General features: G+C 44.1%; 63 protein-coding genes, 1 tRNA gene and 1 other RNA gene (1 of these 65 only partly in view). 22 read left to right on the top strand and 43 right to left on the bottom strand.

Annotated features, from left to right (window positions below):
* The 4 genes from mobV to erm all read left to right on the top strand — a co-directional run.
* A protein-coding gene (gene mobV / locus NBH07_RS20485; protein ID WP_117748425.1) for a MobV family relaxase crosses the window boundary here: on the top strand, nt 1-266 show its final stretch. 1,039 nt of this gene lie to the left of the window's left edge; only the last 266 of its 1,305 coding nucleotides appear in the window; its start codon lies off the left edge, out of view; its stop codon occupies nt 264-266.
* 293 nt (nt 267-559) lie between these two features.
* Nucleotides 560-1,036: a hypothetical protein gene (locus NBH07_RS20480; protein WP_117748424.1), complete on the top strand. Its 477-nt coding sequence runs from the start codon at nt 560-562 to the stop codon at nt 1,034-1,036.
* 16 nt (nt 1,037-1,052) lie between these two features.
* On the top strand, nt 1,053-2,063 hold the full coding sequence (locus tag NBH07_RS20475; RefSeq protein WP_250833586.1) for a DUF262 domain-containing protein: 1,011 nt from the start codon (nt 1,053-1,055) through the stop codon (nt 2,061-2,063).
* Nucleotides 2,050-2,850: a 23S ribosomal RNA methyltransferase Erm gene (erm, locus tag NBH07_RS20470; RefSeq protein WP_118158801.1), complete on the top strand. Its 801-nt coding sequence runs from the start codon at nt 2,050-2,052 to the stop codon at nt 2,848-2,850. The genes NBH07_RS20475 and erm overlap by 14 nt, the downstream gene beginning before the upstream one ends.
* A 104-nt stretch (nt 2,851-2,954) precedes the next feature.
* On the opposite strand, the gene NBH07_RS20465 is transcribed toward erm, so the two are convergent.
* Nucleotides 2,955-3,773: a nitroreductase family protein gene (locus NBH07_RS20465; protein WP_004342663.1), complete on the bottom strand. Its 819-nt coding sequence runs from the start codon at nt 3,771-3,773 to the stop codon at nt 2,955-2,957.
* A 173-nt stretch (nt 3,774-3,946) separates the two neighbouring features.
* Between NBH07_RS20465 and NBH07_RS20460 the strand changes: the two genes are divergently transcribed.
* The gene (locus NBH07_RS20460) at nt 3,947-4,726 is read left to right on the top strand and encodes a GmrSD restriction endonuclease domain-containing protein (RefSeq protein WP_204795942.1); all 780 of its coding nucleotides are present in this window, start codon (nt 3,947-3,949) and stop codon (nt 4,724-4,726) included.
* Between the two features lie 176 nt (nt 4,727-4,902).
* On the opposite strand, the gene NBH07_RS20455 is transcribed toward NBH07_RS20460, so the two are convergent.
* The 17 genes from NBH07_RS20455 to NBH07_RS20380 form a co-directional block, all read right to left on the bottom strand.
* Nucleotides 4,903-6,285: a hypothetical protein gene (locus tag NBH07_RS20455; RefSeq protein ID WP_250833585.1), complete on the bottom strand. Its 1,383-nt coding sequence runs from the start codon at nt 6,283-6,285 to the stop codon at nt 4,903-4,905.
* Between the two features lie 67 nt (nt 6,286-6,352).
* Complete coding sequence (locus NBH07_RS20450; protein ID WP_147331036.1) at nt 6,353-6,577, bottom strand: hypothetical protein; 225 nt, start codon at nt 6,575-6,577, stop codon at nt 6,353-6,355.
* 64 nt (nt 6,578-6,641) lie between these two features.
* Nucleotides 6,642-7,055, bottom strand: a complete 414-nt coding sequence (locus NBH07_RS20445; RefSeq protein ID WP_087345601.1) for a DUF5053 domain-containing protein — start codon at nt 7,053-7,055, stop codon at nt 6,642-6,644.
* Nucleotides 7,056-7,127: 72 nt separating this feature from the next.
* Entirely contained in the window at nt 7,128-7,301 is a 174-nt protein-coding gene (locus NBH07_RS20440) for a hypothetical protein (protein ID WP_009018485.1), read from the bottom strand.
* A 182-nt stretch (nt 7,302-7,483) separates the two neighbouring features.
* Nucleotides 7,484-8,284, bottom strand: a complete 801-nt coding sequence (locus NBH07_RS20435) for a hypothetical protein (RefSeq protein WP_156682802.1) — start codon at nt 8,282-8,284, stop codon at nt 7,484-7,486.
* Nucleotides 8,281-9,216: a DUF6712 family protein gene (locus NBH07_RS20430; RefSeq protein WP_156682801.1), complete on the bottom strand. Its 936-nt coding sequence runs from the start codon at nt 9,214-9,216 to the stop codon at nt 8,281-8,283. Before NBH07_RS20430 ends, NBH07_RS20435 begins: the two co-directional genes overlap by 4 nt.
* A 2-nt stretch (nt 9,217-9,218) precedes the next feature.
* Nucleotides 9,219-10,640 carry a hypothetical protein gene (locus NBH07_RS20425; protein WP_156682800.1) on the bottom strand — a complete coding sequence of 474 codons (1,422 nt, stop codon included), beginning with the start codon at nt 10,638-10,640 and terminating at the stop codon, nt 9,219-9,221.
* Entirely contained in the window at nt 10,640-10,918 is a 279-nt protein-coding gene (locus tag NBH07_RS20420; protein ID WP_009018481.1) for a hypothetical protein, read from the bottom strand. The genes NBH07_RS20425 and NBH07_RS20420 overlap by 1 nt, the downstream gene beginning before the upstream one ends.
* Nucleotides 10,893-11,411, bottom strand: a complete 519-nt coding sequence (locus NBH07_RS20415; RefSeq protein WP_009018480.1) for a hypothetical protein — start codon at nt 11,409-11,411, stop codon at nt 10,893-10,895. Before NBH07_RS20415 ends, NBH07_RS20420 begins: the two co-directional genes overlap by 26 nt.
* Before the next feature lie 42 nt (nt 11,412-11,453).
* Nucleotides 11,454-11,867, bottom strand: coding sequence for a hypothetical protein (locus NBH07_RS20410; protein ID WP_009018479.1), 414 nt, complete (start codon nt 11,865-11,867; stop codon nt 11,454-11,456).
* A complete protein-coding gene (locus tag NBH07_RS20405) occupies nt 11,824-12,366 on the bottom strand; it encodes a phage holin family protein (protein WP_009018478.1) in 543 nt (180 codons plus the stop codon). Before NBH07_RS20405 ends, NBH07_RS20410 begins: the two co-directional genes overlap by 44 nt.
* Nucleotides 12,367-12,465: 99 nt before the next feature.
* A complete protein-coding gene (locus tag NBH07_RS22520; RefSeq protein ID WP_009018477.1) occupies nt 12,466-12,597 on the bottom strand; it encodes a hypothetical protein in 132 nt (43 codons plus the stop codon).
* Nucleotides 12,594-12,839 (bottom strand): hypothetical protein, encoded by a 246-nt coding sequence (locus tag NBH07_RS20400; protein WP_009018476.1) that lies wholly within the window; start codon nt 12,837-12,839, stop codon nt 12,594-12,596. The genes NBH07_RS22520 and NBH07_RS20400 overlap by 4 nt, the downstream gene beginning before the upstream one ends.
* Nucleotides 12,836-13,099, bottom strand: coding sequence for a hypothetical protein (locus tag NBH07_RS20395; RefSeq protein WP_039849036.1), 264 nt, complete (start codon nt 13,097-13,099; stop codon nt 12,836-12,838). Before NBH07_RS20395 ends, NBH07_RS20400 begins: the two co-directional genes overlap by 4 nt.
* Before the next feature lie 251 nt (nt 13,100-13,350).
* Nucleotides 13,351-14,010 (bottom strand): hypothetical protein, encoded by a 660-nt coding sequence (locus NBH07_RS20390; protein WP_009018474.1) that lies wholly within the window; start codon nt 14,008-14,010, stop codon nt 13,351-13,353.
* Complete coding sequence (locus NBH07_RS20385; protein ID WP_198285382.1) at nt 14,010-14,612, bottom strand: Panacea domain-containing protein; 603 nt, start codon at nt 14,610-14,612, stop codon at nt 14,010-14,012. The genes NBH07_RS20390 and NBH07_RS20385 overlap by 1 nt, the downstream gene beginning before the upstream one ends.
* 3 nt (nt 14,613-14,615) lie before the next feature.
* Nucleotides 14,616-15,254, bottom strand: a complete 639-nt coding sequence (locus tag NBH07_RS20380; protein ID WP_009018472.1) for a hypothetical protein — start codon at nt 15,252-15,254, stop codon at nt 14,616-14,618.
* A gap of 244 nt (nt 15,255-15,498) precedes the next feature.
* On the opposite strand from NBH07_RS20380, the gene NBH07_RS20375 reads away from it, so the two are divergent.
* The gene (locus NBH07_RS20375) at nt 15,499-15,936 is read left to right on the top strand and encodes an HU family DNA-binding protein (protein ID WP_009018471.1); all 438 of its coding nucleotides are present in this window, start codon (nt 15,499-15,501) and stop codon (nt 15,934-15,936) included.
* 114 nt (nt 15,937-16,050) lie between these two features.
* A complete protein-coding gene (locus NBH07_RS20370) occupies nt 16,051-16,275 on the top strand; it encodes a DUF4248 domain-containing protein (protein ID WP_009018470.1) in 225 nt (74 codons plus the stop codon).
* Nucleotides 16,276-16,502: 227 nt separating this feature from the next.
* Here NBH07_RS20370 and NBH07_RS20365 read toward each other — a convergent pair whose 3' ends face one another.
* The 21 genes from NBH07_RS20365 to NBH07_RS20265 form a co-directional block, all read right to left on the bottom strand.
* Entirely contained in the window at nt 16,503-18,200 is a 1,698-nt protein-coding gene (locus NBH07_RS20365; RefSeq protein WP_229045724.1) for a hypothetical protein, read from the bottom strand.
* A complete protein-coding gene (locus tag NBH07_RS20360) occupies nt 18,184-18,789 on the bottom strand; it encodes a hypothetical protein (RefSeq protein ID WP_156682799.1) in 606 nt (201 codons plus the stop codon). The genes NBH07_RS20365 and NBH07_RS20360 overlap by 17 nt, the downstream gene beginning before the upstream one ends.
* An 80-nt stretch (nt 18,790-18,869) precedes the next feature.
* Complete coding sequence (locus NBH07_RS20355) at nt 18,870-19,802, bottom strand: hypothetical protein (RefSeq protein WP_022192458.1); 933 nt, start codon at nt 19,800-19,802, stop codon at nt 18,870-18,872.
* Complete coding sequence (locus tag NBH07_RS20350; protein WP_156682798.1) at nt 19,803-20,471, bottom strand: hypothetical protein; 669 nt, start codon at nt 20,469-20,471, stop codon at nt 19,803-19,805.
* 21 nt (nt 20,472-20,492) lie between these two features.
* Nucleotides 20,493-21,758, bottom strand: a complete 1,266-nt coding sequence (locus NBH07_RS20345) for a hypothetical protein (RefSeq protein ID WP_156682797.1) — start codon at nt 21,756-21,758, stop codon at nt 20,493-20,495.
* Nucleotides 21,759-21,763: 5 nt separating this feature from the next.
* A complete protein-coding gene (locus NBH07_RS20340; RefSeq protein WP_009018464.1) occupies nt 21,764-22,168 on the bottom strand; it encodes a peptidase S49 in 405 nt (134 codons plus the stop codon).
* Nucleotides 22,169-22,174: 6 nt separating this feature from the next.
* Nucleotides 22,175-23,059 (bottom strand): S49 family peptidase, encoded by an 885-nt coding sequence (locus NBH07_RS20335; protein WP_009018463.1) that lies wholly within the window; start codon nt 23,057-23,059, stop codon nt 22,175-22,177.
* A 57-nt stretch (nt 23,060-23,116) separates the two neighbouring features.
* Nucleotides 23,117-23,563 (bottom strand): hypothetical protein, encoded by a 447-nt coding sequence (locus NBH07_RS20330; RefSeq protein WP_022192461.1) that lies wholly within the window; start codon nt 23,561-23,563, stop codon nt 23,117-23,119.
* 117 nt (nt 23,564-23,680) lie between these two features.
* Complete coding sequence (locus NBH07_RS20325) at nt 23,681-24,151, bottom strand: hypothetical protein (protein WP_009018461.1); 471 nt, start codon at nt 24,149-24,151, stop codon at nt 23,681-23,683.
* A 588-nt stretch (nt 24,152-24,739) separates the two neighbouring features.
* The gene (dnaG, locus tag NBH07_RS20320; RefSeq protein ID WP_009018460.1) at nt 24,740-28,708 is read right to left on the bottom strand and encodes a DNA primase; all 3,969 of its coding nucleotides are present in this window, start codon (nt 28,706-28,708) and stop codon (nt 24,740-24,742) included.
* Entirely contained in the window at nt 28,705-29,109 is a 405-nt protein-coding gene (locus NBH07_RS20315; protein WP_009018459.1) for a hypothetical protein, read from the bottom strand. Before NBH07_RS20315 ends, dnaG begins: the two co-directional genes overlap by 4 nt.
* 254 nt (nt 29,110-29,363) lie before the next feature.
* Nucleotides 29,364-29,552: a hypothetical protein gene (locus NBH07_RS20310; RefSeq protein WP_009018458.1), complete on the bottom strand. Its 189-nt coding sequence runs from the start codon at nt 29,550-29,552 to the stop codon at nt 29,364-29,366.
* Entirely contained in the window at nt 29,549-29,755 is a 207-nt protein-coding gene (locus tag NBH07_RS20305) for a hypothetical protein (RefSeq protein WP_009018457.1), read from the bottom strand. The genes NBH07_RS20310 and NBH07_RS20305 overlap by 4 nt, the downstream gene beginning before the upstream one ends.
* Nucleotides 29,731-30,105 carry a hypothetical protein gene (locus NBH07_RS20300; RefSeq protein ID WP_009018456.1) on the bottom strand — a complete coding sequence of 125 codons (375 nt, stop codon included), beginning with the start codon at nt 30,103-30,105 and terminating at the stop codon, nt 29,731-29,733. Before NBH07_RS20300 ends, NBH07_RS20305 begins: the two co-directional genes overlap by 25 nt.
* Nucleotides 30,098-30,304 (bottom strand): hypothetical protein, encoded by a 207-nt coding sequence (locus tag NBH07_RS20295; RefSeq protein ID WP_009018455.1) that lies wholly within the window; start codon nt 30,302-30,304, stop codon nt 30,098-30,100. The genes NBH07_RS20300 and NBH07_RS20295 overlap by 8 nt, the downstream gene beginning before the upstream one ends.
* Nucleotides 30,305-30,323: 19 nt before the next feature.
* On the bottom strand, nt 30,324-30,917 hold the full coding sequence (locus NBH07_RS20290) for a nucleoside triphosphate pyrophosphohydrolase family protein (protein ID WP_009018454.1): 594 nt from the start codon (nt 30,915-30,917) through the stop codon (nt 30,324-30,326).
* 17 nt (nt 30,918-30,934) lie between these two features.
* Nucleotides 30,935-31,336, bottom strand: a complete 402-nt coding sequence (locus NBH07_RS20285) for a hypothetical protein (RefSeq protein ID WP_009018453.1) — start codon at nt 31,334-31,336, stop codon at nt 30,935-30,937.
* A gap of 15 nt (nt 31,337-31,351) precedes the next feature.
* On the bottom strand, nt 31,352-31,696 hold the full coding sequence (locus NBH07_RS20280) for a hypothetical protein (protein WP_009018452.1): 345 nt from the start codon (nt 31,694-31,696) through the stop codon (nt 31,352-31,354).
* Nucleotides 31,697-31,705: 9 nt separating this feature from the next.
* Nucleotides 31,706-32,275 (bottom strand): response regulator transcription factor, encoded by a 570-nt coding sequence (locus tag NBH07_RS20275; protein ID WP_039848990.1) that lies wholly within the window; start codon nt 32,273-32,275, stop codon nt 31,706-31,708.
* Between the two features lie 11 nt (nt 32,276-32,286).
* The gene (locus NBH07_RS20270) at nt 32,287-32,526 is read right to left on the bottom strand and encodes a hypothetical protein (RefSeq protein ID WP_009018450.1); all 240 of its coding nucleotides are present in this window, start codon (nt 32,524-32,526) and stop codon (nt 32,287-32,289) included.
* A 4-nt stretch (nt 32,527-32,530) separates the two neighbouring features.
* Nucleotides 32,531-32,740: a hypothetical protein gene (locus NBH07_RS20265; protein ID WP_009018449.1), complete on the bottom strand. Its 210-nt coding sequence runs from the start codon at nt 32,738-32,740 to the stop codon at nt 32,531-32,533.
* 128 nt (nt 32,741-32,868) lie between these two features.
* On the opposite strand from NBH07_RS20265, the gene NBH07_RS20260 reads away from it, so the two are divergent.
* From NBH07_RS20260 to NBH07_RS20235, 6 genes are all read left to right on the top strand, one after another.
* A complete protein-coding gene (locus NBH07_RS20260) occupies nt 32,869-33,246 on the top strand; it encodes a helix-turn-helix domain-containing protein (RefSeq protein WP_009018448.1) in 378 nt (125 codons plus the stop codon).
* 4 nt (nt 33,247-33,250) lie between these two features.
* Nucleotides 33,251-33,481: a hypothetical protein gene (locus tag NBH07_RS20255; RefSeq protein WP_009018447.1), complete on the top strand. Its 231-nt coding sequence runs from the start codon at nt 33,251-33,253 to the stop codon at nt 33,479-33,481.
* 617 nt (nt 33,482-34,098) lie between these two features.
* Nucleotides 34,099-35,433, top strand: coding sequence for a TolC family protein (locus NBH07_RS20250; RefSeq protein WP_005861991.1), 1,335 nt, complete (start codon nt 34,099-34,101; stop codon nt 35,431-35,433).
* Between the two features lie 47 nt (nt 35,434-35,480).
* Nucleotides 35,481-36,731 (top strand): efflux RND transporter periplasmic adaptor subunit, encoded by a 1,251-nt coding sequence (locus NBH07_RS20245; protein WP_005861993.1) that lies wholly within the window; start codon nt 35,481-35,483, stop codon nt 36,729-36,731.
* A gap of 12 nt (nt 36,732-36,743) precedes the next feature.
* The gene (locus tag NBH07_RS20240) at nt 36,744-39,119 is read left to right on the top strand and encodes an ABC transporter permease (RefSeq protein ID WP_008780854.1); all 2,376 of its coding nucleotides are present in this window, start codon (nt 36,744-36,746) and stop codon (nt 39,117-39,119) included.
* Between the two features lie 17 nt (nt 39,120-39,136).
* Nucleotides 39,137-41,464: an ABC transporter permease gene (locus NBH07_RS20235; RefSeq protein ID WP_009018445.1), complete on the top strand. Its 2,328-nt coding sequence runs from the start codon at nt 39,137-39,139 to the stop codon at nt 41,462-41,464.
* Between the two features lie 109 nt (nt 41,465-41,573).
* On the opposite strand, the gene NBH07_RS20230 is transcribed toward NBH07_RS20235, so the two are convergent.
* Nucleotides 41,574-42,623 carry a linear amide C-N hydrolase gene (locus tag NBH07_RS20230; protein WP_005862000.1) on the bottom strand — a complete coding sequence of 350 codons (1,050 nt, stop codon included), beginning with the start codon at nt 42,621-42,623 and terminating at the stop codon, nt 41,574-41,576.
* 215 nt (nt 42,624-42,838) lie between these two features.
* Here NBH07_RS20230 and NBH07_RS20225 point away from each other — a divergent pair, with 215 nt between their 5' ends.
* The 5 genes from NBH07_RS20225 to NBH07_RS20205 all read left to right on the top strand — a co-directional run bounded on the left by NBH07_RS20225 (nt 42,839) and on the right by NBH07_RS20205 (nt 46,251).
* Entirely contained in the window at nt 42,839-43,864 is a 1,026-nt protein-coding gene (locus tag NBH07_RS20225) for a DUF362 domain-containing protein (protein ID WP_005862002.1), read from the top strand.
* A gap of 119 nt (nt 43,865-43,983) precedes the next feature.
* On the top strand, nt 43,984-44,586 hold the full coding sequence (locus NBH07_RS20220) for a riboflavin synthase (RefSeq protein WP_005862004.1): 603 nt from the start codon (nt 43,984-43,986) through the stop codon (nt 44,584-44,586).
* Nucleotides 44,587-44,787: 201 nt separating this feature from the next.
* A complete protein-coding gene (locus NBH07_RS20215; protein ID WP_005862007.1) occupies nt 44,788-45,702 on the top strand; it encodes a DnaJ C-terminal domain-containing protein in 915 nt (304 codons plus the stop codon).
* 13 nt (nt 45,703-45,715) lie between these two features.
* Nucleotides 45,716-46,033 (top strand): chaperone modulator CbpM, encoded by a 318-nt coding sequence (locus tag NBH07_RS20210; protein WP_005862009.1) that lies wholly within the window; start codon nt 45,716-45,718, stop codon nt 46,031-46,033.
* A gap of 146 nt (nt 46,034-46,179) precedes the next feature.
* Nucleotides 46,180-46,251 (top strand) — tRNA-Met (locus tag NBH07_RS20205).
* Nucleotides 46,252-46,348: 97 nt separating this feature from the next.
* Here NBH07_RS20205 and NBH07_RS20200 read toward each other — a convergent pair.
* The 3 genes from NBH07_RS20200 to rnpB all read right to left on the bottom strand — a co-directional run bounded on the left by NBH07_RS20200 (nt 46,349) and on the right by rnpB (nt 49,477).
* Complete coding sequence (locus NBH07_RS20200) at nt 46,349-47,704, bottom strand: MATE family efflux transporter (protein WP_008780858.1); 1,356 nt, start codon at nt 47,702-47,704, stop codon at nt 46,349-46,351.
* Between the two features lie 18 nt (nt 47,705-47,722).
* Nucleotides 47,723-49,093 carry a YihY/virulence factor BrkB family protein gene (locus tag NBH07_RS20195; protein ID WP_005862013.1) on the bottom strand — a complete coding sequence of 457 codons (1,371 nt, stop codon included), beginning with the start codon at nt 49,091-49,093 and terminating at the stop codon, nt 47,723-47,725.
* Nucleotides 49,094-49,122: 29 nt separating this feature from the next.
* An RNA gene (gene rnpB, locus NBH07_RS20190) (RNase P RNA component class A) lies at nt 49,123-49,477 on the bottom strand.
* Nucleotides 49,478-49,884: 407 nt separating this feature from the next.
* Between rnpB and NBH07_RS20185 the strand changes: the two genes are divergently transcribed.
* The 4 genes from NBH07_RS20185 to NBH07_RS20170 all read left to right on the top strand — a co-directional run bounded on the left by NBH07_RS20185 (nt 49,885) and on the right by NBH07_RS20170 (nt 55,684).
* Complete coding sequence (locus tag NBH07_RS20185; RefSeq protein ID WP_005862015.1) at nt 49,885-51,408, top strand: Do family serine endopeptidase; 1,524 nt, start codon at nt 49,885-49,887, stop codon at nt 51,406-51,408.
* A 139-nt stretch (nt 51,409-51,547) separates the two neighbouring features.
* Complete coding sequence (locus NBH07_RS20180; RefSeq protein WP_005641668.1) at nt 51,548-52,408, top strand: sigma-70 family RNA polymerase sigma factor; 861 nt, start codon at nt 51,548-51,550, stop codon at nt 52,406-52,408.
* A 108-nt stretch (nt 52,409-52,516) separates the two neighbouring features.
* Nucleotides 52,517-53,989: a glycoside hydrolase family 125 protein gene (locus NBH07_RS20175; protein WP_250833584.1), complete on the top strand. Its 1,473-nt coding sequence runs from the start codon at nt 52,517-52,519 to the stop codon at nt 53,987-53,989.
* A gap of 117 nt (nt 53,990-54,106) precedes the next feature.
* The gene (locus tag NBH07_RS20170) at nt 54,107-55,684 is read left to right on the top strand and encodes a sulfatase family protein (protein WP_005862019.1); all 1,578 of its coding nucleotides are present in this window, start codon (nt 54,107-54,109) and stop codon (nt 55,682-55,684) included.
* The last annotated feature ends 878 nt before the right edge of the window (nt 55,685-56,562 follow it).

Here is a 56,562-nt window from a genome sequence, read left to right as displayed (position 1 = left end):
ATACGCTGAACTTTGGCGATGCTCTCATCAGAAAGTTATGCACGTTCAAGGATGTTTCCATCAAAGGGGAACTCTATTCTTGTGAGTTTAACCAGCATTTCAAGGCAGACAAAACGATATGCTCACTGAAAGAGGACAAGGAGGGGAATTTCAACCTCCACATAGACGGAGTTTCACATGTCAGTTGGTTCAGACGGAAGAAAGAGGAGTTTATTGAGAAGCTGAGACCACAAGCAAGGAGACAAAATCGGGGTATTAATTTGTAAATCAAAATAAAGTCCGTGATAGTTGAATGACATATCACGGATTTTTTATACTTTTGTATTCGGATTGGGGCAACCCTTTTCAAAGACATACGAGAAAAAGAAGAAGCGTTATGCTTATCTTGTACTTGAAAACGTAGGAAATTTTCAATCTGAATACAAGGATAGCATAGTGGTTCTCACGCTATAGCGTGGGCTGCTATTGTTACATCTGTATTCAAGGTTTCCTACGACCTTCAAGTAAGAGTGTGGCATACGGTTCACGCTTATTTTTAACAATTTAAACGTATCTAATTATGAGAGTATTAAAGAGAACAAGTGTATGTTTAAAGTGCATACTTGTCTTAACATTACTATTGTCTGTGCCAACCTACACAAATGCTCAACTAAAAAAAGTTGCTAAAATCGAGAAAGTGAAATCTTTTACAAATGGTTCTGTGGCGCTAAATAAAACAATTATAGATGAAGTAGAAGTGTATTCTGTAACTTTACCTAATAATTCAAAATATCATCAACCAATCGTTTTTTTTCTTGGCAGTAAAGATGAGATGATTAAAAATTTGAAAGACCTATCAGAAGCCTTAGAGACAGGAACAAAGGGTGAGGTCTTTGATTTTACGGTATGTGGAAAAAAATACCAACTTTCTTTTAGTCGTTCATTAGGACAAAAGTGCTTCAAAATCTGGGAGCCTATAAATGTATCAAGCGATTATGGTCGTTTTTTCAAAGCAACGATGGATGACATATTAGAATATATAGAAAACAAAAATTGATTAGCAGTCTAAAAGTATGAGCGATACAAAGCTTTTGTCATTATCAGAAATATTCAACAATAAAATTTTTCGTATTCCTGATTTTCAACGTGGCTATTCTTGGGAAGAACGCCAGTTAGATGACTTTTGGGAAGATATCCAAAACCTTAGCCCCAATAAAATACATTATATTGGATTATTGACAGTAGAACCAATAAATGCAAATGAGGTATCCAATATCGAAAAATGGAAAGATGATTTATGGCTTCTCAAAAAGGGGCTGTCCGCATATTATGTAATAGATGGACAGCAGAGATTGACTACTTTAATTATCTTATTGCATGAAATTTTATGTACGTTTAATGACAATGAAGGCATTAATTACGGACAAAAGAGTGAATGGATAGACCGTTTTTTGTATCGTTCTTACAACCAGCTATATAAGTCTTTTGTATTTGGATATGAAAAGGATAATCCAAGCGATGAGTATTTCAAGACAAAGATTTTAGAACAAGAATCCTCTGCTGCAGACAAGTATCCCGAAACATTGTATACAGCAAATCTTATGTTTGCAAAAGAATATTTCAAAAATAGACTTAAGTCATTGAGTAAAGAGGATAAAGAAGCTATCTTTGATAAGGCAATAAACAGGTTGAAATTCAATTATTATGAAATAGATGACTCATTAGATGTATATGTAACATTTGAGACAATGAACAATAGAGGAAAAGATTTGTCTCATTTGGAACTACTAAAAAACCGTCTAATATATTTGTCCACTTTATTACATGAAGATGATGAAACAAAAGGACGATTAAGAACAGATATTAATGAAACATGGAAAACCATATATGAATATTTAGGTAAAAACAAAGATAATCCATTAGATGATGATGACTTCTTGTTTAATCATTGGATAATGTATTTCACATACGATAGAAGTCAATCTGATGTGTATGCCGAGTTTTTACTTAAGAAAAAATTCACCGCAAAAAATGTATTAAGTGGGAATATCTCAATTAAAGAAATAAGTAATGATAAAAAATAAACTGCCCGTAAGATACACGGGACAGCATTTTACTATAGATAAAGTGCTGATAGATGATGCAATTAAAATTGCGAAAATAAATGAATCCGACACTGTTATAGATATTGGTGCCGGAAAAGGATTTTTGACTGTTCATTTAGTTCGTCAATGCACAAATCTAATTGCAATAGAGAATGATAAATCGCTATTGTCCATTCTAAAAAACAAGTTTTCTAACAACACGAATGTCAAAATTATTGATTGTGATTTTAGATGTTACACCATACCAAAAAGAAATTTTAAAGTTGTGTCTAATATCCCTTTCAGAATAACTTCTGAAATTTTAAAATCCTTGATGTTTGATAGTGTTGAGCATTTTATGGGTGGTTCATTGATAATGCAACTTGAACCTGCCCAAAAGTTATTTTCAAAAAAAGTTTTCAATCCATATATTGTGTTTTATCATACTTTTTTTGATTTAAAACTTATGTATGAAATATCTCATGAGAGTTTTTTGCCACCACCAAAAGTCAAGTCAGCACTTTTAAAGATTGAAAGAAAAAAAATGTCAATAAGTTATGAATTGAAAAGAAAATATCTGAATTTTCTCACTTTCTTGTTGCAAAAACCCGATTTGCCAGCCAGAACTGTATTAAAGACAATATTCAGAAAAAGTCAAGTCAGAGTTATTGCTGATAAATATGGAATAAATCTTAATTGTCAAATTGTTAGTTTGGCTGCAAAACAATGGGAATGTTGTTTTTTGGAAATGTTGGAGAGAGTTCCTGAAAAAAACCATCCCTCTTAATTGTTAGTTGATTAGAGTCTGATTCAGTAAAACAAAATTATTTTTTTTACTGAATCAAGATTAACTGTTTAATACACCATTTTAGTCATTAAGTAACTTCTATTTTACTTCCATGTAATATCCACAGGATTGCGTCTCGGAATAGAAGTTATTTTATAACTTGAATATCCAAATAGCATTGGACAAGCCGCTTTACGTTCTTCTGGTATTGATAACAAATCCTTTAATGGTTTATAATTGTCTATAGCCAACTTTACGAATCCAGCCCAACATGTACCGATACCAAAAGCGGGCGCAGCAATATCAAAATGAGTCAAAGCAATAATTGCTTCGGTAGGGTCATCAATTGGCTCAATAGGAACATGTGCAAAAAGTAAATGGGGAGCATTATGGCAAATCAAATCCAAACCACTATCCCAAGTTGAAATTATTGCAGGTACATAATCTGCTAGAGGATGTGATGTGTTTTGAATAGTTCGCATCCAATCAACGGTTAAACTTGCAACACGATTTACCTCTGATGGTTTATGAATAACAATCCATTTTACTGGTTGTCCATTCCCTCCAGATGGAGCATAACGGGCTATATCAATAACTTTAGCAATTAACTCTTTATTAACTGTCTTTGAAGAATAATGTCTCACAGAACGTCGACTTTTTATATACAATGCTATATTCTGTGGTTCAATCTGACTATCCAAAAAAGACGTATTAATTTTTTCGTCAAGAAGGAAATCTAAGGTAAGAGCCTTCTGTGCACAAAAAGACTCACAATGACCACATTTTAAACAATAATCCAATTTTTCTTCAGGTATGGTTGGATAATTTAAGGCTGTCGATTTATCAATGATTCCCATTACACATACAGTTGCGCAAGTATTGCATTTAGAACATGTTTTTCTGTCTATAAGAATTTGTGGCATTTTTGTCTCCTTTAAATTTTATTCATTAAAAAAATTATATCGACAGCCTATCTAAGTGTGTAAAACAATGGTTCTACATATTTAACATCCAATATTCTAACCATTCAGATAGAATAAAAGAGCACATTCAGAAGTTAGAACGAGTTGGCTGGGGTGCTTTCCCTCCAATGATAATGGCTGTATTTACCAAAGAAACCAATGAGGATTTAATTTGGAATTTTTTAGATGCTTGTGAAAGATTCAATTTCTTGGTTTTTGCTGTATCACACCGTTCTTCAAATACGCAAAATAGCAATCTTTACAGAAAGACAAGAGAGTATTATATGGGACAGTTGGATATAGAAACAATTACGGCAGATATTGACTTTTTGACGGATGGGGAAGACGATGAAAACTATTATGGATGGTTTGATTTGGAAAGATTCAAAAATCATATAAAAGAACTATTCTCAAAAAATGATAGAGAAGGCTTTTATTCATGGAGCGGACTTAGGTATTTTCTCTATGAATATGAATTGTACCTACAAGACAATGCTAATATGAAAGTCTCTTGGGAGGACTTTAACAAGAGAAAGAAAGAGGATACAATTGAACACATATACCCACAATCACCTAATGATATTTATTGGAAAAATCGTTTTGGGCATCTTAAACCTTCAGAAAAACGTCAGTATTTGAATTCTTTGGGAAATCTATTACTATTAAATCGTTCTAAAAATTCAAAGTTGCAGAATTACGATTTTGACAAAAAGAAATGTCTGCTAAACAAAGACGGAAAAGAAATAGGATACTATAATGGCTCGTATAGTGAAATTGAAGTTTCTAAACATAAAGAATGGACTCCAGATGAAATAAAGAAGCGTGGTTTGTTGATGCTGCAATTTATGGAGGAACGGTGGAAATTTAGTTTTGATAATTGGAATATATCAAAAGAGGATATTCTATTTCCTTAACTGACAATTATTGATAATTATTGGGGTGGACATTTGCTGTTTCCACCCCAATATCATATATTTGCACCACGAGCTATTGCTTTGAAGCAAAATGAGGAAGAACGCAGCAAATGTCACAGTTGCCAAGTCATTACCTCAAAATTGGGTAATTCTCTCAAAGTCCTTTGTATAAGGAACTAACAAAGGTATTCCAAAGTTACTACAAATTCTTGGATATTGTCCCATGTGGTTAATAGAGTTTCGGTTGAGGGTGAAAATTGATTATTATGTAAATAGGCTTGAATCGTATCTATACCCCAAATGCTATTTTGATCTTTAGTTATGGTTTTGATGCCTTTGCTTAAAGTGTCATCAATATATTTCTTTTTGGCCATGAAATCGGTGACTTTACTTACTTTCTGATAAAGGGTAGCTCCTGATTTTGAGGCTGATACTTTATCTTCTGGAAGTAACCCTTTTTTTTCTAAAAATGTATCCACGCTTAACTCGATGAAAACACGAAGAGCTATAGATGAACAAATCGTAAATGAGTTGATATCCAAACGTTGTAGTTCGTAATAGAGTTTGGCGACCTTTACATTTGTTATATTGATCAAACATGATCTAGGGATTAAGGTTTTACGTTTAATAATCGATTCTATGTTTGAGAATCCTTTCTTATCGCTTCCTTTTGTATTATTAGAAGGAAATGCATTCTTTTCTTCTGGTATTTCAATGGTAGGATCAACAAGTAACCACTCTTTCTCTACTTTTTGATTTAAATCCGGTAAACTATTTGTTTTATAGCCATTAATATAATCTGCACGTAGCTTTGAGGTATAGATCTTTCCTACTATGAAGTCTGGTTTTGTAATGTCATTAATAATGAGACTTAATCCTTTAACAATTTCAGATTCTTCTATATTGGATTTCAGCTTACTGTTTTCGAATCTGAGGCCAAGCTTTTCTCTTACAAAACGATCACTTAGTAAACGTTGTAAATTTGTGACTTTTAAGCCTGATAATAGATTCAATGTACTATCTTCGGTATAAGGAGAACTTTTTAAGAAATCTAGGGCTTGAATTTCAATGGGAGGCATTTTCCCATATTTCATATCGAAACGTTTTATTTGTTCAGAATTCCAGTTAACGATACCAATACCTTTTTGCTCTCCTGTATGCTCTAATTTTACCCATTTATCTGCTTCTGTTATATTGTCAAACACAAAACATTGTATTTTGGTGATAGGTGAGTTTTTAAATTGAATATTTAGTTTGATAAAGCCTTTTTTTAATTGAGGAAAAAGTTTTGAATCAATTAAATTAGGACGGGTCATTAGCTTTATAGCTGTTGTTCGACGGTTTCCTTCCTTTACTAGAAACTTATCGCCAAAAGAAACCACATAAAATGGTTTTGGGGATAGTCCGTTATCTAATATGTGTTGAGCAATCCTATAAATTTTGCTCCCCATTTTAGCTAGCATAACATTTACTGCTTCTTTTTCATTTGAAGAAGGTTCAAAACGATCATTATCCTTGTTGATCAATAATTTTGATAGTGGAATAACTTTGTATGGCATAGGTAAAAGGCGAATCCCTATATAGTGCGCCCACCGGAAACATAACCGGAACAGGATTGCTTACCTGTTACACTGTATAGGGATTCATATAGTGTTTTTTATTGGGCATGTAAATGTGATAATATTTTTTGAATAAACAAAGAAAGAGCCTTAAATAATTTCTGCTTCTTTCTTCAGAAGACATCTCTGATAAAGTATGTTGCATTTTTTCATCAAAGCCTTTTTTCTCTACCTCTGTTTTTAATGAATGGTACTCTGCTATTAAAATATTTAATTTTTCTTCCGCATTCATACTTATATCACTGTTTTTATACTTGTCCGACATATCCGATCGCATTGTATTGTTTTCGTAAGTATCATACCAAGTTCAATTTAGTAATCCGGCGGCTGATGTCTTTCAGCGCCATATCCAGAATAGCCAGTTCCTCCTGTGTGAATTTGCAAATTTTACCGTGCACGCTATTCCCGTTTAATCGTTGGTAGAACCAAGAGGATGATTTCCCGAAATAATCTTTGGCTAGATTAGAGACGGACAGGTATGGTAAAACGGGACTCAGTCGCTCACGAATAGTTAGCTGCTCCTTGATGTCTGCGATCTCTTTATGGATGTTTTCAAAGTCATTTTGCACACCTGCGGTAAGCAGTTCGGTTTCCTTTTCATCCATGCTATCCAACAGATCGGTAATTTGTCGGTCTATGGTAGGGCGGTCATTCTCCGGGGACTTTTTCCAAAGTTCCTTTAGTTCAAAAAAACGCTTTACTTTATCCATCTTATTCTGTTTTTTGAGTTACACATGAAAGGGAAACTCCCCCTCTGGCCTGGAGGGGGAGAACCTTTCTGGTCAATAATACTTTCCAAGTTCCTTAAGTTCTTTCTCAAGTCTCTTGATCTCTTTATCAACCACCGCTTTCATGAATTTGCTTCTCGAAGTCAGTTCATGATACTTGCGGAGATAAAAAAGGAGATCTTTTTCTGCCTCTTCTATCCGGGCTTTTAGCCCATCGTCACTATGCATAGAGCTCTTGTCTTAATGACATCACAAAGATAATAAAAATATTATCAATGGCAAACGTTTGGTAATATTTTTATTATCATAGTATCTGGATTGGAGATAATAACAAAACCGCTCCACCTTCACAGGCAAAGCGGCTGTCCATTACTAATCTAAAAATCTAATACCATGAAAAACACCTATTACTACATGTCTTGTTTCTTTTTCTCCTCTTTTTCGATCGCTACTTCTAGGGTATAGAGAGCGTCGTATAAAAGGGATTGTTTTACCTGTTCTTTCTTGGTCACGTCTCCGCTGGCCATCTCATCCACGATGCGTTGTTGCGTGTCGAATATATCCAAAGGGGCTTCATTCCCTCCGGAGGAGAATACCCGGGAGAACTTTGCTTGTATGAAATTCATGCTACCTAGGTAGTACCAGAACATGACAGTCTTTACGATCGGCTCTACATTCCGGAACCAAGCCGGATCACCGTCCTCACGTATGGAGAATGAGCCGTCTTTCCAGATTATGGATAGGAAGTTATCCAATGCCTCGAAGAAATCCTGTCTCATCCGCTGTTGCCAAGTCTGTAGCATGATGAACTGTCCGTAGCTGATATTGGTCAGGCCGTCTTCCGGGCCGTATAACTCGATATCTTTGCCTTTGTAGACGGGGAATGGGTTACGGGTTAAGCGGATATCCAGCTCGATCCCTTTTTCTGTCTCTTGGAATAAGAAATCAAAGATGGTGCTCAACGCCGCCAGTTGCTCGGCCGTGATCCATATACGATCTTTGGGAAGGGAAACGGCGTAACCGGTTCCATTGGCTTTCTGATATCGCCGGATTCTCGCGGACAGGCAAAACAATAGCATCTTGACCTTGGCTTCTTGGGCCGTACTTTTCGAGTTCAAAATATTGGCGAGAAAGCAAAGCTGTTCCGCTGTCATCTCATCCCATGTGCCGGGCACGAGGTAATCGATATCTTTGATCGTTATTTTTCTCATAATACGAAAATATGTTTGTCCTTGGAATTAAAGTCGTTCTTGATAGGAGTGGGGAGGCCTAGTTCCGGGGCGTAAACTTTCATGTAATCCTCGATTACCGCTTCTAATGACGTTACCTGCTCGGCGTAGAAATTACCGTTGTCCGTGGGATCGGAATACAGCGGATAGATCGCGGGCTTAAACTCCAGCTGGCCGGCCGCCGTACGTTGTACCCGGGTGGTTTGGCTGGTATGGAGCTTGGCTACGTACATAGCGAGCCATACCCGGATATAATCAATCAGCTTGATCCGGAGCGGATCATCCACGCCGGTCCTTAAGGTGTCTTTTAAGCTCTTGTCAAGAGTGGTCCCGATCCAGCGGCATAGCTTCATCTCCAGTGTATCGAGTAGGGGACGGAACTTTTCGAAGGTCAACCGGGAATAATCGATATTCACCTTACCGTAATATTGGAACTCCCGGGCGGAATTAAGGTAGTGGCCGTTGGCTTGGTTCTTGTAATAGCGGCTTTCTTTCCATTCCGGATAGTCGTTCTCGTGGCTTCCGAGATGCTCCAGTAGCTTATCCAAGTTATTCCATCCCCGTTCCTGCATGCTCTCTTCCGATCGGGCGATCTTTTGATCGCTGGCTACGGTGAACTTATCGTTCCGGCTTACCGTATGCCCGCTGTCACCGATCAAGACCCCTAGCTCCGGACTGGCTATCGCCACGGCCAATGGTCCCAGTGTCCGGCTGGCGAGTATCTTGATCGTAAGGATATCTTCCGTTAACGGCTCTCGATACAGCCGATCGACCAAGGCTTCCCCGAGGTAGGGGACGATATATCGATCGAAAGTGTCTTGAAGATAAGGCTCCAATATCTCGAACTTAAATGAGGCGTTTACCTTGACGGTATGCCTCAAATCATCTATCGTTTGTAGGAATGGCTGTGTCATGATTATACTTTTTCGTTACCGATACTCTTTTCCGATCCCGTGTTCTTATCGAGTGTCGTTAGCATGATATTGGGTATCACGAACTCGATGTCTTTTCCCCATCCGTTGATCTCCCGGGCTAGGTATAGCGGGAGAACCATCATGTCCCGGAGCGGCTTGAACAGCACTTGGGCGATAATGAATAACTCCCGGGCCTCGGTACCGTTGATGTTCTTCGATTTCCCGGGCGACGCTCCTTTCAAGGATGGATGTACGCCCATCGTGTTACAGATCACGTTTGTCGCCTCCTCCGAGTCCTCTATATACTCACCGCCCTTGATAAATGATTCCAAGGGCTTGATGATGATATCGTTCTCCTCGTATTTATTGATCTGATCATACCGGAAATGGGATACGAAGCTCTTACCAGCGTTCTCCTCTCCGGAAAGGAAGTCGTTCAGTTGTTGTAGGAAAGCGTTCTTGCGCTCGTTCCGTTTCTTCTTGTCATCCTTGGGGATACCTTCCGAGTCGTAAAGCTTGTCCCAAAATTTCATGTTGATGGAGACGTGATATTTCAAGACCATCTGATTTTTCAGCAACGCCTTCTTGAATTTCGGGATGGCGCAACTGAACTCGTACCAATCGAGGAAGATGGACCACCAATAAGGGCGGTTGTAATAAAAACGCCCCGGTACCGGCATATTGAGGCTTAACGTATAGCCATTCTCTTCCTCGTCCTTTTTCTCTCCGGTCTCCGGATCGGGTACGAGCCCGGTACGGACCTTGAGATCGTAAAGCGGGCTTCGGCGGTCTAGCAATCTCGTTACGATCACGTCGTCCGGAAATGACTCCTCTCCCCATTGCGAGGAATAACCATGATACTCGATGCGTTTCGTCTTCTCGTCTTGCTCGCTGATCCGGGAAAAGCACATCTCCCGGTGCCAGATCTGGACTACCTTCGGTTTCTCTCCGGCCTTCCGTTTGCCAAAAGCCAGATAGACGAAAGAGTCGGAGAATACGACCAGATCGTTGGCCAGCTCGGACATTACCCGTAAGTAGTTGCTATCCGATATGAACTGGAATATCTCCGGAGCCTCTTCCGGGGTAAGTTCCTCCAGCTCGATCTTTTGGGTCTCCGGATTCTTCACCCTCCGGCAGACCATCAACCCATCGCCGTAGGCCATGTTCGCCTTGAACTCGATATTGCTGCCTACGATCGTGTTGTCGGCGATCTTTTTCATGATCCTTACGGGCAACTTGTCTTGGTGACCGAACGGTACAAACCTGACCTCTTTCTTGACGGAAGATCCTTTGGCCGGGGTAATGACCGTGGCCGTGAATTTTTTATCCTCCAGAAAACCTACGTCCTCGGTCATGACCACCGCCGCTTTCGCTCCGGGGAGGAAAGCGGTGTCACCCATTAGAAATACGTTCTTGCGTCCCATTATGCGTATATTTTTTTACCGTTAATCCGGATGATCATGCAACGGATGAACTTCCGTGGGAACCGTTCGCCCCGAATCCGGATGTTTACCGTACTTCCCTTGGCGTGGATCGAGCTGAAGTAGGCTACCTCATAATCCTCGATCGAGCCGGGAGAGCCATTTCCCTCCCGGCTTTCATTCAACCGCACATACGAGAACGAGAACATCTTGTATCGTCCCCGGTCATCCTTTTGCTGCATGACAGCCCAGACATCACTTTGTTTTATCCTTTTTTCCATATCTCCATCTTAAAAAGATTACCAAGGCCAAAACCATCGTTACGCCGAGCGCCCACCACCCGAGGGCGTTCTTGCCGACATCGGAGTTGAGCTCGGTATCTCCGGATCGCTCTTCCTCATGGCTGGCTTCCGACTGGGCGAAAACGCTCTCGTTCTCCTCTTTCTTTTGGCTTTTCGCTTCTTCTTTTCGCTCGTTCTCATGTTCCTCGCCTTCGAGTGTCGTTTCCGCCTTGACCGGGTATCGACCGTTTTCGTCCGGCTGCCGCTCAAGGTCGAATTCCCTTCGTATGATCCGGATGTTTCTCCACCGATCTCGCACGGTGTTGGAACTGGCAAGCCGTACATCCATAGAGGTATCCAAGCTCTCCAATACCTGTCGCTCTTGATCTCTGTAATGGCTATGATCAGAAGCGCTACGACGCACGGAGCAGCTAGCGCAAAGAGCCACCATTCCGGCCAAGACACACAATCTCTTATAAAGTCCATATTCCATGATTCGCTATCCAAAAGGGAGTTCGCATAAACAATACCACTCTCACATCAGTTCCCAACCAGCCTCGATATCTTCCATAGGGATACGCTCGCCGTTCTCCATGTAGCACATGGCATCCACTAGGGCGCACATCGTTCCCTTGTCCGACAGGTCTAGCCGGCAACAGTCCGGCATTTGCATCTCCCGGCATACCCATCGTACGTAAGCCGCCGTGTCATTCTCATCGCGGGGTGCCCATCGTTCTATCAGTTCCTTTATGGAATGTAGGTTATACGATCGCTGGTATTTTAGCAAGAGCTTCATCATGGCCCGTACCCCATGCGGTATATCCTCGAATTCCTCGAAAGCGTTGTCCTTTTTATCGGCTTTCGATACTTCTCCGGCCCAGTCGTTCCGCTCCGAGTTCCGGATATTACCGGGGTTGTTGTTTCGGATTCCCCTTGGTGTCGTTGTCATTTTTACAATCCTCCTTATCTAATTGGTTACTAATATTCTTTCCTAGCTTAGACTCGATCTCTCCTTTGAGCTGTAGTTTAAGCAGCTTTGGAAACATCATGTTCGGCCAGATAATCAATGCGCTACCCAGCATGCTCCACAGCTCGCACACACAGGCTAGGGTACATCCGGCCTTGGTGATTATGGCGTTATCTTGAGTGAATATCCGTTCCGTAACGAATACCACGAGCATGAAACCGAAATAGACGATCACCTTGGCGGGGGTATCTCTTCCGCTTTGTGATAGGAAGAATTTACCTTGCTTCTTTGCCGAGAACATCCCGAATAGCAAGTCGGCCGTAATAGCCACGCCCATAGCGGCGAAAGCGTATTTCACGGGCGAGATAAAATTCAATAAGAATATCATTCCGCTTATTATCCAGCCCCAAGAATGGTTCAATACCATCTGGAGCTTAATCAAGATCCTCTCTACGATCGGGCTAAATACCTGTGATATCATCTCCAAACATTTTTCACAAAGATGCTCGTAATCATACCTTCGGAAAAGGACATGAAAAAGCCCCGCAAGGATTTCTCCGGGCGGGGCTTGATTGATGTGTTATTCTTTTGGCAATAGTAGGCGAAGTAGTTCTTCTAGCCGCATGGCGGCACGTATTTGTTCTTGCTTGCTGTATTGATTGTTTACGTCGATTACGATGTCGAGTAGGCGGAGGGCTTCTTGGAGTTTCATTTCGGTTCCTCCTTTCCTTCAAACAAACATAATCTTTTTTTCAGAAAACTTAGAGCCGCGATAAGCGACAGTGATTCTTTTTCAGTAAGTACACCCGGGGCATCATGCTCGCATGCGATGAAAGTGATAGCATCATCAATGGCCTTAACATCTTCTTCTAACCCACCTTTATCATTTTCCTGCCAATATCTGATCGCATCCAGCATCCGGTTTGATATACGTATATCTTCCAATCTCATCATTTTTGACCTCCTTTCTTCGCTGAGTTATAAACGAACCAAGCTACGATGACCAGCGGTAAGAACGCCGGAGATAGCATGGCTAATAAGGCTACTGTGTACATTTTAGCCTCGTAAATGGATTCACAGGAGGCGATACCAAGAGGTAAGAGGTTGTAGACCTTTTGGGCGGTAGCCCAAGAAAGGAAACTCGTTTCGTGAGTGGACGTTGATTGTAGGGTACTATTATTCCCCGGCAAACAAATGTTTTCGTGTTTGAGCATAACTAACATTGTTTGTTTGGGGCAGGAAAAACAAAAAACGGTCTCGCCTGTCCCTTTGCTCTACACCACGAAAGGCAGTTATGGCCATTAAGCCATATCAAGGGGGTACGAAACCGTTGTATTATATATACGTACTAGTATGGACACAAAAAATGCCGATACAAATATGTTCGGCGGTCACCCGCCTTTCGTGAAATAGAGCACTGCAAATATGGTGAAAGTTTTTGGGATGGCAATGAAATAAAGGTTATTTATGTGTGTTTTTTTTTAGAAGGACAGACCTCATGATTTTGATCGACCCATAATATTTGAAGATAATTTTGCTTACGGATACCAAATATCCTGAGGGTACCGTCAAGTCGTAAAGAGAATAAACTATCTATATCATCTATTTTTAACTCAGATAATCTTTGTTGCGCCTCTTTGGATAGTAGCTCTATTTTAATCTCATGATGTTTAGAACCACCTTCTCCTCCTTTTGTTTCTTGTTCAATCTCATTCCATGTCTTTTTTTCAAAATCTCTAAGTTTCGGGTAAATTTCATCCATGAAAAAAGATCTAGAAATATCAATACTTATTTGATGCACTATTTCAGAAGGTATTTGTCCATTAAAATCGTCTTTTAATTTTTTGTAAAAATCAGAGAATGATATTGGCTTTTTATTAGATATATGATCTAATGATGTATATAGATCGTTATCTCCGTGTTTACACAATAATTCCATTAAACTGCTTGAGATAGAAAAAGAAATATTTCCCAATGCGGAATCTTTACCCCACTTTTCATTATTAAAATCGAATAGCCCAATTTGCCAACAGGCATTTAGATCTTTATAATTGAGAGGGATAGATTTTGCCTTTTTTTCCTTTTTAATGCTGGGATTAAATGCTGTTTTAGGTGTTTTTGCCATCAAGATAAAGAACTGTAATATTCTGCAATTGAATCGTTAGTTATTATCGTATTTCCCCGTTCCATAGAGGTATAACCTTTACGGGCATTTTTCCATGGAGCTTCCGTGTGAGTTAAATCTATTAGCCATTGTGCAGGTTTGTCTCCATAAAATTTCAATACGTTATCTATAGTATCTTTTTGGTCTATAGAAAGTTTATTTTCGTTTCCTATAGTCATGTTATCATATGATATGCTATACCGACCTTTATGAAAGTTGAAAAAATCACGAACGACAGGACCATTAGCCCATGCCTCTATTGGTTCAGGAAATAAGGATTTTTCGTCCCAAACTAAAGACCAAGCTTGACAATAATAGAGTAACTTATGAAGTTTCATAGTTGAACATTCTTTTATTTGTTTTAAAATATATGTTGCAACATCATATACAGAAACATCATTGGGGATAGCTTTAGGTTTTATATCCATCTTATCTTTATCTGTATATGTGGCCTTATTTTTTGAAGGTACAGAGGAGTTTTGTCCTGTTCCACTATTGTTTTTTTCTGTCCATGTGTCAGTGGCAAATGAATTTGTATATTGAATATTTTCTTGTTTAGTCATAGCTTAAATTGTTATATCTGTAAAATTATATACATCTTTAAGGATTGATATCATATCTTTTCTTTTGTGCAATAAAATATCATCATCATCTCCTAATATAGAGGAGACTTCTATCATTGACTTTATATTGTAATTGAAGTTAAAGTCTAGTGTAACTTCTTGAGTGTTTTCATCTCGTTGTAATGTTAAATTCAAAAAACAATTATCACTTACTTTTACACACCTTAAAGTACTTTGCATTTGCAATGGCATCCCTTTCACGGCTAATAGCTCTATATCAGAGTCTTTGAAATCAATTTTGCCACTTGCCTCTGTTGTGGAGCAGTAGAATGTGCTATTTACTCCAAAGGAAAAAACAGGTGTATGAGGTAATAGTCTTACAATTTCTCTGACTATAGCGGTCGCTTTCCTTATAATAGGTTCTGACTTATTTATCACACTCAGTTCAAAACGATCTTTTACAATAGATACTGTTAAATCTTTTGTCACGAATTTCAAAGAAGCATCCATGTTGACGGGTATTTGTATCTGTATGCTTTCTTCATTTGGTAACAAATAATTCTTTACCCAATCCTGAGTGAGGATATATTTATTCCACGAACCGAGGATTACAAAATGAGATATATTTTCTTTTTCTTTCATGGCTTTATTTTTTAGCAAGCATTTAATCTAATAACAAATTAGTCTTGTGCAAAGATATTCATATATATCAAACAATCAATAAAAGTTCTCAAATAATAATTTTTGTGTGTTATAACTAGATGTTTCCATACATAGCTGTATAAGGATGCACTATTTTAAACACTATATAATATCGATTTTTCACCTTTGCCCCCGTGATCACGACACAACTATCTATTATTCACTTCAAAACAATCAACAAACAATGGCTACAACTTACAAATTAGTGCAGCGACGGGACATGCACAAGGGAGCGACTGAAGGCGATAAGCTTTATTACGCACAGGCGAAATCTACGGGTACTAGTGATATGGAGCGTTTTTGCTCCATGATTGGCGAGCGTTCTTGCGTATCTAGCGCAGACGTGAAAGCGGTGCTGGACTCGCTTATCTACGTGATGAAGCTGGAGATGTCGGACGGCAAGATCGTACAGCTGGGTGAGTTCGGTAATTTCCGTATCACGTTCGGTAGTGAGGGGACGAAGGTGGAGAAGGATTTCAACGCTACTAAGATTCGTCGTCCTAAGTATACCTTCTCTCCGGGTAAGGCGCTTCGCTCGCAAGCGAAAGTATTGCGATTCGAGAAGGTAAGCGTGGAAAAAGGCGAAGGAGGAAACGACTCCGAGAGTCCGGACGAGATCTAGGCTAAAAGTACGCATCGTTTGAGGGAGAAGGGCGCATCGTTTTGGAAAAGAGGGTGCGTCCTTTTTTTATGAGGTTAGTATTCAGTATATTTGATAATTTATAAATAGAGAAGGATGGACAATGAGAATTTTAAGATAAGGGCTTACGGATTGCAGGAGCTAGGCATTCAATATTTCCCGAATAGTGCACCAGCTTCGGCCTCGATCCAGCTAAAGAGATGGATTAATCTAAACAAGGCGTTACTTTATGAGATTACCGAAGCCGGGTATCATTCCGGGCAACGCTTACTCACGCCACGGCAAGTACAAATCATAACAGCGCATTTAGGGCCTCCATAACAGGGGCTCTTTTTTTGTCCCCGCATATTTCGCAACGGTTTCTCATTGTTGAAATGTTAATTTATTGATACTTAATGGTTGCGCACCTCTCAAGTAGCGTTTTTTTCTCAAAGCGTGCGAAAGCACCCCGCAGCGCCCTACAAAAAAAATGCGGGCGCAAGTTCAATTTTTCACCTTATCTGCTGCCTCCCTTAGACAGATCACGCATGAAATGCGTCTACCGATTTTTAATGAAGGAAGATGATTCCGGATTCCGCGTACGCAAGTTCAGGCATAAAGAAATTCGCACCGACAAACAATGTGTCCCATGCGTCGGTAATGTGTGTCTTGTACTCATCCGGGTTATCGGGGCTGTCTTCTGTAGCTTCCGGCGATTTGTCTTTCTCGAATCCGTTCTTGCCTACTTTCACCGCTGTTTGCTCCATGGCGAGTTTGAGGAACTCGTTGTTGTATTTATTGAAAACAGGATAAAGGAGTGCCGGATCATGCTTTAAGGCCCGGTCTATTTGCTCGTGCCTCCAGTCGTGGCGGCTTACCTGTCCGATATAGATATCGGTGATATCCCAACCATATTCCTTGAAGATCCGGATGATGGTATCTTGATAGGACTCGGAGTTATTGCCGGTAGTCCACGTGAAGGTCTGGTCATAAAAGAAGATGATATCACGTTTGAGCTTGTATTTGTAGTATTCGCAAACCTGACGAGCCAATTCATCCAGCTTATCGGGGGTCTTGACAAAGAAGCTCTTTAGGGTACGTAATTGATGGCCTTGTACCTGTCCGATACATGCGGTATTGATTGCGGAGTTACTATCGAAACCGATTAGCAATGGAGCGTCCATATCCAGATCCCCATCGGCTAGGCATCCGGCCAGTTGCAGCCGGTTCCAGTCCGCTCCCATGCTACCCATGTAGCGAGTATCGCCGGGGGTATAGAAATGGTAATCGTTCAAGGCCGAATAGAAGCCATTAGCGACACGGAACAGGCGTTCGTTCATGAATGCGGTACGCCATATAAGGGAAGGAACGTTGCGGTACATTTGCCAAATGTAATCTTTGCCTACGACTTCCATGTTATCGAAAATATCATACTCTCCGTAATATACCGTGTACTCCCGGGTCTTGCCACGCATAGGTTTGACAGGCGCTTGATACTTACGAGCCAACATCAAGTCATGGCGTAATTCTTTGTATTTGCGTTGGGTGTATGGTGTTTGTTCCGGAAGGCGCTCGGTTAATTTCATTTCCCGGTATAGGTTCCGGATCAAGTTGATATGAACCGGATTCATGTCGTTGATCTTATCCAATATCCAACGTCCGGCTTTTAAGGTTGGCATATCCGTGGAATAGAGAACGGAATGATGCCAAGGGCATTGGTTGAAATCTTGCAAATTTCCCCGATTGGCGGGATCAACCTCGGATTTTATCTTATCGTAGTCTAGGAATTTCGCCTCCGGACCGATTACCCAATCTAAGGACATGGAGTTCGCTGACATCCCTTGACTGAAGGAGAGTACGACCAATACGGTGCCATTCCAGAAATGAATGCAATTGCTCCATGCGGTCTGAAGCGGCGGGCGTTTGGGCTTTCCGAAATTGGCGGACAGGGGTGCCCTGCGGCCAACAAAGAAATGAATGCCCTCGATATAGCCCCATTCGGCGAGAGCGTGGATAATCGCCGGTAGCGTATTACCCCAAGCCTTGGCATAGGATGGAGAGATTAAAGCCCCGGTAGAACCCGGCATGGACCAAACATTCCGGATGATGAAGCGTGCGTCCAAACCCTCGGATTTACCGGTACCACGGCTACACACCCAATACTCGTCGTGGGCGGCGATCGCCATTCCCATGCGTTGCATCTTATTGAAAAACTTGCGTTGCGCCTCTTTCGCTTTACGGGTGAAAGGTTCAGTCATCAGTGCCATAGTCGTCTGTAATGGGTTCAATATCTACGATATCATGATCTTGCTTGAACAATGCCCGGAATGATTTCCTTTCTTCTTCAAGATTAAGGATAGGCTTGAAATCATCTCCCATTAACGTGACATCATCGGATGGCTCAAAGCAGGGTGGTTCCCAAGCGCTTCGATCAATGTCATCGTCTTCTTTATCGGAGCGGGTGTATTTACCGATCTTGTCCGCGTTGGCGGCGATACCTTTGGGGTCTTTGGCTTCCCGGGCGATGCGGATACCTTCCTTGGCGGCCTCGATCACCATGTAACGATACCAGTTCTTGCCGGCTAATTGTACATTTCCTACGAGTCTCCGGATAGCGGCCAAATCACGGTAAGCGGTGGCTTGTGATACGGGCTCACAACTACCGTCGCAACCGGCCATCAGGAAAGCGATCAGGTCTTTGTCGGCTGTCATGGGGTCTTCCAATAACTTGGAAACACATAACATCCAGCGATCTTTTTGCATAAGCTCCCGGCAGGAGAGAAGGCTTGCCGCTTCTTCATGCCCTTTGAAAAGTACCGTGGCTATCTTGTCGTATGATGTTAGTTCCTTGTTCATTCTTTCTAAATAGGTTATGATAAAGGGGAACAGCCAATACCTTATGGATTGTCTATTCCCCTTCATTATGGAAGCAAGATTTATTTCAAGTTATCCAGTTCCGCCAGCTCACGTTTGTAATAAGCCAAGCGTTGCTCTGCTTTTTGCCGGAGGTTAAGCTTCCCGTTTTTCTCATGTTGGGCGATAGAGGTTTCCGTGCGCCGGATATTCTCCCTCAGTCGTTCGATCCGGTTGGCGATCTGCATACCTTTCAGCAATTGATCGGCCGGGAGCTCCTCGGTTTTTTGAACCTCGGTTTTTAACTGGATCTGCTTACCCTCGGCCCAAGCGTCGATCTGGTCCCATAGCTTGGCACGGCGGCTCCAAAGCTCATGCACCTGATCGGCGATCGGCTTGCGTTGCTCCGGAGTAAGGGCCTCGTTCTGCATCTCCGTGAATAAGGCGGCGTACAAGGGGGTGATCTGGCGGACCTCGTCGAAGATCGTACGGATGTTATCCGGAAGGGAGGAGTACGTGGCGATCTTCGCTCCGGGCCGTAACAGGGCGAATTGATCTTGCAGTTCTTGCAACTCTTCCTGCGCTTCCTCCAGCTCGGCTTGCAATTGATCGATCTCTCCGGATTTATCGTCATTGTCTTCCTCCAGCTCGGTGATCTTGTCTTGTAGCTTGAATAGCTCGGATTCTTTCACGAGGATTTCTTTTAAGACTTTATCGCCTTTTAGCTGATCCGCTGTTTTCTCGATCGCCTTTGTTGCCGCGACCGCTGTTTTCAAGAGTATCGAACCCCGTTCGGAGATTGTTATCTGGGGTTGGGCCGACGATAGGCGTGCTACGGTTGTCAACTTATTCACCAATACGGTGAAATGGGAATCGAACTGCGGAACCTCCTTTACCTCGCTAAAGAAAGCGATATACTTCTTTCTCATCTCCTCCGGAGCTAGAGCTTGAAAAAGCGCTAGACCGTCCGCGTATTTACGCTTACGGTCCGCTAACCAGTTTTGTAATGTTATCATTTAAGAACCTCCTTCCGGTGGAGTAGGAGCTACCCCGGTGAATAATGCGTCTATATCGATAGGCGTTCCCATGATAATCATAGGGGCGGGGCTATCGGCCTCGAAAGTGAAGGACCAACCTCTTTTGTCGGCCGCCGCCTTGCCGCCGTCGAAAGAGGCGGTAACCGTACAAGGATAGCCGGGCTGTCCGATAAGCTGCTGGCTCTCGTTGTCCTCGATGATCAAATAGCCGGGCGTATTGCAGATCTGCCGGGCGAAAGCGGCGGCTTCCACTTTCTTGCCGGGGTGGAAGAACTCGCCGCTGATCTTGTAACTTTTACAATCTGTCTCGCCTTGAGACTCCGCTTTGTATCCTACGGTTGCCCGTGTCGCGTAAATAGGTGTCGGTTTACCTCCCGACTCTAAAAAGGTAAAAGCTCCTGTCGCCGTCACGAAATCGGCTGTGGCCTTGGCCTCTTTGGGGAGCGTGGGGATGGCAGAGACTGAGGTTTCCGGAATAAAGGCGATACGACCTTTATAACCCCCCATATTGTCCGCTCCGGCTGGCCATAAAACAGGGCCAAACGAGGCGCACATCACATAATCCGCCGGAACGTCCGCCCCCATGAAGAGGACGGATAGCACCGCTAGCAGAAACAATACGGACAAAACTTTTCTGAAATCTTTCATCGTTTTATTTATTTACTGGTTTTACGATTTGGTATAAGTACCGGAAGCGGTGAAGTCCTCTCCATCGGCTACCGTGACTTTCACGTCTGCCGGCTTGGTATAACCGGCGATATCCTTGAAGGATACGGTTTGCTCACCTTTAGGTATGCCTAAAAGGGTAGCTCCGTTTCTCATCCACTCGCCGTTCTCGCCCACCTTCCAAGCGGCACCGGCTTCTATGGCCTCGTCGCTCTCGATCGTGACGGTCAGGGCGGCACCGGTTACGTAGTCGCCCGCCAAATCAACGCCCTCATTGGTGAACTCGTTAATCTGGAATACCTTCGGATGGATATCTTGAAAGCGGGTACCGTACCCGGCCTGTAGCCAGAACTGAACCTCGTTCGGGTCCTCGAAGATATCGCGGATCTGGACGAACCGGGTCGCCTTCTTCGTATTCACGCCAAAATCCAGCATTCCGGGACGGATTAAGATCAAGGCCTGTCCTGTTCCGTATGCCTCATGGGTGACAGGTTCCAGTCCCGGGAACTTGGCGTCGTCCTTGACCGCCTTCCAAAACTCCTCGGTGGATGGGCGGGCGAACGCTTTTGTCTTTTGCCGGTAAGCCTCCTTACAGATCAACTCGATCTCGTTGGCATAATACAGGATCGCTTTACGGCGTAAGAAAGGATGTGCCGCACGTAAGAAGTTGACCAGACGATCGTAATCATCTACACCGTCACCACCGCCAAACGTACCGGTACGTACTAGGTTACGATTCGCCATGGTGATATCCTTCGTTGTCTTGAAATGATCGATCCAAGGGAAAAATCCGGTGAAAGAACTCATCGGGCTATACACATTGTCGTTTCTCTCGGCGAAGAAAGCGGAGAAAGTGATATCCTCCGAATGGCTGATGATGTGATTATCCACCACGAATTTCTCCATGGGGTGTTTCTTTACCGTATGGTCCACCTTCTCTCCGGCGTTGGAGAGAATACGTTTTTCCGTATAATTTAAGATGTTATCCTTCAAACGAGAAACGGTAAGTTCCGGTTTGATGGACATCTCTACCAATTTACCGATCTCATCGGGATACTTAATCTCGGCCCCGGCTTTATATGGGCCGGTGTGTCCGGCTTTGCGGCGAGCGTTCACGATCACGTCCTCATTCTCGATCTCGATCACGTTGAGCTTCATGGCCGCGGCGAACTCCTGAAACGTGAAATAGGGAAGGGTACGCAACACGTTATCGTAATCCTTCGCGTAACGATTCAGTTTCTCAATATCTAAAATGCCTTGTTTTGCCATTGTTCTTAGTGTTTAAAAAATCCTGTTTTCTCAGCCTCGGCCATGATAGCGAGGGTATCATCCTCATGCTTATCGGCGAAATCCTTGATATCTCCGGTCTCTGCGGTCGGCTCTTGCTTTACTTTTGCTTCCGGCTTTTTGCTTGCCGGTGTTCCCTTTAGCTCTGCCACGTCTGATTGAAGTTGCTCAATCAGTGTGTCTTTCTCTTTCAACTTTTCTTGGGCGGTCGATAATTGCTCCTGTAAGTCGGAGGTATTACCGGTGCTCTCGATCGAATCGAGCAGCTGATCCACTGTTACGTCTTCCGCTTTCATGTCCGGGTTATCACCCAGTACCTTATTCAGAAGCTTGTCCCAGTTGTCGGCCGCTTGTTTCATCGCATTGTACGAATCATCTTTCAACCACTTCATAAATCACTATGTATTAAAATAATTAAGAACATTCTCGAAAGTATCTATCTCATCGATCATACCGATGTCCATGGCCTCCGGCGCGAAAAACATCTTACCGGTGGCCCATTTACCTTGATCCTCATTGATCACGCCTACCCGGGCGTTAGCGATACTGGAGATGAAATTCTCGTTATACGTATCGCATACTTTTTTTAGCGGTTCCGTATCTCCCTGCAGAGCCTTGTGAAATTCTTGGTTCTTGTCCGTGGATTTGGAGGCATAGATATCGATCAACTTGATTCCCATCTTGGCATAATACTCGCTGGTATCAACGATCGTCATATAGGTACCCACGCTTCCGATCCGACAGACATTGGAGTTCGCTACGATCTTGTCGCAACAGGAGGCGATGCCATAGGCTGCGGACGCTACGAAATCATTGCAGAAAGCTACGACAGGTTTGTTTCGGCTGTTAATCGCTTCCTGCATGATCCGGCATCCCATTCCCTCGCCTCCGCCGGAATCGATATTCAAGACGATCGCCTTGATATTATTCTCGTTGTAGCATCGGTTTAGGAGATTCGCCTTGGTAAGCATTCCGGATGGACCGCATTCTTGGTCGTATTTCGTGATCGCCCCGTTGATGTTCATTATGGCTACGGAGTTTTTGGGTGCGTCCTCGGGTGGAGACCATCCTCCATACTCGCTGATCTGGTATGCGCCATTTTTTAGGGAGGCGAAAAGCAAGGCGTTATCCTCGGTCGGCTCTTGTTCGGAAGAAGCGTTCCGGGGTTTCCCGAACATCGTTTCCGGCTTGGTAAGAAAAGATGCGATAAGGGGGAAATAATTCGCCGCGAAGTTTTCCTCGACGAACCATACTCCCCCCAGAATGTTGTGTAGATAAAGCATATCTTCCTTTTTGATGGCAAGGATATACTTATATATATGTATGGTAAAGGACTTCGGTCAATCGATCAGTTGAAGTTGCGGAACCAATTGCTTTCCGGATAACGAGATTTTGTATCCCGAGAAACCGCTAGGATCGCTGGGGTGCAACACCTCGAATTTGCATTTTAGGGGAAAACGATCCGATCCGACCACGAATGTATCCCCACTAAAGTGTTTATACTTAAAGATCGCCGTGAGGTGGTTCAATCGTTCGCATTTTTGCCATAGATCGCCGGTCATATATTGACGGGGTATTTGCAAGGAACCAGATACATTATATAGAGTGCCTGATTCACTTTCTTGTGGCTCAACCTTGATAGAGGTTCCATATCTTCCCGGGTGAAGGTTGATCCAGTCTCCGGACTTGAGTCCAACTTTTACTTTGTCTGCCTCTTGAGACACGCTCGCTATTTGCCTCGAGAAAGCGAACCACGCATCGGAGATGCCTCCCATATTGTCTGCCATAACCTTAGTTTTTATTTGTTTATCAATAATATCTGATCGTAATGGATACACTTGGAATTTTATTCCTCCCAAAAGGGACAAATCGATACGCTTGGTCGGAGTGAAAAACACTCGTATTTAACTTTTATTGTACGAACGTTTCTCTTTTTGCTTCCTAGTTCGGTCCCTCCAGCGATAGTAGTTCTTTTTTAGAGCATCCTCGCTGATCCCGTTGATATCGAATTTGCGCATAAAGGAAAAAATACTTTCGATATACTGTATCCCATACATATGCTTGTTATAATCTATCCATTCGTGCAGCTCGGCCCAGAACATCAACTCTATCCGTCGCTCAAGGATTCGCTGCGAGCGTTCGCTAAGATAGTTGTAGTAAGCCGGATCTTTTCCACATCGTCTGTCCGGCAAAGCTATTTCCAGCGTTCCTTGCTCCAAAGGGCAGGAGGCCGGGCGCTTGGATGTCAGATCAAACAGGGTATGATACAAATCTGTCTTGTCCGGAAGGGTTATCACTCCTTCCCGGCAATCATTGAATTTTCCACGCATGTACTCCTCCAAATGCTTTTTTATGCTTATCTTTACTGTCACCATATCGATTTTCTCTCTTCTTATAGGCTTTTTTACTCTATTTTCCCTATGTGTATGTGTTATATTTTGCGACCAACACGTCAACAGACCAACAGGAAATATAAAATATGATGCTAATTTACTATATTTCAATGATATAATCGGTAAAATACTAAGAAACATGCGACCAACCAAAAATAGTGGTTGTTGGTCACCCCTACCAACCGTCAACAGTGCTTCATTTTTCCCCGAATTTAGAATTATTGCCAACAGTGACCAACAAAAAGAAAACGATGACCAACAGGAAACAACAGCCTACTTCTATTTAATTAATATATATATTATTGATTATTATATATTTATCTTATATCTGTTTTGAAATGTTTCATCTTTTGTTGGTCTGTTGGTCTGTTGACCACTTTTTCTATCCTTTATAGGGTTTCAAAACACGCAAAACTTGCTTATTTCTTTTTTTAATTTCAGGGGGTCCGGGGGAAATAGATGAATAAAGATAGAACCGGCTTCCCGGATGTGCTTGTTGTCCATGGCCTCCAATAGCCAAGCTATATCCTAGAAAGTCGGTTCTATGCGATTTTAAAATACTATCAGTCGTTAAAAGCGGAATCCCGGCTCAGTCTCCGGAGTCTGATCGTAGTTTTGTACGTCTCTTTCGAAATCGACATCGAGCAAGTCTCTGAGAATATCGTAATTGAAACAAACTGCCGAGGTATTACTCTCTTTGTTCACCATAATACGTTTCATGCTGTTATCTATGGTGGGTTCTCCCGCCGGGTTTGCTAGAATGTCTCCTTTTGGGACTTCTTTCACCTCTTGCCATCGATAACGAGTGGAACGTACTTTGCCAATATAGGCCTCGTTACTTTCGAAATAGGTATTTAAGGATTGAAGAGAGAACGCCTCACCTTTTAGCTGTTGGGTATACATAGGATAGATATTTGTCATGTTTAGATATAAAACACGGGTATCTATGGGCTCTAGGTTTTTTATTTCCGTATCCCGGCCTTGTTTCTTAATTGTTACCTTTCCCGGTACCTCGATCTTATAGTCTCTACCTTGAACTAGGCTTCCTGTATCGATCAAGAAGTTGAGTATACTGAAGAAGTTGAACATCTTATTTGAGGAACTAATCGATTCTACTTGTTTGATCACTTTCGCTATTGCGATTTCGAAGAACTGTTCTGCGGTAAAAGGTAGTTGCAATGAGGTATGTTCTTCCACTATACGACAAACGGAAACGAACATTGATACCGTCTCGAGTATACGAGAGAGGCCATCCGTGTTTTTAACGGATACCCGTACCTCGTCTTTCAAGGATTTAAAGACCTCGTCGTATACTTTCTTATAATGTTGCAAGATGCTATTTCTGCACGCCAATATCTCAAGGAGGACGCTATGTAGTCCGGATTCCTCGTATCCTTTCAACTCATTGAAGATTTCTTCTTCCAATTCAGACCGATCGTCACGTTTCGGTACCTCGCAAATGATACATCGATTTGCGAGAGAGTTGTCATCCTGTTGGGGGCTTTCTTGGCCCATGATAACAAGAGCTGCGTTCACTTGGCTACTATCGATCTCCTTACTTACCGCATCCTTACGTTTCTGCTTGCCTTCTCCATCATATACAGCGGATTTCAAGGCTTGGAAAATCACAGGGTTTATTTGCGTGTCGTTATACTCTTCGAGCATGATCGGGATATTCCGGTATCTCTCCAGCCAAGAGAACAAAGCGGCGGGGGTTCCGGAGTTTAGGTTGAATGCTGGTGCGTCCGGAGACATCGATAGAGAGCGGATGGAATAACCAATTTGTGATTTTCCGGAACCCGTCGGACCGATAAAGAATAAAGCCGTAAAGGTTCTCCTGACATTGTATATATCGCTACGGAAGGCACTCATGATCGAATATATGATCGCCCACATACCGTTATTGTTTAGCTTGTATACCTCGTTCATCAGTGAGGCCCACTTTTGGAAATTGATAGAACATCCCGCTTTGGGTTCCCGGTACTTGATGAAGCGATCCAGATAGTAGCGATCGCTATCCCGGCGCTCAGATGCGTAAATTTTAGAGAAAGCCGGGATATAATAGTATTGTTTATTGTGTTCCACTAATCCCAAATCTGATACGTATTGGAGTTGTTGTTTTCCATCGATATCATGGACTATAGCGTTACTGAAAGCGAAGAATCCTTCATCATACCAGCCAAACATACGAAGCTCAAAACACTTCTTGAACTTGCCCGCCCAACTATCCATGATCAAATCGAGATGGTTTTGTGTCCCATTGGAGAAATTGATATCACCTTCTTCCCATAAGCGTTTTTTAAAGGATGGGAGTGTGAGCATCTCTGCGCTGATCCACTCCATATAAATCGGATAGGGATAGTTTGCTTGAGTGAGTTCTACGATACGTTTGTTGGCTTGGCTTTCTTTATCGTAAACATGTAATAGTGGCTCAATATAGAAGTTTCCTACTCTCATAAACGATTTTTTACCATTAGCGAATATATATGCTAATTTTCTTCCATTCTTATCGAGATATGGGAAAAACTGATAGGCACGCCATAACCGGTTAATCGCTGGATCAGAGTCTACATAATCCGGGAGTCGGCTAGGATCGAACATGAGTGAGGCTCCATCTACTTGGAGTGCGTCTGAATTAAACCGGGCCTCTGATTTACGGATATCGAGATATGGTTTCAAGACATGTTCCAGAGCTGTTTTGGTGACCCCTAACATCCGGGCATAATCTGTAGTTTGGAAAGCCCGGGTGGTAGCATCCGCGTAGGATATCACTTCAGAGCATCTTTCTAAGGCTATTTTCTTTATATTCTCGGGAGATTCCCGGAATGTACTGTATAATCCGATATAGTATTCATTGAATCCAATCTCTTTCTCTGTGTCTACGAGTTTATAACGTTCTTCACCTTTCTCGTCTACATAACTTTCCCGCTCTCTTTTATATTTGCTCATGGAGACCGTGAAGCCGGTTCTTGTCAAGGAACGTAGAAATGAGAGCTCTTCCGGTTCGATCATGTTTTCTTTTACCTCGAATTTATCCCTGCAACGGATGATGGGAGATAGCCGGCGAAGCTCTTGTACCTCGGACACACCCGGGATACCTGTTATAAGGATGACCGGACAAACTCCCCATCCCTCGGAGAAACGATTGACAGACCAAGTAAGGGTGACTTGTTTGTTCCCGGTTTTTACAAGTTCCTCCGCTTCTTCCACGCCGGTTAATCCCGGTTGGGTAGGTTGGGCTGGCACGCTTTTCTTACCTACGGCTTGTAGCTCGGCAACTAGATTTGTTATCAATTCCCCATCTGCGTTAAATCGTTCGGCGAGGGATACGATATATGCTTGCCTTTGTAATTTATCCGGTACGACGGAGATACTTTGGGCGATAATCCGGAGAACCTCTGTTTTCCGGATCGGATCATCCATCTCGCTTTCGAATGCTTTATAAATAAAGGAGATGAAGTCGGTCTCCTGCTTTTTCAAGAATTTGGCTAGTTTCTCAGTCCCCATCTTGCGGGCGAAACTGTCCGGATCTTCTCCTTCCGGAAGAAGAACGGCACGGACGTTCATGCCCTCGGCCAGCATGATATCCATGTTCCGGACGGAGGCTTTCATGCCGGCTGCGTCTCCATCATAAACAGCGGTGACGTTTCGGGTAAATTTCTTGATGATCCGGACTTGATCTAGTGTAAGGGCGGTACCGCTACCGCAGACCGTATTGGGATAACCGGATTGAACGAAAGAGAGTACGTCAAATTGACCTTCCACCAAATAGCATTTATCGGATTTCGATATCTCTTGGCGAGCTTGGTATATACCGAATAACGTCTTTCCCTTATGAAAAAGGGGAGTCTCCGGAGAGTTTAGATATTTACATTGGGTATCCTTTTCCAAGGAACGGCCCGTGAAACCGATCACTAGTCCTGATAAGGAATAAAACGGGAATGTGATCCTATTTACAAATCGATCGAAAATCTTTCCGTTCTCTTTCCTTGTAATCAAACCGGCCTTCTCCATAGCCGCCATGTCATAACCTTTTTGAGAGCCTAACTCGGTCAATGCGGTAAACATGGATGAAGAGTACCCCGCTCCATATTTAGACAGGATATTCGGGGTGATTCCTCGTGTTTCCAGATATTCAGCGGCCTCTTTCTTCTTGAGGAAAGCCGTAAACGTTTCTTGGGCGAATGTGAGGCAGATTTGTAGGGCCTCCCGCTCTTTCGTTTTCTTCCGTTCATCGTCGGTTAGTTCCCGTTCGGGCACTGTTATGTTGTATTTCGAGGCGACTAGCTTTACCGCCTCGAAGAAAGATATCCCTTCGTGCTCTTTTACGAAGGTTATCACGTTCCCGCCTTTACCACATCCAAAACATTTCCAGATATTCTTAGCGGGGGATACGACTAGGCTTGCGTCCTTGTCCCCATGGAATGGGCAAACTCCCTTGTAATTTACTCCAGCTTTTTTTAGCTTAACATAATCACCTATCACGTCTACTATATTGGCCGTGTTGATGATATTATCGATCACGTCTTGAGGTATCATATTTCATCTTCTTTATTGTCGTTAAATAAATATAGTTGTCGGGCTTCGAAGGCCTCTTGTAAGGATACGCCTAGAGTTGTGGCTAGACGTAAATACTCTTGATCTGTGGGGCTTTCCTCCCCCCGGTATAATTTCCAAAACCGTACTTGGTTGATATTTACCGCATGCAAGAAAGTTGTTGTTACATTGAAATATTCCGGATTGATTAATTTAATCCGGAACAATTCTAGCACAAGGTTCCGTTTTACGGAAGGACGGTAAACGATATGGTTCCTATGGATATATAGTTTAACGGCTAACTCGGTCTTTCCTAGAATCTTCCCTATTTCCTTGAGAGTTATCTTCCCCAGATTCTCCTTCAATATTTTTTCTTGGCTTTCTGACCAGCGTTGTCTTTTCATGTCGTCTTATGAATTTATAATCTTGACTAAAATCATAGTCATAGTTTCCTTCTTGAATGAACATACAGACTATTTTTATAAAGAGTTCTCTGTTTTCCTCCTTAACCGTAGCCTCGAGAGAGAATGAACAATCTACTTTCATATTTAGAAGTTCATTATATACGCTGTTCACATACTCCCGGAATTGATCTACTCCCATTTTCTCTTTATAGATGGCGATCCAGTTCCAATCTGTCATTCGATACCGGGCGTAACTATCCATCGATTACCTCAATATTGTCAAAATCTGCGGTGTCAAAATCCAATGGTTCTCCAAAAAGAGGATTATCGGAGGTGACGCACGCTCCCGGAACATATAGGTTTAGTTCCAGCCATTTCAAAAAATCCTCCCGGTCGCAATTAACGGGAGGGCATTCTACTTCGTATATGATTCTAGCTTTCATTGTATATTCTTTTCTAATTGTCTTTTCATATCCATTACGATCCTATCGACACTTGATCTTTGATCGATAGGCTTCGTCGCCAAGTAAGTACATAAGCAATCATCTAGGATGACAGCTTCTTCCTGTGAGATATCCTGAATGATGATCTTGCCGTTTGAATCCGTTTCGATATACATGATCATTCCTCCTTTCTCTGTGCCCATATGTTGTCCATCTTGGCTAACTTATTTTGCATGTAGCTGCGAAGTAAAGTGGAACATTCTTCTGTATAGTCCGCAAATTTGCAAGCGAACTGGTATTCACATGTCCGATCAACATCACGAACGAATTTGCCGGCATGATTGATTATGGCTTTTATGTGCATCTTATCGGACTGGATAAATTGCTCGTCCTGCATTAATAGCTCTTGGATTTCCATAGCGGAGTTCTCTAGGATATCTGCCGCTATGAACATCATCCAAATCGGTAAAGCGTACTCCTGCGGAGTAGTATGCGCCAACTTTTTTCTTTTGGCGGTGGCTACAGCCAGCGCTAAATAATTCTTGTCATTCATCTTTTTTCTTTCCTCCTAAAATTTCCATGGCATGATTACACATCTTGATGGCCAGATATTGGAATAGCTTGGGAGATTTGTTTTTTGCGGGAGGTAAAAAATCCACATTCAATTTAACCATATCCTTATGTTGCGTGATGGTAATCACTGCCTTTGCTTGCTTGATTGCCTTGTAGGTCTTTTTATTCAGTCGTTTCATATTTTATTATAATTGAGGGTTAATACTTCTTTCCGTGCATCTTCTCACGGAACTGATTATACTTCATCTTCTGCCCGATATGCCAAAGTAGGTCAATGTCAAGATGCTTTGCAAGTCCGAAAATAGACATCACCATATCGTTAATAGCAGTGGTAAAATCATATAAGCCTTCATATCTCGATACAAGTGTTGATATAGCATATAGAGACTCTGTAAATGTTTCGTCTTTACATGATTCAGCCATATCATCTATGCAATCAGCAATATCCTTAGTTGCAAGTTCAAAAGAAATATTCCGCGTCCCTGCCAAATCAAACAGACGAATAACAGCATCGGCAAGCTCATCTTCTACAGTGTCTTTGATACATCGATTAAAAACATTGATAAACTTTTCTTCTGTTGTAAGCCATCCTTGACATTCAGTTATCTCGTTATATTCATATTTTTCCTTATTAAATTTCCTCCCTTTCCTATCAGCTTCTACAGCTTCCATCAACTCGCTGATAACAAGACAAAGAAAGTGCTCATTACTCAATTCCTTATCGTGGAATCCGTGGTTACAGGCTATCTTATAAGCTTGATCGCGTAGTATGTTCAAATTAATGTTACTCATTTCTTTTTAGTTTTACGTTAATCTCCTATGATCTGTCTAATCGCATATGTTTGCCTTCCTTTGAAATCAGAGAAATCAATCAAGGATTGTTTACGATAAAGGGCAAGGGCTATCTTCCGGAATCTTTCATAATTACGCCGGTCAATAGGTTTAAGCTTCCATTTATTCATATCTTCCTTTAGTTTTTTGCGAGTATGGGCAAAATGGCCTATACAGCTATTTTTCCCAAATTCATGCTTAAAATCATAGCAATGGAAATGATCATCCTTTGACAGAAAGATTCTTAGTTTTTCCAATCTGGTAAAACTTAATCTCTCCACACCTTGCCTGGATGTCTCTTTTTCTTCCAGCCAAGCTTCAATTACAAGGTCGTAGAAACCCGAATTATATTCTCTTTTGTAGAAATAATGTATTTTCATTTCTTATTAGGCTTTTTATATTAAAATATGATTAGAGTGTTTACTGTTGATCTTCCGGAGGAAGGATTTTCTGCATTCCTCGGGATTGGCAGTACTTGGTATAAGTATAATAGTACGACAGTCTATCCGGAGAGGAACCTTACCTTCATCGTTGCCAAGAGGTACCTTTAGGGTTGGATTCTTGCACATATCCGCTTTAGGTTTAATCGTAGCTGGTGGAATCTGTTTTTTTAATCCAAGTTCTTTAACTAAAGCATACACTTTCTCCGGGCGTATGCCTAACATCTTGGCCATAAATTGACCGGTCAGTTTTTTGTAATTGGTACGAATGTACTCCTTTTGTTCTTCTAATGTTGCCATAGTATTGATTTATTTTAAGTTATGTGTATGCCAATAGTCTACCAAATCTGCGATTGTCCGTGTAGAAGTTTTTTCGTGTATATTCCGGATATGATTCGCTACGGTATGCGGGCTGATATGGAGCAACTGTGCGATATCATCCACCTTATATCTTTCGATCACCAAACGGAGCACGTTTGTTTCCCGGAACGACAAGGTCGTGTTAAATTCGGGCTTGCAAACAATCCCGGCAAATGGGCATTCATTTCGTATCGGACATTTTACTTCCTCAAAATGGAATCGTCCCCACACATCTATATCCGGGTTGTTTGCGTCATATTCGCCGAAATTACACCGGATAAAACGAGAAACGATCCAATACTCATAATTGAGTCGATTCGGTTCTTTTCTTGAATATAACAGGCTCAACGCTTCCCATGCTTTGGTATAAAAAGTCACCAGATGGGAGATAAAAGCAGAGATAAATACCCTGTTCTCCTTTCCTGTTTCGGCCAAAACCCTAACAGGGTCTCCCTTTGGCTTGATCATAACCTCGCAATCCGGGGTGTTATAGAACTCTATTTCTTGAAAGCGATTCATGTCTTTTATTTTCACATATCGTTAAATTCCCTAATACTTATGAGCCTACCGTCTTTTAGACTGAGCATTAAAACATATTCCGCCGTTGAAGTTTTTTCTCCTGTATTATCGTAATAGGAAAAGCCAGAACTCTCGTTCAAGCGACGTAATAACTCTGGGTTATTATTGATTTCAATCAAATGTCCTTTTACGGATTCAATGAAAGCCAAGGCTTTCTCCACAGATCCTTTTGAAATTTCTTTTGTGCTCATGATTTTACCATTTAAAAGTTGTTTGACATATTGTTTCTAAAGCTCTTCTTTCCAAAAGAGAATAGTTTTCCCGTGTTAGTTTTGAATAGAAAGTTGGATATGAGATACCGCTTGCTACTAAGAACTGATCTCTAACAGCTTTCTTCCTTTCTTCATCCAAGGACTGGTAATAGTCTTTAAATGTCATTTTTTCAATCTTTTCTGCATTTTCCATACGTAAAACATATTTTAGTGTTATATTTATAATGCAAACGTAAACTAAACTTTGATATTATACAAAGTTTTATGTGATATTTGTCACATGATTATATATGTTTAACAATGTTTACAAATAATACTTGAATGTTTATACCAAGTAAAATAGAACAGCTTATTATTGATAACAAATTGACAAAGAAGTCTTTTTGTGAAAAAGTATCCATATCTGTACAAGGATTGGACAATATTTTGAAAGGAGCAGATCTTGGTTCAAGTAAACTTGAACGAATAGCAGATTTTTTCAAATTACCCATTGATTACTTTTTCGATAGAGACATAAATGTAGATAACTCAATCGGTCATCATGTAAATGGAAATGGGAATAAGGTTTCTGGAGATATTACTCTAAGTGAATGTAAAAATGAACTTGAGAAGCTCAGATTACTCATTAAGGAGAAGGAAGAGCGTATAAAAGATAAAGATGAAATGATTGCACTTTTAAAACAACAACTAAATAAGTAGTATTATGGAAGAAAAAAAGGTTATTCACAGTAATGAGTATCACTTGCTAAGGCAATCAGATATTCAAAAAGAAATGAAACAGGTGGTGGAAAACTTGCACATGGCTGCTGGATCTGTAGGGGGATTTGATCTCTATAAAGTCGTACAGACTTACATGCTTGATCTAGAAAAACGGCATGCAATTAATGAGCTTCTTCATATTCCGGAAGATGCTTCTTTTTATTATGAGAAGTAATTTGTACCGGGACTGTTTTAGGACAAAATAGTATTATAGTGATATTTGTGATATTTTGATAAACAGATAAATAGATGCTAAGCGTTTACACAAAAGGGTCTTGGTACCCCGACTTAGAAAAAGGGAAATGGTTGGTATTCAGCTGTTTCCCTTTTTTTGTGTCCTGCCCTTAAATCTAAAGGATAGTCAACGATTGTAATCAAAACAATTGTTCGTACCTTCAAGTAAAAAACATTCTTCTTACTATATACAAATATAATTACTATCTCATCTATTTCCAGATTATCGCCGTGGAATATATAGACCACGTCGTGATTTGTATATTCCACGTCTTGATCTGTACAGACCACGTCGTGGTTTATAGAATTATACAGTATGCGCATAAGAATTCATAGGCTATCGAGCAAGAATTCATATAGGAGTAGAGCGTTTTTTACTTAGGGAGAAGAGGAGACGCTCTTACGTGTCAAAGTGGGAATAGTGTCAAACAATTAGACAGCGTTGTCAAAATATTGGACAGTTCTAAAAGAATAGCTTTTTGTTATCTGATTGTTGTTTAGTTGTTTATGTGTTTTGGCACGTTCTTTGCTATTATTTAGGTAGAAAATAATAGAGCAATGAAACAAATATTACTTACAACAGTTCTTTCTCTCAGTTTCGCTACGGCGACGGTGGCCCAAGAGAAACTTTGGACTTTGGATGAATGTATGCGCTATGCCGTGGAAAACAGCCCATCGGTTAAAAAGCAAGTTTATACATCAGATACGTATAAGGCGGAACGGAATGCCGCCGTAGCTTCTTTTTTCCCGGCGGCATCGGCTAAGGTCGGAGCGCAATATAGTTTTGGCCGTTCGATCGATCCTGCGACCAATACCTATGAGAATACTTCTACGTTTAATAATAACTATGGCCTCGACGCTTCTATTCCTATTTTTACGGGCGGACAGCTGATCAATCAATGGTTGATGGCAAAATCCAATCGCCGTATGGGAGTTAATGACATACAGAAAGCGAAAGATGATTTAGCGATGAAAACCATGCAGGCTTATATGGATGTGGTGTATTATAAAGGAACGATTCGTATGGCGGCCGAGAAATTGGAGGAGAGTAACCGTACCTTATATAAGACTCGCCGGCAAGAAGAGCTGGGTTTGAAAGGGAAAGCGGATGTAGCTCAATTCGAGGCTCAAGTAGCGGCCGATGATTATACATTGACCCACCAGCAGAATCTTTTCAATACGGCCTTGCTTACTTTGAGGGAATGTATGAATTATCCATCTGATTTAGAACTGGAGGTGGATACTTTATTACCGGATATCAATTATGTCCCGGAAGTAGAGAATGTGGCGGAGATTTTCGCCTATGCGTCCGGGAATAACCCTACCGCCTTGCAAGCCGAGTATCAATTAACGCAAAGTAAATACCAATATCGTATTTATAAAGGAAAGTTGCTGCCGAGCATTTATTTGAATGCCGGAATCTCTACGAGTTATTTCGAGAACCTGAAGTCTGATAATGCCCCGGAAGGTTTCAAGGATCAGTTTAAAAATAACCGTGGTGAATATGTATCTTTTAGCCTTAGCTTTCCCTTGTTCGATGGTTTGAGCAGACTAACGAACGCTCGTCGTTACCGTAACAATATGCGGATCGCACGGGAGACAAGGACAGAGGTCTTTCGCCAGTTGCAGACAGCGGTAGAGCAATCGGTCTTGGATCGTGAGGGATACGCTAAAGAGGCCATACAGATGGATAAGAAGGTGAAATCGGATGAGTTGGCTTATCGTGTTACCCTACGGAAGTACGAGGAAGGCCTGATGAGCACGCTGGATGTACAGACAAGTGCGAATACGCTGTTGGAGTCCAAGGCCAATCTGCTTCAAAAGCGATTGATGTACTTATTGAAAAGCAAGTTGGTAGATTATTATAAGGGCAAGCCTCTTATCAATGAATAAGAATTGAGAACATAGAATTTAGATGATAATAAAAAATATAGAATACGATGGATATACAATTAGAGAAAAAGAAAGGTCTTCAGAAGAAGCATATTCCTTATGTAGCGGGTGGCGTGTTGTTCGTTATCTTGTTGGGATGGATTATCTTTGGTGATCATGCTTCTACGTTGAAAGTGGACGCGAGAGGGATTAGCATCGGTAATGTGACCCGTGAGCAATTCAATGACTTCTTTCGTATGGATGGTCAGGTGCAACCTATCACGGTCGTGCAGCTTAGCCCCGAGGAGGGCGGTATCGTACAGGAGAAAGTCGTGGAAGAGGGTGCCCAAGTGAAGAAAGGCGATATCATTGTTCGTCTGAGCAACTCAAATCTAGATTTGCAGATCTTGAACGCTGAGGCCGAGTTGGCGGAGAAGCAGAACTTCCTTCGTAATACGCAGGTTACCATGGAGCAGGATAAGCTGACCAATCAGATGGAGAAACTTCAATACGATATGGACATGAACCGGGCCCGCCGCTCGTTCAACCAACAAGAACAGTTGTATAAAGAGAACTTGATCGCCAAGGAGGATTATCTGAAAGCGAAGGAGGACTTCGAGTTAGCCTCTCAAAAGCACGCCTTGATTACCGAGCGCTTGCGCCAAGACTCTATCTCCCGCACGATCCAGATGGATGAGATGGAGGCCAGCTTGGCGAACATGCGGAAGAATATCCTGTTGATCCGCGAACGTAAGGAAAACTTGAATGTCCGTTCCCAGATCGACGGTGAGTTGGGACTGTTGGATGTCGTATTGGGGCAAAGCATCAATCCCGGACAAAAGATCGGCCAGATTAACGACCTTTCCGATTATAAGATAGAGGCCATGATCGACGAGCATTATATAGACCGCGTGAAACCGGGCTTAAGCGCCGCTTTCGAGCGTCAAGGCTCGTCTTTCGACTTAACGGTGCGCAAAGTTTATCCCGAGGTTCGTGATGGTAAGTTCCGTACGGATTTCGTTTTCACGGGTGAGCGTCCGGATAATATCCGTAGTGGACAGACCTACTATATCAACTTGGAGCTGGGGCAACCTACCGAGAGTATCATTATCCCGAAGGGAACTTTCTTCCAGAGCACGGGCGGAAGCTGGATATTTGTTCTTGATCCGGATGGAAAGAAAGCTTACAGGCGTTCTATCAAGATCGGCCGTCAGAACCCGCAATATTATGAGGTTCTTGAAGGTCTGGAAGCCGGTGAGAAGGTGATTGTGTCCAGTTATGAGAGTTATAAGGATAATGAAGTGCTGGTGCTGGAATAAAATCGATATAATATGAAAAACATACTAATCGCCATTCGTTCCATTTTTAAGAAAGGGCGGCATAACGTGATGAAAATCGTATCGTTGGGAATCGGCTTAGCGGTAGGCTTGGTATTGATCGCTAAAGTCTATTTCGAACAATCGTATGATGATTTTTATCCGGATAGAGACCGGGTCTATCAAGTCTGGGCGAAATACCAGCAAAATGGAGGGGAGTTGAAGGATTATCCGCAAACAAGCGGTGGCATCGCTCCAACTATGCAACAACAGATACCCGAGATCGAGACCGTCACCCGATACACGAGTTTTGGAGACTGGACCTTTACGATGACCGACACCAAGATGAAATACTCCGGTCGTTGTATCATAGCGGATAGTTGTTTCTTTGATATTCTTCCTCGTCCTATGTTGATCGGAAATGCGAAAGAGGTTCTTTCCACCCCGATGTACGTGTTGATATCAAGTCGTATAGCGAAAAATATCGGAGGCGATGTTATCGGGAAAAACTTCACGGTAGACAATTCGCCGGGACGTACTATGACTATTGGTGGCGTTTTTGAGGAAGTTCCGGAAAATTCTCATTCCCGTTACGATGTAATTGTTTCCATGGCTTCGGCGGGTCGGTTTATGTGGGAGGGTTCGCCTACTAATATGTTGGGAAACGATCGTTACATAAGCTATGTGAAGTTGCACAAGGGGGTGAATCCTTTAGCTTTGGAGGAACAGGTGCGTACGTTTGTGAATTCTTATTTCCCTCCGGAGGAACAGCAAAAGGTCGGGTTAAGCATTGATTTCTCATTTCATAAGCTAGATAATCTACACAAGGAGTTGCCGCAAGTCAAGCGAATGACGTGGATACTTTCCTTACTGGCCTTCGCTTTGATCTTTACGGCGGTGATGAACTATATCTTAATCGTGATATCCTCTATCGTAAATCGCTCGAAGGAGGTGGCTGTCCATAAATGTTATGGGGCAAGCGAGAATAATATTCATGGTATGATGTTTGGTGAGGCGTTGGTACATATAGTGCTTTCACTGATCTTGGCCTTATTGTTGATCCTTGCGTTTAGAGGTACGGTAGAGGAGTTGTTGGCGACTTCGTTAGATTCCTTGCTCTTGTCTAATGGTAGCTTGGTCTTGCTAGGGATATGTATCTTGGTGTTTTTCGTATCTGGTTTTATGCCGGGATCATTATACGCCCGGATTCCGGTGGCCTCCGCTTTCCGTAATTACCGGGAGAATAAGCGTATCTGGAAGAAAGCCTTGTTGCTTGTCCAGTTTGTTGCTACGGGCTTTTTGGTGACGATGCTTGTTTTCGTTGCCCGTCAATATACGTTTATGGTGAATGATCGTCCGGGATATGCCTATGAGAACCTTGCCTACTGCGGGTTAGCTGGCGTGGACTCTACCTCTCGTGCCAAGATTCTGGATGAGGTGATGCGGCTTCCGGGAGTCGCTGCGGCTACCACCGTTTATCAATTGCCTTTCGAGCATGCTTCCGGTAATAATATTCTTTTACCGGGCGGGACTCAAGAGCTTTTTAATATCGCCGATCTCTATTGGGTAGGCAACGGATATCTGGACATGATGGAGATTCCCGTGATCCAAGGCCGCTCGTTCACGGAGAATGTGACCAACTCGAGAGAGGTGATGGTAGACCGCCGTTTCGTGGAGAAGATGAAATTGGTAGCGGGCTGGACGGATGATGTTGTTGGGAAGGATATTTGCGTCACCGAGCATAGCAAATGGAATGAGGAGCCATTCACGATTTGCGGCGTGTATGAGAATATCCGTCTGGGAGGAATCTCGAACCAAGATATGCGGCCCTCCGTATTATTCTATGCGCATAAGCCCATGTACACCTTGCAGGTGAAGTTCCATGAGCTGACCAACGATAATATGGCTCGTTTACAGCAGAAGATATCCGAGACATTTCCGGATCGTGAACTGAGCGCTATCTCTTTCCGTTCCGAGATCATGGATCTATATAAGGACTCCCGCCAATTCCGTGATTCCGTGATGATCGGAGGTCTGGTCACGCTTCTTGTTACGTTGATAGGACTTATAGGCTATACGAATGATGAGGTGAGCCGTCGTCGTAAGGAGATCGCCGTCCGCCGGGTGAATGGGGCTACCTTATGGGATATATTGAGGTTGTTCATAAAGGATATCGGATATATCTGTATCTATGCGGTCATATTAGGCGGTGGCATAGCATACTTTGTCTTGCAAAAGTGGCAAGAGCAATTCACGGAGAAAGTACCTTTGTCATGGTACATATTCTTGGGTTGCGGCGTATGTGTCTTATTGATTATATATTCCGTGGTTTGTCTGGATGCCCGCAAGACGGCTAATGATAATCCGGTGAACTGCTTGAAATCTGAGTAATTGAAAATTTATAATTCATGAATAATTTATTGAACTTTAAGTCCTTTTTCAAGTTCCTCGGAAGGAATAAGGCTTATACGCTGATAGACGTGTTTGGTCTGTCTGTATCGTTGATGTTTGTGTTATTGATAGCGGTCTATACGGTACAGGAGATGTCTACAGATAAATTCCATACCAAGGCGGATCGTATCTATCTGGTCGGGAATGAAAATTGGATGGCCACCGGAGCCGCCATTCCTTATAAGATAAAGGAACGCTATCCGGAGGTAGAAAAAGTTTGTCCGGTAGTGGCGGGTAATTCGAGTGATATAGTTGTAGTTTCCGGTGATCGGAAACTGAAGGCAAACGTGATGTTCGCAGACTCTACGTTCTTCGATTTCTTTGATTTCCGGTTGCTACAAGGCACTCGTGAGCAAGCGTTGGCCGCCGGGAACTATGCGGTGGTCTCCTCTTCGTTCGCCCGTAAGATGTTCGGAACGGATGATCCGATGGGACGGAAGTTGGTGGTGGGCGATACCATATCGGCTACTATAAACGGGGTGGTGGAGGATTTACTTCATTCCTCTATTCCCGAAGCCGATGTGATCGTGCGTTGGGAGCAGGTTCGGTATTTGAACTGGTCGTTGGCTCCGGATCAATTGGGGAATGCCGGAAGTACATCGGCTTTTGTCTTGGTGCGTGAGGGCAGTGATTTCCCTTCTCGTGCGGAGGATATGGCCCATTGGTTCAAGGAGTTTTATTGGCCGTATCAATATGGGACGGCAAAAGAGGTACGCATATTGCCGCTTAGTGAGCAGTATTTTGCGAAAGCCGCTTCTTACTCTTCTTTGCGAAAGGGAGATTGGCGTTTCGTGATCGTGCTGATGTCCGTAGGTTTTCTTATCTTGATTTTTGCGGTTATCAATTATATTAACTTGACGGTTGCCCAAGCGGGTTTCAGGGCGAAGGAGATGGCTACCCGGCGCCTTTTGGGATCTTCACGGGGTGAGTTATTCATGCGCTTGATGCTGGAGTCTACTTTGCTTACGTTTATTTCTTTGATTATCGGGGTTCTCCTTGCGCTGGCGGTCGTGCCGTTTGTCAATGATTTATTGCAGACACGTGTCGATATGAATGTATTGGGTAGACCTGTCTGGCTATTGGCTCTGGTTTCATTAACGGTTGCCGTGGGAGTTTTATCCGGCTTACTGCCTGCTATCATTATTTCTTCTTCTAAACCGATCGAGGTGGTAAGGGGTACGTTCCGGGCTAAGACGAAAATGGTATTCAGTAAGTTCTTTATCGTATTCCAGAATGTGATCACGATCACGATGATCGCCGCCTCTATCACGATGGTTTGTCAGATCGTTCATATGATCAACGCTCCTGTCGGATATAAAACGAAGAATTTATTGGCTATGCGGTCGGTGGATGAAAGGCAGTTATCCGCTTTTGTCGGTGAGTTGAAAGGTTTGTCATGCGTAGATAGGGTCGGGAAGACTCAAGGATTGCCTTTATTCGGTAGTAATAATTGGACTGCTACTTATCAGGGGCAAAATATATCTTTTCAGCAATTCGTTATGGATAAGGAGTGTTACGATATGCTGGGATTGGAGATTTTGCGTGATAACCATTTAACGACAGAGGGCTGGTTCCTAAACGAGCAAGCGATGCGTGAGATGAACTTATCGGAGGATGCGGCCTCTTTTATGCTGGACAGGCAAGAAAGACCGATAGCGATAGCGGGTATCGTCCGGGATTTCTATTGCTTTGGAAATGTGACGACAGGGATGAACCCTGTCATGTTCCGTTTCTTGAAAGATAATGAAGATCCTTGGATGATCTTGATCGAGACACAAGGTGATCCTTTCGCCGCAAAGGAGGCTATCGGTAAAGTATATGAGAAAGTGACCGGACTTGAGTTTGAGGCTTACTTCATGGATGAGCGTTTACAAAACTCATTCGACTCGCAAATCCGTTTGGCAAAGATCGTAATCGTATTCTCGATAATCGCCATCCTTATTTCTTTGCTAGGCTTATTGGCGATGTCCACTTATTTTATCCAACAGCGTTCGCAGGAGGTATCCGTACGAAAGGTATTTGGTTCCAGCAATCGGGAGATATTGGTTAAGCTCGTATTCACGTTCTTGAATTATGTGCTGATCGCTTTCGTGATCGCCATACCTATTATTATGTACTTTATGAAAGATTGGCTGTCTGATTATTCATATCGTATTAGTTTAAGTCCGCTGATATTTATCGCTGCCGGCTTATTCTGCCTCGTGATCTCGTTTGTCTCTGTCTTTTTCCAGAGCTACCGGGCTGCCACGTCGAATCCGGTGGATAGCTTTAGGCATAGGCTTTAATTGTTAAGCATATCATAAAAGGTAATAACGCTTGTTTAAAAATAAGGGGGGAGTAAATACCGACTTTTGATACCTCCCCTTATTTATTCTTGTCTGTTTTTCTAGCCCTTCAGATCCCGAACAAGAACGGTAACGGCTTGCTGTCCTTGAAATCTTTGGCGGTGTTTCCGGCGTAAATCTCGCCGTTTGTGAGCGTTAGTTTCTTGATAGGTGTACCTGCCTTGAAGTCCAAGCTCTTGAAATCGACCCAAAAGATATCCGGGCTTAAAGTAGACTCGAAGTAATATACCTTATTCTTCTGGTCGGCTACCGTACGCCAGCGGGTAGAGGAGATATTCGGTTGATCCGGGGTCGTGATTCCCAGAGGTACCGATACGTTACGCATTACGCTGAATACCCCGGCTACCGCTTCCCGGAAATTACTTGTCTGCGGGATGGCGTGGATATAGAAAGAGGCACGCACGAAACGATCGGAAGCCCGGTTCGTACCCGGCAACATGACCAAGCCACCTATCTGTTGCCAGTAGTCGTTTAAGGTTAGTTGCTTATCGTATGTAGGGGAATTCGTCATGACTTGGCATTCCCGTCCCTCATGGATAACCAAGTTCCCATTTAGGTACTCGAAGATAGCGCTATTCCCTGATGCGTCCGAGATCGAGAGATGCAAGGTTGATTTCGCCCCGTTCGGAAGATCCGGATCGTCGATGCGGAAGACCTCCTTGCTTAACTCGGCAACCGCCTCATCTACCGTGGCGAAATTATCGAGTACATACTGCGTCCAGATGCTAAGCCCCATAACCGGGCGGTTATCGTCCGGTCGGAAATAAGATGACTCGGTGAGGAACAATAGGTTGGCTACAAGTCCCTTCTCGTTCATGCCGTCGCACGTACCGATATCATACCCGGCGGTCACCACGCTTCCGTATTTCGAGGTCCATTGGATGGTATTATCGGATATCGCTCCCCTTCTCTGTACGCCCCGGGGGAAGAGATACAGGTTGGATTGCGGGTCCTCTTTCCAATCCATGGTACGTCCGGTTACGACCATATCGTCCGGCCCGAGGTAAACGGCCCTTGTACACGCCTCGCTTCCCATAGGGTTCATGAACATGAACAAGCCGGCGAAAAGAGAGGCCAGTGTTAAATTCTTTGATTTCATAAGATCTATATTATTAGGATAATCTATTTATGAAACAAGTGGCTTTAAGGAATGTTTTAGAATGATATACGGGATACGGAGCCGTGTGAACAACCCCCATTTCGTTTTTAGGCTTTCAAAATTCGTTTTGTTCGTAAAGGAGTCTTATTTTTCAAGTTTTTAAAGAACTTCGCGTATCGATTAAATAAGAAACATATGAATTTAAATTCTATATCATGACAGCAAAACAAAAAATGTCACGCCGTAACTTCATACGGAGTTCGGTCGTTATGGGTGGCGCATGGATGGTGGCAGGTTCTATACCTGTAGAGAGTATCGCAGGCGAAGTGAGGCCGGAGATTGCGAAAAGCGAATCCTCTGCCGGAGTTTCGAAGGTATATATGTTGAAAGATATCACTCCTCAGAACATGATCCGTCTCTACGACGCCTTGGGACGGAAGGCCAAGGGGAAAGTGGCGGTGAAGCTCTCTACCGGAGAGCCGGGAGGCCATAACTTCCTGCAACCTACACTTATCAAAGACTTGGTAAAGAAAGTAAACGGTACGATCGTGGAATGTAACACGGCTTACGGAGGCGGACGCGCGGATACCGACAGCCATTTGAAAGCCGCCGCCGATCATGGCTTCACGGCCATCGCTAAGGTGGATATCATGGATGCCGACGGCGAGGTGGCTCTTCCGGTTCAAGGCGGTAAACACCTGAAAGAGGATTTCGTAGGCTCCCATTATCTGGATTATGATTTTACGGTCGTCCTTTCCCATTTCAAGGGACATGCCATGGGCGGTTTCGGGGGAGCGCTGAAAAATATCTCTATCGGTATAGCCTCATCCGCCGGAAAGGCTTGGATACATACGGCGGGTAAGACGAAAACCGACTTGTGGAACAACCTTCCCGAACAGGATCATTTCTTGGAATCAATGGCCGAGGCGGCTAAGGCCGTGACTACCCATTGTGGCGAAAATATACTTTATATCAGCGTAATGAATCGACTCTCCGTAGATTGCGATTGCGATTCGAACCCGGAAGAGCCGAAAATGGCGGATATCGGTATGCTAGCCTCACTCGATCCCGTGGCCTTGGATAAGGCTTGCGTAGATCTGGTTTACGCCTCGCCGGACCCTGGCCGTGTCCACTTGATCGAGCGCATGGAATCCCGCCATGGCATCCATATCGTCGAGCATGCGGAGGCGTTGGGTATGGGAAGCCAGCGGTATGATTTGGTCTCCTTGGACGATAAATAATATCGTAAATTAAAAACATTTAATAACTTCCTTTTTATCGGGCTTATTACCTCAAAGGCGTTATCTTTGCCCATGAATAAATAACAGTTTTGGGAGTACAAACTAAAAACGATTTGATTATGTTCTCAGGTATTGTAGAAGAAGCGGCTCAGGTAGTAGCCCTCCAATCCGATAAAGGAAACCTTCATCTGACGATGAAGTGCTCATTCGTGAATGAGCTGAAAATAGATCAGAGCGTGGCTCACAACGGCGTTTGCCTTACGGTGGTAAGCATGACGGAAGATACGTATACGGTTACCGCTATCAAGGAGACCTTGGAACGTTCGAACCTCGGGAACCTGAAAGTGGGCGATAAGGTGAACTTGGAGCGTAGCATGTTGATGAACGGCCGTCTGGACGGGCATATCGTACAGGGGCACGTGGACCAGACTGCCGTTTGTGCGGAGGTGAAGGAGGCGGACGGCAGCTGGTACTATACGTTCGAGTACGCTTTTGATAAGGAGATGGCCCGGCAGGGGTATATGACCGTGGAGAAAGGCTCCGTTTGCGTGAACGGCGTCAGTCTGACGGTATGCAACTCCCAGCAAAACAGTTTCCAAGTCGCTATCATCCCTTATACGCACGATAACACGAACTTTTGCCAGATCGAGAAAGGTACGGTAGTGAACCTAGAGTTCGATATTGTCGGGAAGTATATCAGCAAGATGATGCAGTTTAAATAAGGTTCGAAGAATTTCCTATCCATAAAAGGCTTTAGCGGTATCTGATGATCCCGGCTAGAGCCTTTTCTATCTACGGACAATCTTAATTCCGTGCGTGTACGATTAAAAACGTTTTAAGTAAATTTTCACTAACCAAAACTATCCTTGGTATGTTTATTGTTATATAATTATATGAGAAAAATAGACTAAACATATCAGATTATGGCCTATATCGATTATTACAAGATTTTGGGGGTGAACAAGGACGCTTCTCAGGATGATATCAAGAAAGCCTATAAGAAGTTGGCTCGGCAATATCACCCTGACTTGAATCCGAACGATCCCGACGCCCATCGTAAGTTTCAGGAGATCAATGAGGCGAACGAGGTGCTTAGCGATCCGGAAAAGCGTAAGAAATACGACCAGTACGGGGAGAATTGGAAACATGCGGATGAGTTCGAGGCTCAACGGAAGCAGTATGGCCAGCAAGGTGGCGGCTTTGGCGGTGGCTTCTCGAACGGCGGAGGTACGTATTGGTCCTCCTCCGGCGATGATGGAGAGTTCTCGGATTTCTTTGAGTCTATGTTTGGTTCCCGCCGGGGTGGCGGTGGCCGTTCTAATCATGGATTCCGTGGACAGGATTACACGGCCGAATTGCACTTATCCTTGATGGATGCGGCCAAGACACATAAGCAGGTGATCACCGTGAACGGCAAGAACCTGCGTATCACGGTTCCCGCCGGCGTAGCCAACGGGCAAACCATTAAGCTGAAAGGCCAAGGCGGGCCGGGCATGAATGGAGGACCTGCCGGTGATTTGTACATCACGTTCATTATTCCGGACGACAGCCGTTTCAAACGGGTGGGAGACGATCTGTACCTGACCGTCCCCTTGAACCTCTATACGGCGGTCTTGGGTGGCGAGCAGATTATCGATACCTTGGATAGCAAGGTGAAACTGAAAGTAAAACCGGGCACGCAAAACAATACGAAAGTCCGGTTGAAAGGTAAGGGATTCCCTGTTTACAAGAAGGAGGGGCAGTTTGGTGACTTGATTGTCACGTACTCGATCGAGGTGCCGACCAACTTGACGGAGAAACAGAAGGATTTGTTCCGGGAAATACAAAGTCTAAATTAAAAACAGGTGTATTATGCAAACAGATTTAGTTATTGTCAGTGAATACTGCCAGAAATGCCATATAGACCCTTCGTTCATCATTTTGCTGGAAGAGGGAGGTTTGATAGACATTAATATCACGGATGGAGAGAGGTATCTCTTCTCTTCCCAGCTCCGTGATCTGGAACAATACACACGTATGTATTACGACTTGTCTATTAACATCGAGGGAATCGAGGCCATTCATCATATGCTGGACCGGATGCGGAATTTGCAGGCGGAGATACAATCGTTGAGAAACCGTCTGCATTTATATGAACCATTCGGTTTTGATACGATCGAGAATTTCTAGTGTCAAATTGCTGCTTAACAAGGCTTCACTGCCCGATAGCGAAGGGTGTACGCAAACAAATTGAAAATATTTCTTGAAAATGTTTGGAAGTTTGGAATGTAATATATACCTTTGCACTCGCAATCAAGAAATGATAGCGACTATATCGCGGAGTGGAGCAGTGGTAGCTCGTTGGGCTCATAACCCAAAGGTCGTAAGTTCGAGTCTTGCCTCCGCAACTAAAAAGTCCTCAAGTCATTGACTTGAGGACTTTTTCTCTATTCAATCAAGCGATCGGGCGATGCGACCCCGATGGAAACGAATAATAAGCTATGCTTATTTCTTCCGTAAAGGCCCTTTGTTCTTCCAGAATCCCAATTTATAATAGATATAGGTGATTGTAAGCCCGATGCAAAGGCTGGCGCCGATGGCCCACCAGATACCGCTCCGTCCCCAGATAGAGCTAAACCAATAGGCGAGGGGAATGCGTATCAGCCAAAGACAAGTGATGCTTACTGCCATTGGGAACAGGGTATCGCCAGCTCCCCGTAATGCCCCGTTGAAGACGTTCAAGCCGCCGTGTACGATAAAGAATCCTCCCATGATCAATAAATATTCCTTGCCAATCCGGATCACCTCCGGGTCCTTGGTGAAAGCCAGCATCATCTTGTCCCCGAAGAAATAGATGGCCGTGAAGGTTGCTAGACCCAGCAATAGGTTGACAAGCATGGCGAATCGTACCCCGTCACGTACCCGGTCCAAGTGCCCAGCTCCGATGTTTTGCCCGCAGAAAGCAGCTAGCGCCCCAGAGAGGGTCAATACCGCTTGGATGATGATCGTGTCGATCTTTCCCGCTGCCCCGTAAGCGGTGAGCGTATCCGTGCCGAAACTGTTCACGATCCCCAGTAAGGCAATCAATCCTAGCGAGATGGCACATTGCTGTACGCTGGAGGGAAGCCCGATGCGGAGCCCTTCCTTGAACAGTCCCATATCGAACAATAAATCCTGTTTCTTGATAGAGAGCAGGGGATGGGTGTTGTTCACGTAGCCTAGGGCCACGCACATGCCGATCCCTTGGGCGATCACCGTAGCCCGTGCCGCCCCTTCGATCCCCCATTTGAAAACGACAATGAAGAGTAAATCCAAGGCTATATTCAAAATCGTGGTAAGCAGGATAAACAGCATGGGGCGCACGGACTCCCCGACACCCCGCAATATGGAGATAATGCTATTGAAAGTGACAAACAAGAACGTACCCCCTACATAAATCCTAAAATAAGCGACCGCCTGCGGGATCACGTCCTCCGGTGTGTTCGTCAGCCTGAACATCGGCTCGGCAAAAATAATTCCCGCTATGGACAGCAATACCCCTGCGACCAACATGAAGATAAAGAAAGAGGAGAAGGCCTTCTGCACCTTATCGAACTCCTTCGCCCCGAAAAACTGTGAGATCACCACCGACGTACCGCTCCCGATACCGATCACCAGCGAGATAATAAAGTAATAGATGAAGAAGGAAGCCGATACCGCCGCCAGCGACTCTTTCCCCAGAAACTGCCCGACGATGACGCTGTCGGTCACGTTATAGAGTTGTTGCAGCAGATTGCCGATCAGCAAAGGGAAAGCGAAACGCAGGATCACCTTCCATACCGCCCCACTCGTCAAATCCCTATTTCCTGTATTAATTCTCAATTCTCAATTTTCAATTCCCTATAGGTCTTTCAGCAGGATATTGTCGTTTGCCTTTATCATATCCTCACGTGTCTTCAGCAGGGCTTTCCATTCCTTGCTGAAAAGCTTGCTCGTGTCAATCTTAAAGTTCTCGGAGCCATACTCGTCCATGCGGGTCAGCAGGTAGCTGACCGTGATCTTATTGACATCGATCGCCGGCTGGTAGTATGCCACACGGTCGTCATTCCCGTAGTTCACCTCGATGATGATGTTCAACTCCGTGAGCAGGTATAAGATCTGTGTCGTTATGCGGATAGGGATGCGGTAAGCGTCGGATAGCTCGTCGGCCGTATAGGGTTTCTCGCCTTTCACGAACCGTTTGACGATCAGCGAGGCGATCAGCAAGGTCAAGAAATCCTTGTACCGGCGGCTGATACTTTTGCTGTCCCTCTCAAAGCTGAATTTCTTCACGTTCTGGGAGGCGTACGACAGCTCTGCGCCAAACAAGCAAATCAACCAAGAAAGCTGCAACCAAAGCAACAACAAAGGCAGTGCGGCAAAACTACCGTAAATAGCGTTGTACTTGCTCACCCAAATCTGCCCACTGATATAAATAAATTGGAACAACTGGAAGGCGCAACCAGCGATAAAGCCTGCCACCAACCCGTTCACGAACCTTACTTTCGTATTCGGCAGGGAGACGTACAGCCCCGTGAAAGCCAATGTCGTGATAATATAAGGCGCTATATGCAAGAACAGCTCTACGAGTGGCGTAAAAAACAAGTATTGCCCCAAGAACGAGTTCTGCAAGGTAGACATGAAGATGGACAAACCGCTGGATGCCGTCATCAGCACCGGCAGCACGAGGAATAAGGCCAGATAATCGGATATCTTCCGGTACCACGGACGGGATTTCTGGATCTGCCAGATGTCGTTGAACGTATCCTCCACGGACGAGATCAAGTTGATCACCGTATAAAACAATAAAATCAAACCGACCCCGATGATCACTCCCCCCTGCGCCTGCGCCAGATAGCTCTCCACGAACTCGAACGCCTTGTTCAGCTCCATCTCGTGCCCGGGGAAATAATCGAACAACTCCTGCCGTACCGTCCCTTGGAAACCGAAGCCCTTAGCTATACCTAATAATACGGCCAGCAAAGGTACGATAGATAACAAGGTGCTGTAGGTAAGCGCCGACGCCTTGGTTTGCAGGTTCTCGCTCTGGAAACCCCGCACGGCGAGTATGACCGTCTTGATGATATTGATATAAATCTCCTTCAGCCCACTAACTTCATTCTCGGTAATCCGCCAAATGTCGTAGGTAACGAAACGGATGGTTCGTGCTAATAATGCGCTGATCCGTTCTCCAATAGGTTTCTTTTCTTCCCGTGGCTTGTTTTTGGGCATATCGGCACATGATTTAATTGGCAAATAAAAAAAGCAGTCTGCCTATAAGCCGGGTCCTGTACCTCTTTGGAAAGAGGCGCCTGCCATTTATCTTGTCTTACCGTCGCCGGTAAGCTTTAGCGGTCTACCCCCCGGCATCGGACGAGCCATCCTACATGCGCCGGTATACATGACCTTACAACCCATAAGACGTACGGCATCCCGTATCGCTACGGGACCCGGTGAGCTCTTACCTCACCTTTTCACCCTTACCGGACGAGTCCGGCGGTTATTCTCTGTTACGTTACTCTACCCTCACGGACAGCTTCCCGTTAAGAAGTATGGTGCTCTGTGTTGCCCGGACTTTCCTCACACCCGAAGGTGAGCGACAGACCGGCAGACTGCGATAGGACAAAGATAGGTATTTTAGTTGACAGTTGACGGTCGGCGGTTGACAATTATTTTGGAGACGCATCGGAGAGATAGGATAACATTTTCTTTTTCAGCCGTAAACATATTCTGTCTCCTAGGTGTTTTTTTATACGAACAGGGATTCTAGATTGCCAGTAACCGACTGTCATTTATCAATTGTCGACTGTCAGTTATCGCATGTCAACTGTCAATTCGTCTGCTGTTTAATTGTTAAAAAGGTACTTTGCAATACACAGTACTGTTAAGTGCGGTTAAGCCTCTGTGATGCCTCGTTAAAAGTGATAAAAAATACGATGGAAATGGAATATCCGCACAATTTTTGAGTTTTCTTTGCCGTAAAGAAACTGTTAAATTTAAGTGTTTAATTAAATAAGAAAAGTATGAAAAATATCTGGAAGAATGTGCTTGGTGTTGCTCTGATAGCAGCCATTAGTTCTGGTGCCGCGATCGGAACGAGTACTTACCTGATGAATAAGAATCAACGTCCGGCGGAGTTGGCCTCCGGAGTTGAGAATACCTTCAAGCAACCGTACCGATTGACGAATTATGGAACCGTGGCCGCCGAGAATATCGATTTCACTACGGCCGCCGAGAGCGCCATCCACGGGGTTGTCCATATCAAGGCCACGGCTAATGCGCAAGCCTCTAACGGGGACGGCGGTCAGCAGTATATGGACCCGTTCGAGTATTTCTTCGGCTTCGGTGGCCGTGGAGGGTTCCAACGTCCGCAACAGCAACCTCGTGTGGGCGCCGGCTCGGGTGTCATTATCTCTACGGATGGTTATATCATCACGAACAACCACGTGATCGACGGAGCCGATGAGCTGGAGGTTACCTTGAACGATAACCGGAAATTCCCGGCAAAGATTATAGGGGCTGATCCGACAACAGATATCGCCTTGATCAAGATCGAGGCAACCGACTTACCTACGATCCCCTTTGGTGATTCTGAGAAGTTGAAAGTAGGTGAGTGGGTGTTGGCGGTAGGTAACCCGTTTAACTTGACCTCTACCGTTACGGCAGGTATCGTGAGCGCTAAGAGCCGTGGTAACATCGGCGCCGGTGGCAAGGATCGTAGCAAGATCGAGTCGTTTATACAGACAGACGCCGCCGTGAACCCGGGTAACAGTGGTGGGGCGCTAGTGAACACGAAAGGCGAGTTAGTCGGTATCAATACCGCTATCTACTCTGAGACCGGTAACTTCGCCGGATACTCTTTCGCCGTGCCTATCAGCATCGCCGGTAAGGTGGCTAACGACTTGAAGCAATTTGGAACCGTGCAGCGTGCTGTATTAGGCGTATTGATACAAGACCCGCAATACGTGCCCGACGCTGAGAAAGAGAAAGTGAAAGTATTCGAGGGCGCTTACGTAGGTGGTTTCGCCGAGCGCAGCTCCGCTAAGGAAGCCGGAATCGAGAAGGGTGACGTGATTGTAGCTGTGAACGGCGTGAAGATCAAATCGTCTAGCGCTTTGCAAGAGCAGATCAGCAAATACCGTCCGGGCGACAAGGTAGAGTTGACGATCAACCGCAACGGTAGCACGAAGAAATTCACGGTAGAACTCCGTAATGCGCAAGGTAGCACCAAGGTCGTGAAGGGTGGCGACAGCGCAGAGGTTATGGGCGCAGCGTTCAAGGCTTTGAACGACGAGCAGAAACGTAAGTTAGGTGTAAGTTATGGTATCGAGGTCACCGGTCTGACCAGCGGCAAACTGAAAGACGCCGGTATAAAGAAAGGCTTCATTATCATGATTGTAAACAACCAGAAGATCTCTGCTCCGGAAGACTTGGAAAAGATTGTGGAAAGCATACTTCAAGGACGTACGGAAGATCAAGGCCTCTTCATTAAAGGCTTCTACCCGAACGGACGTACGAAGTACTATGCGATAGATCTTGCCGAATAAGATAAACAAGGACTGTAGTCTTATAGGTGTGAAAAGATTGTTAAAGGTTTTTAATTGGCTGGATGTGGGGTGCATCCAGCCAATTCTTTCAACAAAAATGGTTATCTTTGCACCCCGTATTCTCAATTAAACAAATTGAATGAGACAATTAAAGATCACAAAGTCCATTACCAACCGCGAAAGCGCTTCGCTGGATAAATATCTTCAAGAGATTGGTCGAGAAGATCTTATCACGGTAGAAGAGGAAGTGGAATTGGCACAGGCTATCAAAAGAGGAGACCGTAGGGCGTTAGAGAAATTGACCCGTGCGAATCTCCGTTTCGTCGTTTCTGTGGCTAAGCAATATCAGAACCAAGGTTTGAGTTTGCCCGACCTTATTAATGAGGGTAACTTAGGCTTGATCAAGGCTGCCGAGAAATTCGATGAGACGAGAGGTTTCAAGTTTATTTCCTATGCTGTATGGTGGATTCGCCAATCTATTCTGCAAGCTTTGGCAGAGCAGTCAAGAATCGTGCGTCTTCCGTTGAACCAAGTAGGCTCGCTGAACAAGATCAGCAAGGCCTTCTCCAAGTTCGAGCAGGAAAACGAGCGCAGACCGTCTCCAGAGGAACTTGCTGATGAGTTGGATATCCCGGTGGATAAGATTTCCGATACCTTGAAGGTGTCCGGACGTCATATTTCCGTGGATGCCCCGTTCGTGGAAGGCGAAGACAACAGCCTTTTGGATGTGCTTGTGAACGATGACGCTCCTATTGCGGACCGGTCGTTAATGAACGAGTCATTGGCTAAGGAAATTGATAGAGCGCTTGCTACACTGACCGAAAGAGAATGTGAGATAATCAAGATGTTTTTCGGTATTGGCTGTCAGGAAATGACATTGGAAGAGATTGGCGACAAATTTGGCCTCACTAGAGAGCGTGTCCGCCAGATCAAGGAAAAAGCAATCAGAAGATTAAGACAAGGAACTCGTAGCAAGCTTCTAAAATCGTATTTAGGCTAATTTAAGGAATTATTGAGTTGGCGAAGGCTCCGGTCCGAAAAGGATTGGGAGCCTTTATTTTTTTTCTTAACTTTGCCACTGGAATATAATACCATAAAAACTATATAAATGACTACAAGACGTAATTTCCTGAAAACAGGATCTATTTCCTTGGCCGGCCTGTTGGTTGGCGAGAAGGTATACTCCGCCGTGAGTACGCCCGACAATAAAAAGAGTTTTAGCACGATCGCCTCTAAGGTGACCGGCGATTACGCCAGCAAGCGCCCGGCTCCCGAGGCCCGTAAGTTTACCTCCAAGGCGGTAGAGGAGCAACTGAAGGCTTCCAAGGCCCGTATCAAGGACACGAAGCTGGCTTGGATGTTCGAGAACTGCTACCCGAATACCTTGGACACGACCTGTGAGTTCAAGATGGTAGACGGCAAGCCGGATACGTTCGTGATCACCGGAGATATTCACGCCATGTGGTTGCGTGACTCCTCGGCGCAGGTTTACCCCTTCGTCACCTTGGCGAAGAAGGATAAGGACTTGCGGCAAATGCTGGTCGGAGCTATCAATCGCCAGACCGCCTGCATCCTGATCGATCCCTACGCTAACGGCTTCAACGAAGGCCCTACCGGGAGCGAGTGGGAGAGCGACCGCACGGAGATGAAGAAAGAGCTTCACGAGCGTAAATGGGAGATCGACTCGCTTTGCTACCCGATCCGCTTGGCGTATCATTATTGGAAAGAGATTGGCGATACCTCCGTATTCGACAGCAAATGGGAGCAGGCAATGGAGGCCGTTTACCGTACCTTCCGTGAGCAACAGCGCAAGGATAGCCTCGGGCCGTACCGTTTCTCCCGTGTGACGGACCGCCAAGGCGATACCCTCTTGAACGATGGTTGGGGTAGCCCAGTGAACCCGGTGGGCCTAATCGTCTCTTCTTTCCGTCCTTCCGACGACGCTACGCTGTTCGGCTTCTTGGTACCATCGAACTTGTTCGCTATCACCTCGCTTCGTCAGGTGGCTGAGATTCTTCGTGTCGTAAGAAATAACACGGACTTGGCCGGCCGTTGCGAGGCGTTGGCGGGTGAGGTAGAGGAGGCCGTGAAGAAATACGCTATCGTGGAGCATCCGGAATTCGGTAAGGTATACGCCTTCGAGGTGGATGGTTATGGTGGACAGGTATTCATGGACGACGCTAACGTACCGAGTTTGCTGGCTTTGCCGTTCTTGGGTTGCGTGGACGTGAACGACCCGGTTTACCAGAATACCCGCCGCTTGGTGCTGAGTCCTTCCAATCCTTACTTCTTCAAGGGAAAGGCCGGCGAGGGCATCGGCGGTCCGCATATCGGTTTCAACTATATCTGGCCGATGAGCTTGATCATGCGTGCTACGACTTCCAACGACGAGAAGGAGATCCGGTATTGCATAGAGACGCTTCGTGATACGGACGGAGGCACGGGCTTCATGCACGAGTCTTTCCATAAGGACAATCCTTCCGATTACACCCGCTCGTGGTTCGCTTGGACGAATACTCTGTTTGGCGAGTTGATCGTGAAGCTGCAATCCGAAGGCAAGCTGAAAGACCTCCTCGGCTAATACCACCAAGGTTAATATCACCAATTGTAGAGACGGGACATGCCCTGTCTCTACAAGTCTGTAGCTGAGTGTATTTAGGCAAAATCAATCAAAACAACATAAATCTAAGCGGAATACATGAAAACAAATAAACTATTCATTCTGACAGGTCTGGCGGCGATAGCCTCCACCTCCTGTAGCCAAAAAGAGAATACGTCCGGGCAGCCCGCCAAGCCCATGAATATCCTTTATATCATGACGGACGATCACTCCTTCCAAACCATCAGTGCCTACGACAAGCGATACATCCAAACCCCCAACATCGACCGCATCGCAAACGAGGGCGTACGTTTCACCAATAGCTTCGTAGCCAACTCCATCAGTGGCCCCAGCCGTGCCTGCATGCTGACCGGCAAGCACAGCCACAAGAACGGCTTCATCGATAACGCCCATACCTTCGACGGCTCGCAGCAGACCTTCCCGAAGCTATTGCGTAAAGCTGGCTACCAAACCGCCATGATCGGTAAATGGCACCTCACCTCCGATCCCACCGGTTTCGATTACTGGAACATCCTCGTAGGCCAAGGCGATTACTATAACCCCATCTTCATCGATAACGGCGAGAAGCGTCAGATCGAAGGGTACGCCACGAACATCACGACCGATCTGGCTCTTGATTGGCTGGACAATAAACGAGACAAGAGCAAGCCTTTCTGCCTCCTGCTGCACCATAAGGCCCCGCACCGTACTTGGATGCCCGATACCTGCGACCTGCGTCTTTACGATGATGTGACCTTCCCGCTGCCCGAGAACTTCTACGACGATTACGCCGGCCGCATCGCCGCCTCGGAGCAGGAGATGAGCATCATCAAGGATATGGATATCGTATACGACTTGAAAATGGCCGATAAGGAGAACGAGATCCATTCCTCCAACGCCGATCTGGAGAAGTACGGCCGTGAGCTTTATAACCGCATGAATCCGGACCAGAAAGCCGCTTGGGACGCCTATTACGATCCGATCATCCAAGACTTCAAGGCGAAGAAACGCACGGGTAAGGAGCTGGCCGAGTGGAAATACCAGCGTTATATGCACGATTACCTTCGGGTGATCCATTCCGTGGATCGGAACATCGGTATCGTGCTCGATTATCTGGAGAAGAACGATTTGCTGGATAACACGTTGATCGTCTACACCTCCGACCAAGGCTTCTACATGGGCGAGCATGGCTGGTTCGACAAGCGCTTCATGTATGAGGAATCCTTCCGCACCCCGTTGCTGATGCGTCTGCCGGGTGGCAAGAAGGGTGATATCCCGCAGCTCGTGCAGAATATTGATTACGCCCCCACTTTTTTGGAACTGGCCGGAGCCCCCATCCCAGCCGACATCCAAGGCGAGTCCTTGCTTCCCTTGCTGAAAGGCGAGCGGCCGGAGAACTGGCGTAACTCCCTTTACTATCATTACTACGAGTATCCCGCCGAGCATTCCGTGAAGCGTCATTACGGCGTACGTGACGATCGTTATAAATTGATCCATTTCTACAACGACATCGACGTATGGGAGCTTTACGACCTCCAAGAAGATCCCCACGAGATGAATAACCTTTACGGTAAGCCCAGTTACGAGGCAGTGATGAAACGCATGCGAGACGAGCTTTATAAGCTGCAAAAACAATATGATGATCCTGTGGGAATACGCTTCAATGTGTCGGACTGATGAGAGCGGACATTCGTGTTCTGTTATCAGATTTTTTAATTAGTTGTGGATTAAGGTGCATAAAGGACTTGGAACTTGGGGGATGAGAAGTTGAGTCTTTGCGCTTGATGACTTAGCTCTTTGCGTTCTTTGATTTAAGTCATTGGCTTGAAGGAATTAAGTCTATCGTATGGCTCTTCTTTGCTTATGCGTGTATCGAATTAAAAAATGACTATAGGCAGGTTTCAAGTTTCAAGGTTTCATGAAACCTTTTTCTTCACACACACGATACGTACATTATATAGGTTTCAAATAAATCCCTTTATGTTTGTTATGCGGGATGGATAGCCTCGAAGAACTTGCGTAGCCACGACATGATGTTTTTACCCGAGGCGGACGGAGCGATCATGAGGAACTGTATTATATGTACTTGTGCGTGTGTGAGGAAAAGGGGTTCGTGAAACCTTGAAACTTGAAACCTATTTCCATGCCCATCCAGATATTGTCAACATCAGTACAGATAAATATATGTGCCTTTATCGTGTGCGTACATTAAACGTAAGGATTGTTGAGCCATGAGAAAAAACTTGAAAAATAATGCCGAAAATGTTTGGAGGTTATGTTTTATAGCGTTACTTTTGCACCCGCATTCGAGAGAGAACGGCGATACCGAAATAATGAAACAAATTTTTCTTGAAAAAAGTTCTGAAATAATTTGGAAGTTTAAAAGAAAAACACTTATCTTTGCATCCACGTTCGCAAAACGAAAGCGACAAAAGAGTTCTTTGAGAGATTTACATAATTCAACAAGTAGTACAAGTATTAGGAAAAGAAATTTTCCGGATCGATACCGTCAATAGAAGTATGACTTTGGACTACGATAAACGGATTCCGGAGCG

This window comes from Parabacteroides sp. B2-S-102 (assembly GCF_023656665.1).
GTDB classification, from domain to species: domain Bacteria; phylum Bacteroidota; class Bacteroidia; order Bacteroidales; family Tannerellaceae; genus Parabacteroides; species Parabacteroides distasonis.
This window is presented reverse-complemented; position numbering and strand designations above follow the sequence as displayed.

Excerpts from the sequence above, each read along its gene's own strand:
- NBH07_RS20480 (WP_117748424.1), top strand. The coding sequence starts at position 560 with ATGAGAGTATTAAAGAGAACAAGTGTATGTTTAAAGTGCATACTTGTC.
- NBH07_RS20475 (WP_250833586.1), top strand. The coding sequence starts at position 1,053 with ATGAGCGATACAAAGCTTTTGTCATTATCAGAAATATTCAACAATAAA.
- erm (WP_118158801.1), top strand. The coding sequence starts at position 2,050 with ATGATAAAAAATAAACTGCCCGTAAGATACACGGGACAGCATTTTACT.
- NBH07_RS20465 (WP_004342663.1), bottom strand. The coding sequence starts at position 3,773 with ATGCCACAAATTCTTATAGACAGAAAAACATGTTCTAAATGCAATACT.
- NBH07_RS20460 (WP_204795942.1), top strand. The coding sequence starts at position 3,947 with ATGGCTGTATTTACCAAAGAAACCAATGAGGATTTAATTTGGAATTTT.
- NBH07_RS20455 (WP_250833585.1), bottom strand. The coding sequence starts at position 6,285 with ATGCCATACAAAGTTATTCCACTATCAAAATTATTGATCAACAAGGAT.
- NBH07_RS20450 (WP_147331036.1), bottom strand. The coding sequence starts at position 6,577 with ATGAATGCGGAAGAAAAATTAAATATTTTAATAGCAGAGTACCATTCA.
- NBH07_RS20445 (WP_087345601.1), bottom strand. The coding sequence starts at position 7,055 with ATGGATAAAGTAAAGCGTTTTTTTGAACTAAAGGAACTTTGGAAAAAG.
- NBH07_RS20440 (WP_009018485.1), bottom strand. The coding sequence starts at position 7,301 with ATGCATAGTGACGATGGGCTAAAAGCCCGGATAGAAGAGGCAGAAAAA.
- NBH07_RS20435 (WP_156682802.1), bottom strand. The coding sequence starts at position 8,284 with ATGAGAAAAATAACGATCAAAGATATCGATTACCTCGTGCCCGGCACA.
- NBH07_RS20430 (WP_156682801.1), bottom strand. The coding sequence starts at position 9,216 with ATGACACAGCCATTCCTACAAACGATAGATGATTTGAGGCATACCGTC.
- NBH07_RS20425 (WP_156682800.1), bottom strand. The coding sequence starts at position 10,640 with ATGGGACGCAAGAACGTATTTCTAATGGGTGACACCGCTTTCCTCCCC.
- NBH07_RS20420 (WP_009018481.1), bottom strand. The coding sequence starts at position 10,918 with ATGGAAAAAAGGATAAAACAAAGTGATGTCTGGGCTGTCATGCAGCAA.
- NBH07_RS20415 (WP_009018480.1), bottom strand. The coding sequence starts at position 11,411 with ATGGAATATGGACTTTATAAGAGATTGTGTGTCTTGGCCGGAATGGTG.
- NBH07_RS20410 (WP_009018479.1), bottom strand. The coding sequence starts at position 11,867 with ATGACAACGACACCAAGGGGAATCCGAAACAACAACCCCGGTAATATC.
- NBH07_RS20405 (WP_009018478.1), bottom strand. The coding sequence starts at position 12,366 with ATGATATCACAGGTATTTAGCCCGATCGTAGAGAGGATCTTGATTAAG.
- NBH07_RS22520 (WP_009018477.1), bottom strand. The coding sequence starts at position 12,597 with ATGAAACTCCAAGAAGCCCTCCGCCTACTCGACATCGTAATCGACGTA.
- NBH07_RS20400 (WP_009018476.1), bottom strand. The coding sequence starts at position 12,839 with ATGATGAGATTGGAAGATATACGTATATCAAACCGGATGCTGGATGCG.
- NBH07_RS20395 (WP_039849036.1), bottom strand. The coding sequence starts at position 13,099 with ATGCTCAAACACGAAAACATTTGTTTGCCGGGGAATAATAGTACCCTA.
- NBH07_RS20390 (WP_009018474.1), bottom strand. The coding sequence starts at position 14,010 with ATGGCAAAAACACCTAAAACAGCATTTAATCCCAGCATTAAAAAGGAA.
- NBH07_RS20385 (WP_198285382.1), bottom strand. The coding sequence starts at position 14,612 with ATGACTAAACAAGAAAATATTCAATATACAAATTCATTTGCCACTGAC.
- NBH07_RS20380 (WP_009018472.1), bottom strand. The coding sequence starts at position 15,254 with ATGAAAGAAAAAGAAAATATATCTCATTTTGTAATCCTCGGTTCGTGG.
- NBH07_RS20375 (WP_009018471.1), top strand. The coding sequence starts at position 15,499 with ATGGCTACAACTTACAAATTAGTGCAGCGACGGGACATGCACAAGGGA.
- NBH07_RS20370 (WP_009018470.1), top strand. The coding sequence starts at position 16,051 with ATGGACAATGAGAATTTTAAGATAAGGGCTTACGGATTGCAGGAGCTA.
- NBH07_RS20365 (WP_229045724.1), bottom strand. The coding sequence starts at position 18,200 with ATGGCACTGATGACTGAACCTTTCACCCGTAAAGCGAAAGAGGCGCAA.
- NBH07_RS20360 (WP_156682799.1), bottom strand. The coding sequence starts at position 18,789 with ATGAACAAGGAACTAACATCATACGACAAGATAGCCACGGTACTTTTC.
- NBH07_RS20355 (WP_022192458.1), bottom strand. The coding sequence starts at position 19,802 with ATGATAACATTACAAAACTGGTTAGCGGACCGTAAGCGTAAATACGCG.
- NBH07_RS20350 (WP_156682798.1), bottom strand. The coding sequence starts at position 20,471 with ATGAAAGATTTCAGAAAAGTTTTGTCCGTATTGTTTCTGCTAGCGGTG.
- NBH07_RS20345 (WP_156682797.1), bottom strand. The coding sequence starts at position 21,758 with ATGGCAAAACAAGGCATTTTAGATATTGAGAAACTGAATCGTTACGCG.
- NBH07_RS20340 (WP_009018464.1), bottom strand. The coding sequence starts at position 22,168 with ATGAAGTGGTTGAAAGATGATTCGTACAATGCGATGAAACAAGCGGCC.
- NBH07_RS20335 (WP_009018463.1), bottom strand. The coding sequence starts at position 23,059 with ATGCTTTATCTACACAACATTCTGGGGGGAGTATGGTTCGTCGAGGAA.
- NBH07_RS20330 (WP_022192461.1), bottom strand. The coding sequence starts at position 23,563 with ATGGCAGACAATATGGGAGGCATCTCCGATGCGTGGTTCGCTTTCTCG.
- NBH07_RS20325 (WP_009018461.1), bottom strand. The coding sequence starts at position 24,151 with ATGGTGACAGTAAAGATAAGCATAAAAAAGCATTTGGAGGAGTACATG.
- dnaG (WP_009018460.1), bottom strand. The coding sequence starts at position 28,708 with ATGATACCTCAAGACGTGATCGATAATATCATCAACACGGCCAATATA.
- NBH07_RS20315 (WP_009018459.1), bottom strand. The coding sequence starts at position 29,109 with ATGAAAAGACAACGCTGGTCAGAAAGCCAAGAAAAAATATTGAAGGAG.
- NBH07_RS20310 (WP_009018458.1), bottom strand. The coding sequence starts at position 29,552 with ATGAAAGCTAGAATCATATACGAAGTAGAATGCCCTCCCGTTAATTGC.
- NBH07_RS20305 (WP_009018457.1), bottom strand. The coding sequence starts at position 29,755 with ATGGGCACAGAGAAAGGAGGAATGATCATGTATATCGAAACGGATTCA.
- NBH07_RS20300 (WP_009018456.1), bottom strand. The coding sequence starts at position 30,105 with ATGAATGACAAGAATTATTTAGCGCTGGCTGTAGCCACCGCCAAAAGA.
- NBH07_RS20295 (WP_009018455.1), bottom strand. The coding sequence starts at position 30,304 with ATGAAACGACTGAATAAAAAGACCTACAAGGCAATCAAGCAAGCAAAG.
- NBH07_RS20290 (WP_009018454.1), bottom strand. The coding sequence starts at position 30,917 with ATGAGTAACATTAATTTGAACATACTACGCGATCAAGCTTATAAGATA.
- NBH07_RS20285 (WP_009018453.1), bottom strand. The coding sequence starts at position 31,336 with ATGAAAATACATTATTTCTACAAAAGAGAATATAATTCGGGTTTCTAC.
- NBH07_RS20280 (WP_009018452.1), bottom strand. The coding sequence starts at position 31,696 with ATGGCAACATTAGAAGAACAAAAGGAGTACATTCGTACCAATTACAAA.
- NBH07_RS20275 (WP_039848990.1), bottom strand. The coding sequence starts at position 32,275 with ATGAATCGCTTTCAAGAAATAGAGTTCTATAACACCCCGGATTGCGAG.
- NBH07_RS20270 (WP_009018450.1), bottom strand. The coding sequence starts at position 32,526 with ATGAGCACAAAAGAAATTTCAAAAGGATCTGTGGAGAAAGCCTTGGCT.
- NBH07_RS20265 (WP_009018449.1), bottom strand. The coding sequence starts at position 32,740 with ATGGAAAATGCAGAAAAGATTGAAAAAATGACATTTAAAGACTATTAC.
- NBH07_RS20260 (WP_009018448.1), top strand. The coding sequence starts at position 32,869 with ATGTTTATACCAAGTAAAATAGAACAGCTTATTATTGATAACAAATTG.
- NBH07_RS20255 (WP_009018447.1), top strand. The coding sequence starts at position 33,251 with ATGGAAGAAAAAAAGGTTATTCACAGTAATGAGTATCACTTGCTAAGG.
- NBH07_RS20250 (WP_005861991.1), top strand. The coding sequence starts at position 34,099 with ATGAAACAAATATTACTTACAACAGTTCTTTCTCTCAGTTTCGCTACG.
- NBH07_RS20245 (WP_005861993.1), top strand. The coding sequence starts at position 35,481 with ATGGATATACAATTAGAGAAAAAGAAAGGTCTTCAGAAGAAGCATATT.
- NBH07_RS20240 (WP_008780854.1), top strand. The coding sequence starts at position 36,744 with ATGAAAAACATACTAATCGCCATTCGTTCCATTTTTAAGAAAGGGCGG.
- NBH07_RS20235 (WP_009018445.1), top strand. The coding sequence starts at position 39,137 with ATGAATAATTTATTGAACTTTAAGTCCTTTTTCAAGTTCCTCGGAAGG.
- NBH07_RS20230 (WP_005862000.1), bottom strand. The coding sequence starts at position 42,623 with ATGAAATCAAAGAATTTAACACTGGCCTCTCTTTTCGCCGGCTTGTTC.
- NBH07_RS20225 (WP_005862002.1), top strand. The coding sequence starts at position 42,839 with ATGACAGCAAAACAAAAAATGTCACGCCGTAACTTCATACGGAGTTCG.
- NBH07_RS20220 (WP_005862004.1), top strand. The coding sequence starts at position 43,984 with ATGTTCTCAGGTATTGTAGAAGAAGCGGCTCAGGTAGTAGCCCTCCAA.
- NBH07_RS20215 (WP_005862007.1), top strand. The coding sequence starts at position 44,788 with ATGGCCTATATCGATTATTACAAGATTTTGGGGGTGAACAAGGACGCT.
- NBH07_RS20210 (WP_005862009.1), top strand. The coding sequence starts at position 45,716 with ATGCAAACAGATTTAGTTATTGTCAGTGAATACTGCCAGAAATGCCAT.
- NBH07_RS20195 (WP_005862013.1), bottom strand. The coding sequence starts at position 49,093 with ATGCCCAAAAACAAGCCACGGGAAGAAAAGAAACCTATTGGAGAACGG.
- NBH07_RS20185 (WP_005862015.1), top strand. The coding sequence starts at position 49,885 with ATGAAAAATATCTGGAAGAATGTGCTTGGTGTTGCTCTGATAGCAGCC.
- NBH07_RS20180 (WP_005641668.1), top strand. The coding sequence starts at position 51,548 with ATGAGACAATTAAAGATCACAAAGTCCATTACCAACCGCGAAAGCGCT.
- NBH07_RS20175 (WP_250833584.1), top strand. The coding sequence starts at position 52,517 with ATGACTACAAGACGTAATTTCCTGAAAACAGGATCTATTTCCTTGGCC.
- NBH07_RS20170 (WP_005862019.1), top strand. The coding sequence starts at position 54,107 with ATGAAAACAAATAAACTATTCATTCTGACAGGTCTGGCGGCGATAGCC.